Genomic DNA, 56,641 nt, shown 5'->3' on the forward strand with positions numbered 1-56,641 from the left:
CGGAGACGGAGGACGAGGGCGCGACCCGCTCGCGTCCCCGCACCACCCCCGGCAAGGGCCGGGCGACACCGAAGCGCCGTGACGCCGAAGGCAGGCGGCGCGGCCCCCGCGCCGCCCCCGCCGCGCACCCAGCGGGAGCCGCGAAGCGGCCCGCGCCACCCGGCCCGTCGAAGGACGAGCGCCGGGCGAAGGCGCTGGAGCGCCGCAAGCGGATGGGGGACGCGGTGACGACCGCGTGCTGCCCCCCCGTGACCGCCGCAAGGTGCGGGCGTACGTGCGTGACATCGTCGACTCGCGCCCGCACGTCATCGGGCTGTTCCTGCCGCTGGCCGCGCTGTGCTGGTCGCGGCGCTGATCCAGAACCGATGATCCAGCAGTACGTCACGCTGTTCACGTTTCTGATGCTGATCGTGATGGTCGTCGAGGGCACGCTGCTGGGCATGCAGGTCCTGAAGAAGGCCCGCGCGAAGTTCCCCGACGAGGAGATCAAGGGCCTCGGCACCGGGTGGTACGCGTTCTCCCGCGCCACCCAGCCGCGACGGATGCGGGTGCCCAAGCCGCGCGTCAAGCGCGGCGACACGGTCTGACACGGTCCCGGCGGGCCCCTGCTCTCAGAGCACGAGCGGCCCGCCGGGCAGGTCCAGGACGGCCTGCAGCGACGGCGTCCCCCCGCGACGACCTCGGCCTCCCCGCCCGCGCCGAGCGCGTCGAGCAGCGCGGTCACCCGCTCCGGCTCCGGGTGGGTCAGGCGCAGCGTCCGCAGGCTCGCCGGGACCGGGAGGTCGGCGGCCGGGTGCCGGGTGGTGCCCCAGTCGATGAGGAACGGCAGCACCCCGCCCGCGTCGTCGGGCGGGAACGCGAGCCGCCACGCCAGGAGCGTGCCGTCCGGGCGTCTGCGGGACATGTCCCGGGCCGGTCCCGGGTCGTGCCCGGCGGCGCGGGCCGCGGCGAGCGCGGCGTCGAGGTCCTCGACGCGCACCGCCCAGGTCACCAGGGCGGGCGCGGTCAGGGTGTCGATCCGGAACGGGCGCGGTGCGCCCGGCTCGTCCTGGGCGGGGTCGGGGCCGACGACCTCCAGGTAGCGGCCCGGCCCGATCCCGGCCAGCCGATTGCGGGTGCCGACACCGACGTGCGGTCCGCCCTCGATCGTGTGGAGATGACGTCCGGCCAGGTCAGCGGCAGTGTCGTCGACGTCGGGGGTGGCCAGGACCAGATGATCGAGCACCTTCGCGACGCTACCGGGGACCGGTAGGACACGATGTGCGGCGTGACTCCTCCCGTCGAACTGCGGACACTCGTCCTCGGGGGCACGCGCTCCGGCAAGTCGCGGCACGCCGAGGAACTGCTCGAGGGGCTGCCCGGCGACGCGGCGGTCCGCTACCTGGCGACCGGTCGGCCGATCCCCGGCGACACCGACTGGGACGCGCGCATCGCCGCGCACGCCGCCCGGCGCCCCGCGCACTGGACCACCGAGGAGGTCGTCGGCACCGAGCTGGCCACCGCCCTCGCCCGGCCCGGCCCGGTGCTGGTCGACGACCTGGCGACCTGGCTGACCGGGGTCCTCGACGACGCCGGCGCCTGGGCCGCCCCGGTCGTGCCCGCCGGCGTCGACGCCGCCGTCGACGGGTTGGTCGCCGCGGTCGCCGCCGCGCCCGGGCCGCTGGTGCTGGTCTCCGCCGAGACCGGGCTGGGCGTGGTGCCGGACACCCGCGCCGGGCGGCTGTTCCGCGACCGCCTCGGCGAGCTGAACGCCGCCGTCGCGCGGGTGTGCGACGACGTCGTGCTGGTGGTGGCCGGGCGGGCGCTCGCGCTGCCCCCGGGTCGCACCGCCGGGACTCCGGCCGTCGCTCCGGCCCCGGTCACCGAGGTTCCGGCCGGGTCCTCGGACGCGGCGGCCCCGGCCTCCGCGGGTCCGGTGTCCGGTGTCCCGACCGGCGACATTCCGGCGGCAGGCACGCCGGCGGCAGAGACCCCGGCAGCAGAGACCCCGGAGCCCGAGGTCCCCGTTGCCGGGGCCGCCGGGGCGGAGGTCGCGGATCCCGCCGGCGACGTCGCCGGCACCCCGGCCGGGGTGCCGGGTGCGGTCGTCCCCGCGACCGGAGCCGCCGCGGGCGCCGTCGCCGGGGCCGCGCCGACGCCCGACTCGGTGTCGGAGTCCGACGTCGAGATCGTCCCGGTCACCGTCGGGCGGCCGGACTCCCGCAGCCGCCGCGAGGCCGTCGCGCTGGTGGACGGGCTCGCGATGCCCACCGGTGGGCTCGGCAGGCTGGGTGAGCTGGGTGTGTGGCTGGCCTCCTGCCAGGGCGTCTGCCCGCCGCAGGCCCCGGTGCACGCCCGGGTGGTGCTGCTCGCCGCCGACCACGGCATCGCAGCGAACGGTGTCTCGGCCTACCCGCCCGAGGTGTCCGCGGTGCGGGCGACCGCCGCCGCGGCCGGACGGCTGCCGGTGACCGTCGCCGCGCGGGCCGCCGGGGCGACCGTGCGGGTCGTCGACGTCGGGCTGGTGTCCGGGGCCGAGGGTGCCGAACCGGGCTGGCTCGTCGCCCACGGCACCGGCCGGATCGACCGCGAGGACGCCCTCGACGGTGAGCGCGCCACCACCGCGTGGCTGACCGGGCGCCGGCTGGCCGACGCCGAGATCGACGCCGGGGCGGACCTGCTGATCCCGGCGACGCTCGCCGTCGGCGTCACGACCCCGGCCGCGACGCTGGTCGCGGCCGTGACCGGGGCCGAGCCGGTCGCCGTCGTGGGGCGGGCGTCGGGGATCGACGACCGCGCCTGGATGCGCAAGGCCGTCGCGATCCGCGACGCGCTGCGCCGGGCGCGTCCGCACCTGCGCGATCCGCTGGCGCTGCTGCGCACCGTCGGCGGCACGGACCTGATCGTGCTCGCCGGTTTCCTCGCCCGGGCCGCGGAGCGGAAGGTGCCCGCGGTGCTCGACGGTCTGGCGGTCGGCGCGGCGGCGCTGCTGGCCGACGAGCTGGCCCCCGGGGCGAAGGACTGGTGGGTCGCGGCGCAGCCGTCGACCGAGCCGGCCGCGACACTCGTCCTGGAGCACCTGTCGCTGGTGCCGCTGCTGGACCTGGCGGTGCGCACCGAGGACGGCACCGCCGCGGTGACGGCGCTGCCGCTGCTGGTGACCGCGGCGCGGCTGCTCGCCGAGACCGGGACGGCGCGCGACACCGGCGTCGTGCCGGGCGACGTGACCGCGGCGGCCGGCGCCGGGCGGTGAGCGGACCCCGGCCGGGTCCCCTCGCCGGGCTCGCGCTGGCGGTCAGCTGGCTGACCGTCGTGCCGGCCCGGGTGCGCACCGCCGACGACGGCGCGCTGCCCGACGGCGTCGCCGCGGCCGCGCTGCGCTGGGCGCCGCTGGTCGGTGCCGGGCTCGGCGTCGCGGGCGGGGCGCTGCTCACCGGTCTGGTCGCGGCCGGGTGTCCCCGCTGGTCGCGGGCCTGCTCACGGTCGGGGCGGGTGCCCTGGCGACGCGCGGGATGCACATCGACGGCATCGCCGACACCGCTGACGGTCTGGGCAGCTACGGCCCGCCGGAGCGGGCGCTGCGGATCATGGCCGACGGCGGGGCGGGACCGTTCGCCGTCGTCACGCTGCTGGTGGTGCTGGGCGCCCGCGCCGCGGCACTCGCCCAGCTGGTGGCCGCGCCACCGGTCGTCGTGCTGGTGGTCTGTGCGCTGGCCGCGGCGACCGGGCGCGCCGGGTTCTGCTGGGTGGCGCGCCGCGGCACGCCCGCCGCGCGCCCGGGTGGTCTCGGTGCGACGGTCGCCGGGTCACAGCCGGTGTGGGTCGCGCCGCTGTGGTGGGCCGGGCTGGCCTCGGCCGCCACCGTGGCGCTGGCCGCGACGGGTCCGGCGGGCACCGTCGTGACGACGGCGGCCGTGGTGGGGGCGGTCCTGCTCGCGGCACTGCTGGTGGTGGGGCTGGCCCACCACACCCGGCGCCGGTTCGGCGGGATGAGCGGCGACGTGCTGGGCGCGGCCTGCGAGGTGGGCGGCACCGCCGTCCTCGTCGTGCTGGCGGCCGCGCTCCCGGGCTGACGGGCCGTCGGGCGGGTCACCGCGGTTCCCCGAACCAGCGGCCGAGGGCGACGTCGAGGGTCGAGGGGGCGCCGGCCCAGCAGACGTAGCCGTCGGGCCGGACCAGCAGGGCGTCGGTGTCGGCGCCCCGGCCGGCGCGCTGGATCCGGCCGCTCCAGCGGCGCTCCTGCTCGCCGTAGTGGCCCCGGGGATCGACGAGCACACCACGACCGGCGCGCAGGAGCTCGTGGAGCCGGGCCGGACCGAGGTCGACGTCGGGGGCGGGACGACCGACCAGCGGGTGCTCTCCCGCGCCGGGCATCGGATAGCGGACGGTCCGGCCGGAGAGCGTCTCGGTCAGCCTCCGACGCACCTCCGGCAGCGCGGCCAGCTCGACGACGAGGTCCCGGGCCGCCGTGACGCCGGGGGCTCCGGTGCCGGCCCAGTCCATCAGCAGGCTCTGGGCCGCGACGTTGCGCAGGACCGCGGCGCCGACCGGGTGGCGCTCGTCGTGGTAGGTGTCGAGCAGTCCGGGCCCGGCCCAGCCGTGCACGGCGGCGCCGAGCTTCCACCCGAGGTTCATCGCGTCCTGGATGCCGGTGTTCATGCCCTGGGCGCCGAGGGGCAGGTGGACGTGGGCGGCGTCGCCGGCCAGGAACACCCGTCCGTGACGGTAGCGGGCGGCCTGGCGGGCGGCGTCGGTGATCCGGTAGGCGTAGCTGGTCTCCAGCAGCTCCACGGCCGTCCCGTACACCGCCCGCAGGCCGTCGCGGATCTCCTCCTCGGTGACGGGGACGTCGCGGGGCCGCGAGCGTGGCCCGCCCAGGGCCAGGCGGTGCAGTGGGCGCCCCTGCCGGTCGGTGCCGAGGGGGAAGATCTCGGTCCAGGTCCCGTCGTCGCCACGGGTGTGGGTGACGAGCTGGTACTCACCGCTGAGCCGGACGTCGGCAGCGACGACGGTCACCGTCCCCGGAGTGCCGGGGAACGGCTCGTCGAGAAGGGAGCGCACGGTGCTGCGTCCGCCGTCGGCGGCGACGAGCCAGCGTGCGCGCAGTGTGGTGCCGTCGGCGCAGAGGGCGGTGACCGCGTCGTCGTCCTGGGTGAGCGCCGTCAGCTCGCACTCGCGCCGGGCGCGTACGCCGTGCGTGGCGAGGTGCCCCTCCAGCAGCTTCTCGATCTCCACCTGCGGCGCGGTCCGCCACGCCAGCCGCTCATCGGGGTCGTCGAGCCGGATGCCGGCGAAGTGGGCCGGGACCGGCCGGGCGAAGTCCTGGGCGAGCAGGGGCTCCAGCAGGCCTCGCTGGTCGAGCGCCTCCTGGGTGCGGGGCTGGATCCCCCCGGCCTTGGACAGCGTGCTGCGCTCGGCCAACCGGTCGACCAGGACGAACGGCACCTGCGCGAGACACAGCTCCTCGGCCAGTACGAGACCGGTGGGCCCGGCCCCCACCACGACTACCTCGGTGTCCACGGGGTCTGTCATCGGAAGCTCCTCGGGTCGGTGTGTCCGCGTCGAGCCGACTGTTCACCGTGTTCGGTGATCACCGCCGCTCAACCGCACTGATCCGGCGGATTCCGGCGCCGTAGGCTCCGAGATGATGGACGACGACTTCGACGAGATCGACCGTCGGCTGGCGCACGCGCTGGCGCTCGACGGCCGGGCCCCGTTCAGCCTCATCGCGGAGGTGGCGGAGGTCTCCGAGCGGACGGTCGCCCGGCGCTACACCCGGCTGCGCTCGACCGGAACGATCCGGGTCGTGGGCCGCCCGGCCGCCGTCGCGACCGGCGCCGTGGAGTGGTTCCTGCGCGTGCGCTGTGCGCCGTCCGCCGCCGTCGCCGTCGCGGAGGCACTCGCGCGGCGACCGGACACCTCGTGGGTAATGCTCACCTCGGGCGGTACCGAGATCGTGTGCGCAGTGCGCGCCGAACACGACACGGACAGCGAGACGTTGCTGCTCGACCGGCTCCCCCGCACATCACGGGTGGAGGCCGTGAGCGCGCACTCGGTGCTGCACACCTTCTACGGCGGCGCGGAGAGTCCGGTGGCCAAGCTCGGGCCGCTCGACGCGGCTGCCGCCGCCCGCCTGCGACCCGCACCGCCGGACGGACCGGGCGGGCCCGTCCGCCTCGACGACGGCGACCGCGAGCTCGTCGCCGCACTGGCCGACGACGGACGCAGCACCTACGAGCAGCTGGCCGCACGCACCGGCTGGTCCGCCTCGACCGTGCGTCGCAGGCTGCACGAGCTACGTCGCCGCGGAGCGGTTCATCTCGATCTCGATGTCGACCCGCGCCTGTTCGGCCGCGGTGTGCGCACCCTGTGCTGGTTCTCGGTACCGCCGGCAGACCTCGCTCCCGTCGGCGAGGCCCTCGCCGGGCACGCCGAGGTCGCCTTCGCCGCCGCCACCACGGGCCCGACGAACCTGTGCGCCACGGTGCTCTGCGCCGACCAGCAGGGGGTCTACCGATATCTGACCGAGCAGGTCGCGACGCTGCCGTCCGTCGCCCACGTCGAGACGGCGCCGGTGATCCGGATCGTCAAGGAGGTCGGCGGCGGAACCGTGCCCCGGGCACGGCCCCACCACTAGACCGCGCCGCCCGACTGCGCGTCTCAGACCGACGCGGAGGCCGGCACCAGCGTGTGCATCCAGCCGTGCGGGTCCGGGGCCGCACCGCGCTGGATCGCGGTCAGCGCGTCACGCAGCTGCAGGGTGACCGGGCCGGGCTCACCGTTGCCGATGGTCACCTCGCCGCCGCTGTGCTTGACCGTCCCGATCGGGGTGATCACCGCGGCGGTGCCACAGCCGAACGCCTCGGTCAGCACGCCGCTCGCGGCGCCACCGAGCCACTCCTGGCCGGAGATGCGGCGCTCGACCACGGACATCCCGAGGTCCTCTGCCACGGTGATCAGCGAGTCCCGGGTGATGCCGGCGAGCACCGAGCCGCGCAGGTCCGGCGTCGCGATCTCGACCGAGCCGTCGTCGCCGCGGAAGACGAAGAACAGGTTGTTCGAGCCCATCTCGTCGATCCACTGGCGCTCCTCGGCGTCGAGGTAGGCGACCTGGGCGCAGCCGTGCTGGGCGCCGACCGACTGCGGCAGCAGCGACGCCGCGTAGTTCCCGCCGCACTTGGCGGTGCCGGTGCCGCCGAGCGCGGCGCGGGTGTACTCGGTCTCCAGCCACACGTCCATCGGCTGGACCCCACCGGCGAAGTACGGCCCGGCGGGCGAGGCGATGACCGCGTAGAGGTACTCCGACGACGGCCGCACCCCCAGCCCGACCTCGGTCGCGATCATGAAGGGCCGCAGGTAGAGCGAGTCCTCGCCGCCCGCCTCGGGCACCCACTCGGAGTCCACGGCGAGCAGCTCGGACAGCGAGGCGAGGAACAGCTCCTCGGGGAGCTCTGCCATCGCGAGCCGGCGCGCGGAGCCGGCGAACCGGGCGGCGTTGGCGTCGGGGCGGAACGAGGCGATCGAGCCGTCGGGCTGGCGGTAGGCCTTGAGCCCCTCGAAGATCTCCTGCCCGTAGTGCAGGACCATCGACGACGGGTCCAGTGTCAGCGGGCCGTAGGGCACGACCGCCGGGTCGTGCCAGCCGGTCCCGGCGGTCCACCGGATCGTCACCATGTGGTCGGTCATGTACCGGCCGAAACCAGGGGCGGCCAGTACGTCGGCGCGCCGCTGGGGGGACGCCGGGGCGGGGTTGCGGGTCACGGAGAACTTCGGCGCGCTCATGACACGAACGGTATCCCCGGCGTCCATCCGGCAGACAGTCGGATTCCCGACCATCGGAACGGGGTCACCGCACGTGCGAGGGCACCAGGGGCGGCTTCACGACCTCCACCGGCAGCGCACGGCCCCGGACGTCGATCACCAGCGTGTCCCCGACGGCCACCTGCGGTGTGGTGTCGACCAGGGCCAGCGCGATGCCGGTGCGCAACGTCGGCGAGAACGTCCCGGAGGTGACGACGCCGACCGGGTTGCCGCCCTCCCCGTCCAGGACGGTCATGCCCGCCCGCGGGACACCGCGCCCGGTCGCCCGCAGCGCACGTAGCCGCCGCGCCGGGCCCGCCGCGCGCTCGGCCAGCAGCGCGTCGCGGCCCCAGAACGCGGGCTTGTCCCAGCCGACCGCCCAGCCGCTCCCGGCCTGGACCGGGCTGATCTCGGTGGACAGCTCGTGGCCGTGCAGCGGGTAGCCCATCTCGGTGCGCAGGGTGTCCCGCGCGGCGAGCCCGCAGGGCCCGCCGCCGACCGCGCGGACGGCGTCGAGCAGGGCGTCCCACATCGCGGGGGCGGCCCCGGCGGCGAGGACGACCTCGTAGCCGAGCTCGCCGGTGTAGCCGGTGCGGCAGATCCGCACGCCGCCGTCGCCCAGGCCGCCCTCGATGTCGGTGAAGGCCATGTAGTCCAGCCCGGCGACGGCGTCGCCCGCGGCACCGAGCGCCGCGACCAGCGCCTCGCGGGACCGGGGGCCCTGCACCGCGAGCACCGCGAGCTCGCGGTGCAGGTCGGTGATCACGACCCCGGGCGGGGCGTCGGCGGCGAGCGCGGAGACGATCCGGGTGGAGTTCGCGGCGTTCGGGACGAGCAGCAGGTCGTCGTCGGCCGCCAGGTACACGATCATGTCGTCCTCGACGCCGCCGCGGGCGTCGCAGGCCAGGGTGTACTGGGCCCGGCCCGGGCCGATGCGGCCGAGGTCGTTGGTGAGGCAGGCGTTCAGGTGCGCGGCCGCCCCCGGCCCGGTGACCGGGACGGTCCCGAGGTGGCTGACGTCGAACAGTCCCGCCGTCTCCCGGACCGAGGTGTGCTCGGCGACGGTGCCGCCCGGGTAGGAGATCGGCATCGACCATCCCCCGAACTCGCCGAGGGTGGCGTCGAGGGCGACGTGCCGGTCGTGCAGTGGGCTGGGCAGGAGCTCGTCGGTCACGCGCCCGACCCTATCGGCCTCAGAGCGTGTTTGGAAATTCTAGTGGGTTGAGGGTGTCGTGTGTTTCTGCTGGCGGGTGGCGGGGTATCCACGGGCGATGCGGCGGGTGATGGTGTTGATCGCGGCCCAGCGGATCATGGCTTCGGATGTGGTGGGGTGGCGTTCGTAGTCTCGGGCCAGGCGTCGGTGTGCGGTGAGCCAGGCCAGGGTCCGTTCGACCACCCACCTTCGTGGGAGGACGGTGAATCCGCGCTGCTCGGGTGGCTTGCGGATGATCTCGATCGTTGTCTGCAGGATCGTGGCGGCCCAGTCGAGCAGTCGCCCGGCGAAGCCGGCGTCGGCGTAGACGAACCGCACCCTGGTGCGCAGGTAGAGGTTGAGCAGGATCGGCTTGGCGCCGTCGCGGTCCTGTACCGAGGCCGAGCACACCATCGTGGTCAGCAGCAGACCGAGGGTGTCGGTCACGATGAACCGTTTCCGTCCGCCTGTCTTCTTCCCGGCGTCGTAGCCGCGGGAGTCCTGGCCGACGGTGTCGGCGCCCTTGACCGACTGGGAATCGATGATCCCCGCACTCGGCTCCGGATCACGGCCCTCGGCGATACGTAACTGCCCCCGCACGACCGGGAGGATCTTCTCGGTGACCTTCTGCTGTTCCCACTGGTTGAAGTACCAGTAGACGGTCTGCCAGGGCGGGAAGTCCACCGGCAACGCCCGCCAGGCACACCCGGTCCGCACGACATACAAGATCGCGTCCAGCACGTCCCGACGAGCATGAGCAACAGGCCGCCCCCGCCGCGCGAGCGGCGGTAACAACGGCTCGATCACCACCCACTGGGCATCACTGGTGTCCGAGGGGTACCGGCGCGGTCGTTCCTGCATGCCGACCACGATGGAGCACCCCAGCCGTGTCGACCATCCCGACACACCCACCATTTCCAAACACGCTCTCAGGCCGCCTGCTCCTCGGGATCGGTGCGGCGCACGGGTTCCTCGTCCGCGGCACGGGCACGGGAGCGCGCGGTGACCGCGCAGAGCAGCCAGCCCGCGGCGAGCGCCCCGACCGTCGCGAGCAGCGGCCACAGCGGCATCGCCGCGGCGACGACCAGGCACCCCACCCCACCGGCGACGGCGACGACCGCCGCCCGCACCGGGCGCCCCGGCAGCCGGAGCACCGCGGCGTGCACCACCGCGTGGTGGACCAGGGCCGCGACCACGGTGACCACGATCGCCGTCGTCGCGGACAGCAGCAGGGTCAGCGCCCCCAGCGTCAGGTCGGCCACCCACGGCGTGCCACGCGACCCGCCCCGCCCCAGGAACGCGGGCAGCTCCCCCTCGCGGGACAGCCGGGCGGCCCCGGCCGCGGCCCGCGAGAGCGCACCGAGCAGCGCGGCGATCGTGGCGGCGGCGGCCCCGATCCGCACCAGCACCCCGACCTGGGCGCTGCTGCTGGTGTCCATCAGTGCGGCCAGCGGAGCCGACGCCGACGCCAGCCCGGACGCCCCGAGCCCGCGCAGCAGCGCCGCCGACAGCAGGAGCAGCAGCAGCGTCGTGATCATGACCGCGAGCGCGGGGGCCCGGCGGATCGCCCGCACCGGGTCCCGCAGGCTGCCACCGAGCTCGGCGACGCGCGACAGACCGGTGAAGGCGAGGAAGACGAACCCGGCGGCCGCGAGCACCCCGAGCGGGCCCGGTTCGATCGCGGCCTGCAGCGTGGCGACGGCCGGGTCGTCGGGCGTCCCGGCGCCGTCGCCGGCGATGCCGGCCCCGGTCGCCGCGGCGGGCATCGCCGAGGACAGCACCGCCTGCGGCCCCTCCGAGCTCAGGCCCACCGCGATCGCGACGGTCAGGGCGAGCAGCGTGCCCACCACCAGACCGCGCGCGGCGCCGTGCGAGATCCGCACCCCGAAGGCGTTCACCGCGACGACGGCGAGCACCGCCACCACCGCGATCGTCACCGGCTGGGTGGGCAGCACGTAGGCACCGAACACCAGTGCCGCCGCCGACCCGGCGGCGACCCGCGAGGTCACCCGCGCGACCGCCCCGAGCCGCAGCGCCGGGGCGGGCAGGTCACCGCGGGCCAGCTCCGGACCGGCCGGGCGGGCGAGCGACAGGTGCGCGGTCGAGGCGACGACGCCGAGCGCGAGCAGCGCGGCGAGCAGCACCCCGAGCGGGAACCAGGTGCCCGCCGACGCCGCAGCGGGCCCGAGTGCGGCGTACAGCCCGGTACCGAACGTCGCCGCGAGGGCGACGACGACCGCGGTCACGGTCGGCATCCGGTACGGGGGGGGCGAGGCACCCGTTCACCTTCCCATCCACCCCTGTGCCGCGCGGCGCCGCGGGGTGTCATTACCATCTCGGTCCGGTCTCGTCGTCCCGCCCGCCACCCGGCTCCCCACCCGCCCGGCGCACAGGACACGCGCACCGGCCACGCAGGGTGAGATCGGGCGAGGCGGAACCACTCGTCCGATACCCACCGTTCCCGTCCGACCCGAGGAGTGCCACCCGTGCCGATCGACGTCCCGACCCTCCCCCAGACCGCCGCGCACAGCGGTGCCGAGACGGAGGCGGTCGTCGACGCCGTCGTGGTCGGTCTGTACGCCCCCGCGGCCGACGCCGCCGACGGCACCGGCCCGGCCCTGGCCGCGGGCGCCGACGACGTCGACGCCGCGTACTCCGGGGAGCTGCTGGAGCTGCTCACCACCGTCGGCGCGACCGGCAAGGCCGAGCAGGTCGTCTCGCTGCCGACCCGCGGAGCGCTGTCCGCGCCACGGCTGGTCGCGGTCGGTCTGGGCCGCCCGGCCGAGGGACCGAAAGCGTCCGAGGCGGTCCGGCGCGGCGCCGGTGCCGCCGCCCGCGCGCTGGCCGGGACCGGCTCGGCGCTGAGCACGCTGTCCGCGGTCGACGCCGAGGCCGCGGTCGTCGGCGCCGTCCTGGGCGGCTACCGCTTCGACCGGCACCGGACCTCGACCGACGCCGCGGCCGCCCCGGTCGGCAGCTGGTCGTTCACCGGCACCGACGACCGGTCCGTGCAGCGGGCGACGCTGGTCGCCGAGGCCGTCGTCACCGCGCGGGACCTGGTCAACACCGCGCCGAACGTGCTGGTCCCGGAGACCTTCGCGGCGCACGCGGTCGCCCTCGGCGAGCGTGCCGGCCTGGTCACCGAGGTCCTCGACGACGCGCAGCTGCGGGAGAACGGCTACGGCGGCATCACCGGCGTCGGGAAGGGGTCGGCGAACCCGCCGCGGCTGGTCCGCCTGACCTGGAACGGCGGCGCCGCCCCGTCGAAGCGGGTCGCGCTCGTCGGCAAGGGCATCACCTTCGACACCGGCGGCATCTCGCTCAAGCCCAACGCCGGCATGGCCGACATGACCTCGGACATGGGCGGGGCGGCCGCGGTCGTCGCGACCGTCGTGCTGGCCGCGAAGCTGGAGCTGCCGGTCACCGTGACCGCGACCGTGCCGATGGCGGAGAACATGCCGTCGTCGACGGCGTACAAGCCCGGCGACGTGCTGACCATGTTCGGCGGCACCACCGTCGAGGTGCTCAACACCGACGCCGAGGGACGGCTGATCCTCGCCGACGCGATCGTCCGCGCCGCCCAGGACGGCCCCGACTACCTGGTGGAGACCTCGACGCTGACCGGCGCGCAGCTCGTCGCGCTCGGCATGCGCACCGCCGGGGTGATGGGGTCGGACGAGCTGCGCGACCGGGTCGCCGCGCACGGTGCCGCCACCGGCGAGGACGCCTGGGCGATGCCGCTGCCGGAGTACCTGCGCAGCGACCTGGACTCGCGGGTGGCCGACATCAGCAACGTCAGCGGACAGCGGTTCGCCGGGATGCTGCTGGCCGGGGTGTTCCTCAAGGAGTTCGTGCCCGCCGGGCTGCCGTGGGCGCACATCGACATCGCCGGGCCGTCGTTCAACACCGGCGGGCCGCGCGGCTACACCACCAAGGGCGGCACCGGTGTCCCGGTGCGCACCCTGCTGGCGTTCCTGGAGGACGTGGCCGCGAACGGCTGACCGGCCTCAGCGTTCCTGCAACGCGTCCAGCGCGACGGCGAACGCGGCGGCCAGGCGGAAGTCGACGCGCGGGTCCGGGACGGCGACGTCGTAGGAGTCGCGCAGCGACCACCGCCGGTCGCTGCTCATCAGCAGGGTGCCGTCGGCGTCGTCGGTGACGTCGAAGTGGTACGGCAGCGGCAGGTTCTCCGCGACCCGGCGCAGCAGCGCGACGCCCAGGCTGCGTTCGCGTCCGGTCGCGGCGATCCCGGGCGCGGTCAGCGTCCAGGTCGAGCGCAGCAGGCTCGCCCCGAACCGCTTGCCGAAGGTGCCGATCACCTGGCCGTGCTCGTCGAACACGTCGTGCTCGGCGCGGACGTCGAGGCGTTGGCGGGCGCGGAAGGAGAACACCGCGCGGGAGCGGCTGTCGTCGGACCAGAAGGTGACCTGCTCCTTGAAGGCGAACCGCTTCTGCTGGGCGAACGCCATGAGCGCCCCCGCGCTGCCGTCGGGGTTCGCGGCGTGCACGTCGTAGCGGTTCACGCCGAGGGTGATCCGCTGGCGGACGAGGAAGCGGGGCAGGTGCATCGCGGCGGTCACGGGTCCGGAGTCTGGCCCTGACGGGCACCGGCCGCGACACCGGGCCGGGGGTTACCCGCGGGTAGGGCATACTGCCGCGCATGAGCCGGCAGCGTCGTCGACACGAGGTCCCCGCGCACTCGCCCCGCTCCGCGGTGGTCACCGGCGCGGCCCGCGGCATCGGCGAGCAGATCGCCCGGGAGCTCGTCGGGCGCGGCTACCGGGTGCTGGTCACCGACCTCGACGAGGCAGCGGCACGGGCCACCGCGGCCCGGATCGGGGCGGCCGCCGGCACCGCCTGCGACGTCACCGACCCCGCGGCGTCCGCGGCGGCGGTGGCCCGGGCCCGCGAGCTCGCGCCGCTGGGCGCCTGGGTGAGCAACGCCGGCGTCGGGTTCGACGGCACCGTCACCGACATCGCCGAGGACCGGGCCCGCGCGCTGGTCGAGGTCAACCTGCTGGGCCCGATCTGGGGTGCCCGGGCCGCGGTGACCGCGTTCCGCGAGCAGGCCGACGCGGGGACCACCCGGGGCGGCGAGATCGGCGTGACCGTGTCGCTGTCCGGCCTCGGGCCGGTACCGGGACTGTCGGTGTACGCGGCGTCGAAGGCAGGCGCGCTGTCGCTGGTGTCCGCGCTGGCCTCGGAGGTGCGCCGGGAGGGCATCGGGGTGCACGCGGTGTGCCCCGACGGGGTGAACACCGAGCTGCTGCGGTCGATGACGCCCGGCGGCCAGGGCCAGGCGCTCGTGCGGTCCGGGGTGCTGGTCACCCCCGAGCAGGTCGCGACGGCGCTGGTCGGGATGTTCGGGACCGGCCGGGTCTACCGGACGCTGCCCGCCTGGCGGGGTGCGCTGCTGCGGCTCACCGCGCTGGCCCCCGGGCCCGCGCTGCGCCTGGAGCCCGCGATGCGCGCGCTCGGCGAGCGACGCGCCCGCTCACTGCGCCCCTGACCCGGGGCCCACCTACATCCGCACTGTCAGGCGTCGCGGTCCTTCGCCCGCAGCTCGCGCAGCATCCGCTCCTGGCGCTCGCGCTTGCGCAGGACGCGGTCGCGGGCGTCGTGCTCGCGCATCCGGTTCGGGTAGCCGACGAGCTGCACGTCGTAGATCGGCATCTGCAGCGACCGGGCCAGCTTCTTCGCCGCGTTCGGGCTCGCGACCCGCCTGCGGGTCCACTCGCCGTCGTGCGCGACGAACCACGGTCGTCTCCGTCACCGTGGTGCGGGGCTCGACGAAGGCCTCGACCCCGATCCGGGCGGCCGACCACGCACGCAGGTGCGCCTCCCCCTCCGCGTACGCGCCACGCCTCCCCCCGGAGCCGGATCCCCGGCCGGACCTGGCACCCGACGGTCCCCGTGACCGGAACAGGTCGAGCAGACCCATGCGCGTCATCCTCTCCTCGATCCGGTCCCACCCCTACGAACCGGACACGGTAGCTCCAGGTGCCCAACGAACGGGATCACCGTTTTGCTCCCGACACCCCAGTGGCGCAGCCGCGACCGGATGACAAGATGGTCGCCGCGTAGCGGGGTCCCGTCCGGCGGAGCCGGTCCACCGGCGGTGACCCCCGGAGGGAGCTGATCGGTGTCCGACCCGGGCGCTCGTTCCGCCGACCTGGTGATCCTGGGTGGCGGCTCCGGTGGCTACGCCTGCGCGCTGCGGGCCGCGGAGCTGGGCCTGTCGGTGGTCCTGGTCGAGAAGGACAAGCTCGGCGGCACCTGTCTGCACCGCGGCTGCATCCCGACCAAGGCACTGCTGCACGCGGCCGAGGTGGCCGACCACGCCCGGGACGGCGCGCAGGTCGGCGTCCGGTCCACCTTCGACGGCGTCGACATGGCCGGGGTGAACGCCTACAAGGACGGCGTGGTCTCCCGGCTGTACACGGGACTGCAGGGCCTGGTCGCCTCCCGCGGGATCACCGTGGTGCCCGGCGCGGGCACCCTGGAGGGCCCCGGCACCGTCCGGGGGGGCGACGAGCGGATCACCGGCCGCCACGTCGTGCTCGCCACCGGCTCCTACGCCCGGTCGCTGCCCGGCCTGGAGCTCGACGACCGCATCGTCACCTCCGACGCCGCGATCACCCTCGACGAGGCCCCGCGCCGGGTCGTGGTGCTCGGCGGCGGCGTGATCGGCGTCGAGTTCGCCAGCGTCTGGCGCTCGTTCGGGGCCGAGGTCACGGTCGTCGAGGCGCTGCCGCGGCTCGTGCCCAACGAGGACGAGTTCTGCTCGACCCAGCTCGCGCGGGCGTTCCGGCGTCGCCGGATCACCACCCGCACCGGGGTGCGGCTCGCGACGGCGACCCGCAGCGGCGACACCGTCACCGTGTCGCTGGAGTCCGGTGAGGAGATCGAGGCCGACCTGCTGCTGGTCGCGGTCGGCCGCGGCCCCAACACCACCGGTCACGGCTTCGCCGAGGCCGGCGTCGCGATGGACGGCGGATTCGTGACCGTCGACGAGCGGCTGCGCACCAACCTCGACGGCGTGTACGCCGTCGGGGACGTCACCCCCGGCCTGCAGCTCGCCCACCGCGGCTTCGCCCACGGGATCTTCGTCGCCGAGGACGTCGCGGGGCTGGCGCCCCGCCCGGTCACCGACGACGGCATCCCGCGCGTCACCTACTGCGACCCCGAGGTCGCCTCGGTCGGGCTGGCCGAGCAGGCCGCGCGGGACCGCCACGGCGAGGTGCACACCCTGACCTACGACCTGGCGGGCAACGGGAAGTCGCAGATCCTGAAGACCTCCGGGGCGGTCAAGCTCGTCGCCCAGGGACCCGCCGGACAGGGCGGACGCATCCTCGGCGTACACATGGTGGGCTCCCGGATCGGGGAGCTCGTCGGGGAAGCGCAACTGGTCTACAACTGGGAGGCTCTGCCCACCGACGTCGCCGCCCTGATCCACGCCCATCCCACGCAGAGCGAGGCCCTCGGAGAGGCCCACCTCGCACTGGCCGGGAGACCGCTGCACACCCACGGCTGATCCCGGCCCCCACGACCCGAACACCCACGCGGAACAAGAGGAGCTCCACCCGACATGGCCGTCACCGTTGAGATGCCCGCCCTGGGCGAGAGTGTCACCGAGGGCACCGTCACCCGCTGGCTCAAGGCCGAGGGCGACACCGTCGAGGTCGACGAGCCGTTGCTCGAGGTCTCGACCGACAAGGTCGACACGGAGATCCCGTCGCCCGCCGCGGGCGTGCTGAAGCGCATCATCGCGGGCGAGGACGACACCGTCGAGGTCGGCGGTGAGCTCGCCGTGATCGGCGACGCCGACGAGGCCGACGGCGCCGGTTCCGACTCGTCCTCCGAGCAGGCCTCCTCCGAGAAGGCCGAGGAGCCCGCGGAGACCGAGCCCGAGCAGGCCGAGGAGGAGGCCCCGAAGCCGTCCTCCGGTGGCTCGTCGTCCGGTGGGGGCTCCGGCACCCCGGTGACGATGCCCGAGCTCGGTGAGTCGGTCACCGAGGGCACCGTGACCCGCTGGCTCAAGCAGGTCGGCGACGCCGTCGAGGTCGACGAGCCGCTGCTCGAGGTCTCCACCGACAAGGTCGACACCGAGATCCCCTCGCCGGTCGCGGGCACCGTGCTCGAGCACACCGTCGCCGAGGACGAGACCGTCGAGGTCGGCGCGCAGCTCGCGCTGGTCGGCGACGGCTCCGCCGCCCCGGCGCAGGACGAGGCGCCGAAGCAGGAGAAGGCGCCCGAGAAGAAGGAGGAGCCGAAGAAGGAGGCTCCGAAGGCCGAGCCGAAGCCCGAGCCGAAGGCCGAGCACCCCAAGGCCGAGGAGAAGCAGGAGAAGGCCCCGGCCGGCTCCGAGGACTCCCCCACCGGGAGCATCGAACCCTCCTCGAACGGCTCTTCGGGCGAGAAGCCCTACGTGACCCCGCTGGTGCGCAAGCTGGCCCAGGAGCACGGCGTCGACCTCGACTCGGTCACCGGCTCCGGCGTCGGCGGCCGCATCCGCAAGCAGGACGTCCTCGCCGCCGCCGAGCAGGCGAAGGCCCCCGCGAAGGAGACGCCGGCCGCCGCGTCCGCCCCGGCTGGGCAGCCCGCCTCCGGTGGCGCGCCGAAGACGCCGCAGGCCGTCCCGACCCGCGCGGACGACGCGCCGGAGCCGGGCACCACGGTCAAGCTCCCGCGCCTGCGCCAGGTCATCGCGCAGCGGCTGAACGAGTCGCTCGCCACCTCGGCGCAGCTGACCACCGTCCAGGAGGTCGACCTCACCCGCATCGTCAAGCTGCGGAACCGGGTCAAGGAAGACTTCAAGCGCCGCGAGGGCGCCAACCTCACCTTCCTGGCCTTCATCGCCAAGGCGACCATCGAGGCACTCAAGGCGTACCCGTCGCTGAACGCCTCCATCTCCGAGGACAACAAGCAGGTCACCTACCACGGCTCGGTCCACATGGGCATCGCCGTGGACACCCCGCGCGGCCTGCTCGTCCCGGTGATCAAGGACGCCGACGACCTGTCGCTGGCCGGGATCGCCAAGAAGATCGCCGACGTCGCGGCCCGCACCCGGGCCTCGAAGATCGGCCCGGACGAGCTGTCCGGCGGCACCTTCACGATCACGAACATCGGGTCCGCCGGCGCGCTGTTCGACACGCCGATCATCAACCAGCCCCAGGTCGCCATCCTGGGCACCGGCGCGATCTCGAAGGAGCCGAAGGTCGTCACCGGCCCCGAGGGCGACGACGTCATCGCCGTCCGCTCGGTGTGCTTCCTGCCGATGACCTACGACCACCGCCTGGTCGACGGCGCCGACGCCGGCCGCTTCCTGTCCGCGGTGAAGGCCCGTCTGGAGGAGGGCGCCTTCGAGGCCGAGCTCGGCCTGTAGGCACCCCGCACGACACACGGCGGCCCGTCCCGGTTCCCCGGGGCGGGCCGCCGTCGTCACCGGTCCGGGTGACCGGTGACGACGGTCGCGGTATGTCCGGCTCGCGCGTCCGCCCGGGACCGGGAAGGATCTCCGCCGTGCGAGTCGTCGTGGCCGGTTCGTCCGGACTCATCGGAACAGCCCTGGTCGCCCACCTGAGGGGCGCGGGGCACGAGGTGCTGCGCCTGGTGCGGCGCACCCCCGCCGCCCCCGACGAGCGCGGCTGGGACCCACCGGCCGGCACCCTGCAGGACGGCACCCTCGACGGTGTCGACGCGGTCGTGAACCTCAACGGCGCCGGCATTGCCGACCGGCCGTGGACCGGCGCCCGCAAGCAGCTGATCCGCGACTCGCGCAACGTCCCCACCGAGGTCCTCGCCGAGGCCGTGGCCCGGCACGGGTCCCGGTGCTGGTCAGCGGCTCGGCCGTCGGCTACTACGGCGACACCGGCCAGGTCGTCGTCGACGAGTCCGCGCCGTCGGGCTCGGGGTTCCTCGCCGACGTCTGCCGCGACTGGGAGGCCGCCACCGCCCCCGCCGGGGACGCCGGCGCCCGGGTGGTGCTCGTCCGCACCGGTCTGGTCCTGTCCCCGTCCGGTGGGCTGCTCGCGATGCTGCGCCCGCTGTTCAAGGGCTTCCTCGGCGGGCGGATCGGCAAGGGCACCCAGTACATGCCCTGGGTCTCGCTCGACGACCAGGTCGCCGCGATCCGGTTCGCCGTCGAGACCGAGTCGCTGTCCGGCCCGGCGAACGTGACCGGCCCGGTACCGGTCACCAACGCCGAGTTCACCAAGGAGATGGCCGCCGCCGTCGGGCGTCCCGCGCCGTTCCCGGTCCCCGGCCCGGTCATCTCCACCGTGCTCGGCGAGATGGGCCGCGAGATGCTGCTCGGCGGTCAGCGGGCGGTGCCGGCGGCACTGCTCGACGCCGGGTTCCAGTTCCGCCACCACACCATCGGCGACGCGCTCTCGGCCGCGGTCGGGTCATGACCCCGTCCGGGGTCGACGTCCTGGTGGTCGGGGCGGGCCTCGCCGGCCTGCGCGCGGCCACCGTCCTGCACCGGCGCGGGCTGACCGTGCGCGTGCTGGAGGCCGCCGACCGGGTCGGCGGCCGGATGGCGACCGACGTCGTCGACGGGTTCCGCTGCGACCGCGGGTTCCAGGTGCTGAACAGCTCCTACCCCGCGCTGCACGCCGCACTCGCCCCGCACGGGCTCGACACCCTGGGCGCGCGGGCGTTCGAGCCCGGGACCGCCATCCGGGCCGGCGACGGCGAGCTGCACCGCTTCGTCAACCCGCTGCGCCGGCCCGCGTCCGCCCCGGCCACCGCGCTGGACGACCTGTTCGGCCCGATCGACAAGGCCAAGCTCGTCGCGTGGACGGCGAAGGTGCTGGCCTCGCCGCCGTCGCGGACCGCGACGCTCGTCGGCTCCTCCGCCGCCCAGGACCTCGACGCCGCGGGCCTCGGCGGCGCGATCACCGACCGGTTCCTGCGCCCTTCCTGTCCGGGGTGCTCGCCGAGACGGCGCTGGAGACCTCGACCGCGTTCGTGCGGCTGGTGTGGCGCAGCTTCGCCCTGGGCACGATCGTCGTCCCCGACGACGGCATGGAGGCACTCCCCCGGCGCCTCGCCACGGCCCTGCCCGAGGGCACGGTGACGCTCGGGACCCGGGTGCACGCCGTCCGCGGCGGACCCGCGCCCGAGCTGGACACCGGCGGCGGCACCCTGTCGGCGCGCGCGGTCGTCGTCGCGGCGGACCCGCGGACTGCCGCCGCGCTGCTGCCCGGGGTCGCCGAGCCGCGGATGAACGCGCTGACCACGTTCTTCCACGTCCCGCCGCAGGCCCCGACGGCCGCTGCGCTGCTGCACCTGGACGGCACCGGCGGGCCGGTCGTCAACACGATGGTGCTGACCGCGGCCGCGCCGGGCTACTCCGCCGACGGGCGCCCGCTGGTGGCGTCGTCGATCGTCGGGACCCCGGGATCCACCGGGCTCGACGAGCCCGCGGTGCGTCGCGAGCTGGCCCGGATCTGGGGGGTCGGCACCGACGACTGGCTGCACCTGCACACCGCCCAGGTCGACGAGGCGCTGCCGCTGTTCGAGGCGGGGCGCCCGGTCCGCCGCGACGTCGACCTCGGGGAGAACCTGTTCGTCGCGGGCGACCACCGCGACACACCGTCCACCCAGGGGGCGCTGGTGAGCGGTCGCCGGGCCGCGCAGGCCGTCCTCGCCCGGCTGGGTGCGGCGTAGGCTCGCCGCCATGGCCGCTCCGCACCTGTCCTGCCGCGCCCGCACCGACGACGTCCGGGTCGACCGGCTCGGACGGGTTGAGTACCAGGCGGCGTGGGACACCCAGAAGGCGCACGCGCAGGCCCGCAAGAACGGCGGGCCGGACGTGCTGATGCTGCTGGAGCACCCGCCCGTCTACACCGCGGGCCGGCGCACCCGGCCGGAGGACCGGCCCACCGACGGCACCCCGGTCGTCGACGTCGACCGGGCGGACGCATCACCTGGCACGGGCCGGGGCAGCTCGTCGGCTACCCGATCGTCGCCCTCGGCGAGCCGATGGACGTCGTGGACTACGTCCGCCGCCTGGAGGAGGCCCTCATCCGGGTCTGCCACGACCTCGGCGTCACCGACGCGGGCCGCGTCGAGGGACGGTCCGGTGTGTGGCTGCCCGCGCAGGGCTTCACCCCCGAGCGCAAGGTCGCCGCGATCGGCGTCCGGATCGCCGGCGGGGTCCCCAGCACGGCTTCGCGATCAACTGCGACGCCGACCTGGGCGACTTCGGCAGGATCGTGCCGTGCGGGATCGCCGACGCCGGTGTGACCACGCTGAGCGCGGAGCTGGACCGTGCGGTGACCGTCGACGAGGTCGCCGGCCCGGCGGCCGCCGCCGTGCTGGACGCGCTCGACGGGCGGCTGCCGGTGACCGAGCACCCGGTCGTCCGCCAGGTCGACCTGATGTCCGGCCTGGGCTGACCCCGGCCCCGGTGCCTCAGGTCAGCTGCGGCATCACCGTCGCGGCGAAGTCCTCGATGTGGGCGAGGTCGGACAGGTCGAGGATCTGCAGGTAGAACCGGGTCGTCCCGGTGACCTCCGACCACCGGCCGAGCTGGTCCACGACCTGGCCGGGGGTGCCGGCCAGGCAGTTCTCCCGGACCTCGGCGGAGTCGCGGCCGACCGAGGCGGCACGGCGCTCGACCTCGGCGTCGTCCTTGCCCAGGCACAGCATCTGCGCGGTCGACCAGGTCAGCGTGCCCGGGTCGCGCCCGGCCGCGGTGCAGGCCTCGCGGACCCGCCCGAACTGGTCGGCGACGGCCTCGGGCTGCTGGAACGGCACGTTGAACTCGGTGGCGAACCGGGCGGCCAGCGCCGGGGTCTTCTTCTTCCCCATCCCGCCGACGATCACCGGCGGCGCGTCCTGCACCGGGCGCGGCAGCGCCGGGGAGTCGGTGATCGTGTAGTGCTGCCCCTGGTGGGTGAAGCGCTCGCCGAGCGGGGTCGCCCACAGCCCGGTGAGGATCTCCAGCTGCTCGGTGAGGATCTCGAAGCGCTCGGCCAGCGGCGGGAACGGGATGCCCAGTGCCCGGTGCTCGGCCTCGAACCAGCCCGAGCCGAGCCCGACCTCGACGCGACCGCCGGACATCTCGTCGGCCTGGGCGACGGCGACGGCGAGTGGGCCGGGCAGCCGGAACGTCGCGCTTGTCACCAGGGTGCCGAGCCGGATGCGCTCGGTCTCGCGGCCGAGCGCGGCGAGGGTCACCCAGGCGTCGGTCGGGCCGGGCAGGCCGCTGCCGTCACCCATCGCAAGGAAGTGGTCGGAGCGGAAGAACGCGTCGTACCCGGCGTCCTGCGTGGTGCGCGCGACCCGCAGGAGGTCGGTGTAGCGGGCGCCCTGCTGGGGCTCGGTGAAGATCCGGAAGTCCACGGACGCCGACGCTAGCGGCCCCGCCCGGCGCCCGCCCGGCCGCCGTCATATCGCTGTCGGGGTCTGCCGCTACGGTGCCGCCGTGCAGTCCTTCCCCGACCTGAGCGGCCGTACCGTCGTCGTCACCGGCACGACCTCCGGCCTCGGCCGCGCGCTGGCGGCGCGCTTCGTCCGCGCCGGGGCGCGGGTGCTGATGACCGCCCGCGACGACGCGCGGGGCCGGGCCGCGGCCCGCGAGGTGGGCGGCGAGCTGGTGCTGCTCGACCTGGCCGACCTCGCCTCGGTGCGGGCCGCGGCGGCCCGGATCCGCGAGCGCACCGGGGACCGGTTGGACGTGCTCGTGAACAATGCGGGCGTCGCGGTGGGGCCGCGCAGTGAGACCGCGGACGGGTTCGAGCTCCAGATCGGCACCAACCATCTGGGCCCGGCCGCGCTGACCTGGCTGCTGATGCCCGCGCTGTGCGGCGCCGGGGACCCGGAGCGCCCGTCGCGGGTGGTGTCGACCTCCAGCATCGGGCACCGCAGCGCCCGTCTCGACCTCGACGACCTGCACTGGCGGCGGCGCCGGTACTCCCCGGTGTTCGCCTACGGCGCCTCGAAGCTGGCGAACCTGCTGTTCGCGGCCGAGCTGGACCGGCGGCTGCGGCTGTCCGGGCAGCCGGTGCTGTCGGTGGCGGCCCACCCGGGGATGACGGCGTCGCAGCTGCTGGCGAACTCCTACCGGCGTGCGGGCGGCGGCGGCCTGCGGGCCCAGGTGCTGCTCGCCGCCGAACGGCTGGTCGTGCAGCCGGTGGAGGACGGCATCGCCGCGCAGTGGGCCGCCGCGACCGGGCCGGTGCACGGTGGGGACTACCTGGGCCCGTCCGGTCCCCTGGAGGCGCACTGACCGGCCGGTCCGGCCCGCCGGTCCGCTGCCGCGCAGGACCCGGTGCTCGCCGCCCGGTTGTGGCAGGTCACGGCCGCCGCGACCGGCGTCACACCCGACCCCGGGCGTAGGCTGGGCGCGTGACCATCGCACCCGAAGGCCGCAAGCTCCTCCGCCTCGAGGGCCGCAACAGCGAGACCCCGATCGAGCGCAAGCCGTCCTGGATCCGCACCCGCGCCAAGACCGGTCCGCAGTACACCGAGCTGAAGGGTCTCGTCCGCTCGGGCGGCCTGCACACGGTGTGCGAGGAGGCCGGTTGCCCCAACATCTACGAATGCTGGGAGGACCGGGAGGCGACGTTCCTCATCGGCGGGGAGCAGTGCACCCGTCGCTGCGACTTCTGCCAGATCGACACCGGCAAGCCGGCCGACCTGGACACCGACGAGCCACGCCGGGTGGCGGAGTCGGTGCAGCAGATGGGGCTGCGCTACTCCACCGTCACCGGTGTCGCCCGCGACGACCTGGACGACGGCGGCTCCTGGCTCTACGCCGAGACCGTCCGCAAGATCCACGAGCTGAACCCGGGTACCGGCGTCGAGCTGCTGGCCCCCGACTTCAACTCGATCGACGACCAGCTCGTCCCGGTCTTCGAGTCCCGCCCCGAGGTGTTCGCGCACAACCTCGAGACCGTCCCGCGGATCTTCAAGCGGATCCGTCCGGCGTTCCGGTACGACCGGTCGCTGGAGGTCATCGGCAAGGCGCGCGCGTTCGGTCTGGTCACCAAGTCGAACCTGATCCTGGGCATGGGCGAGACCCCCGAGGAGGTCACCTCGGCGCTGCAGGACCTGCACGACGCGGGCTGCGAGATCATCACGATCACCCAGTACCTGCGCCCGACCAAGCGCCACCACCCGGTGGAGCGCTGGGTCAAGCCCGAGGAGTTCGTGGAGCACTCGAAGGCCGCCGAGGAGATCGGCTTTGCCGGTGTCATGGCCGGTCCGCTGGTCCGCTCGTCCTACCGGGCCGGCAGGCTCTACGCGCAGACCGTGGCCCACCGCGGCGAGGAGCTCTCCCCCGCTCTGGCGCACCTGGCCGACTCCGGCCCGGCCGCGCAGGAGGCCAGCTCCCTGCTGGCACGCAGCTGACACCTGCTCGCACCGTCGATCACCGGTCGGACGTAGGCTGGTCACATGCCCGGCAAGCCCCGTAAGCCCTCGCCCGACGAGAAGAAGGCGCTCAAGGCCCAGAAGAAGGCCGCGTCGAAGCAACGCCGCCAGCAGATCTGGCAGGCGTTCCAGATGCAGCGCAAGGAGGACTCCAAGCTCCTCCCGATCATGATCGGCGTGTTCGTCGGGTCGATCGTGGTCGTCACGCTCATCGGCTGGCTGCTGGGCCTGGTCTGGTTCTTCGTGCCCTTCGGCATCCTGATCGGCGCGCTGGCGGCGTTCAGCATCTTCGGCCGCCGCGTCCAGCGCTCGATCTACGTGAAGGCCGACGGGCAACCGGGTGCCGCGGGCTGGGCGCTGGACAACATGCGCGGGCAGTGGCGGATCACCCAGGGCGTCGCGGGCACCACCCACCTCGACGCGGTGCACCGGGTCATCGGGCGGCCCGGGATCATCTTCGTCGCCGAAGGGGCCCCGCACCGGGTGAAGACCCTGCTCGCGCAGGAGAAGAAGCGCACCGCGCGGGTCGCCGGCACCACCCCGATCTACGACGTGATCGTGGGCAACGAGGAGGGTCAGGTCCCGCTCAAGGGGCTGCAGCGCCACCTCATGAAGCTGCCCCGCAACATCTCCGCCGCCGAGATGGACTCCCTGGAGGGCAAGCTCAACGCCCTCGGCAGCCGCGCCGCGGCGATGCCCAAGGGGCCGATGCCCCAGGGCGCGAAGATGCGCAGCATCCAGCGCACCGTCCGCCGCCGCTGACCCTCCCGCTGCTGACCCGGCCGCCGGTCCCACCGCCGGCCGGGCCGCTCCGCGCCCGGCCGCGCGGCCCGCAGCGGCGACGGCCGTCGGCTCAGTCGGCCGTCTCGCCGGACGCCGGCTCGCCGCGCAGGTCCGCGAGGACGCAGTCGGCGCAGGTGCTGCCGCCGGGCACCCGGTAGTACAGACAGCAGGACCGGCGCCGGAACGTCCAGGCGTGGTCCGGGGCCACCGGAGCCCGCCGCTCCCCGGTACCGGTCAGCCGCGGGTGCTCCAGCAGGTCCGTGGCGACGGCCGCGACGGCGTCCGCAGCGTCGGGGCGCTGGATGTCGAGCACCCGCTTGGCTCCCGCGACCGACGACGCGACGTTGCCCCACAGCACCGTCGCGGACACCCCGAAGCGCTCGCCGGCGATCTCCACCAGCGGGGTGAGCACCTCGTCGACGAGCGGGGCCAGCGCGTCGACCCCGGGGACCCGGCGGCGGACCATCCGCGGCGGGTCCAGCGCGACGACGTCGCCCAGCGGCGTGGCGGACCACCACAGCGTCTGCGGCCGCAGGTCGACCAGCACGCCGTACAGGGCCAGCGCCGCGACCGGCCCGGACAGCAGCTTCGCCGCGAGCCCCTGCACCGCGATCGACGCGGCGATCCGCCGGCCCAGCGGCGGCTCGGCCCCGAGTGCGATCCGGGTTCGTTCGACCCGGTCGAGCAGCGCGTCCGGGGCCAGGACGGCGGCGAACGGGCGGACCGACCGCCCTGCCGCCCGCTCCTCGGTGACGTCGAGGAGCTCGAAGAACGGTCCGACCGCCGCCAACCCGGCCAGCACCTCGCTCACCTGCGGGGCGGTGGCCGGGCCCGCGAGGTCGGTGTGGTCGGTGCTGTGGGTCGGGCCGGTCACCGTGGCAGCCTCGCATCCCGGATCGTCCCGGGCGAGCCGTTCGCGAGGGTCCCGGCGAGCGGCCCGACCCACAGCACCGCCCCCGCCGCGGCGACGACCGCGACCGCCTGCGCCGCCGTCGACGACGTGACCAGCGCGGCGAGCACCGTCAGCCAGAGGAGGCCCCGGGCGGTCACCCGTCCCGTCAGCGTCGCCGACGGCGGCAGGTGCGTCACGGCCGGACACCGGCCGGTCCGGGCAGCGGCAGCCCGGTCACGATCCGGGCCGCCGCCGCGCCCGCGTGGCGCCCGTGCGGCCGGTCCCCCGAGCCCGACCCGCCCGGACCGCCCGACCCGGCCGGGCCGGGTGCGGGTTCGGTGAAGGCGGGCCGGTCGGTGGGCAGCTTCGTGTGGTGCACGACCACCGAGCCGTCGGCGTCGATCCCCACGCCGACGTCGAGCCGGGACCGCTGCGCCGCCCGGTGGGCCAGTGCGACGAGCCCGTCGGGACCGCCGGCCGCGGCGGGGTCCGGCCAGGTCGTGACCGGGACGCCCTCCTCCTCGGCGCCGGCGAGGACCTCGCGCAGCACCGGGGCCGGGGTGTCCGGGTGGTGACCGACGACGACCGACGGCGGCTCCGGGGCCGAGGCCGGGCCCGGCCGGCTCATGCCGCGGGCTCCCCGCTGCCGACCAGTGCGCTCGCGTGCGCGTCGACCAGCCCGGACGCGACGGCGTTGCGCGGCCCCTCGGTGCCGTGCACGTTGCCGGTCCCGCACACCACGCCCTGTCCGGCGAGGGCGTCGGCGACCATCTGCGGGATCTCGAAGTCCAGCGCGGACCCGCCGAGCAGCACGACGAAGTCGAGCATGCGCAGCGAACCGCCCGGCGCGACCTGGCGCAGCGCCCGCAGGGCGTTCACCACGAAGACCCGGCGCTTGGCCTCGCGGCGCACCCGCACGACGTGGTCGATGGAGTGCCGGGTCCTGATCGGGACCGGCCCGTCCGGGGTCATGACGACCACCCGGGCGAACACGTGCGAGGGCAGCGGCTCGGTGAAGAACTCGACCGAGCCGTCCTCGTGGCGGAGGTGGAAGAAGCTCTCGACCTTCGCCAGCGGGTACCACTTGACCTGCTCGGCGGTCTCCCGGTCCTCGAGCGCCAGCTCCGAGTCGATCAGCTTGGTGACCAGCTCGCCCGCGCCGGCCACGTGCACCGCGGTGCACGTGCCGTCCCGCAGGAGCAGCGCCGCGTCGGTGGAACCGCCGCCCATGTCGAGGATGGCGATCGGGGTGTCGGTGCCCGGGGTGGTGAGCGCCCCGCGGACCGCCATCTCGCCCTCGATGCCGCCGATCCGGGCCGTGCAGCCGAGGCTCTCGGCGACCCGGTCGGCGACGACCTGCATCCGGCTGCGGCTGGTGCGCACCATCGCGGCGAGCGCGACCGCGTTCTCCAGCGACACCTCGCCGGCCAGACCGCCCCGCACCTCCCGCGGGACGAACGTGTCGATCGCCAGCACGTCGCGGATCCGGATCTCCGCGGCCGGCTGCCCGGTCACGTCGGTCATCGTGTCCCGGACCTGCGCGAGCATCCCGCCGACGTGCGTGCCGGGCTGCCCGGTCGCGTCGTCGAGGGGCTGCACCCTGGCCAGCGTGTCCATGATCGCCTCGGCACCGGCGTCGACGTCGATCCGCAGGGTCTTCCCGGCCCCGGTCAGGACCAGCTCGCCGACCGGGACGCGCCGGTCGGTGACGTCACCCGCCGGGGTCCGGACGACGACCGCCGACCGGTTGCCGGTCAGCGCCCGCGCGACCGGGGAGACCTGACGGGTCTGGTCGGGGTCGAGCCCGAAGACCGTGGCCAGGCCGTAGGAGTCCGACAGGGTCCGGATGGTGCGGCCCGGCAGGGCGACCTCCACCGCCGCGACCATGCCCAGCGGCACCCGCTCGACCGCGCCGACCTCGTCGACGATTGGGATCGCGACCGGGACCCGGTTCGCGACGAGCACCGCGTCGTCCTGGGCCAGGACCGCCGCGACCAGCTCGCACCCGCGCTCGTGCGCCGCGGTGAGAACCTGCGCGACCCGGTCGAAGTCCCACCCCCGCCCGACGACGACGATCACCGGCCCGTCCGGGAGGGGGCCGTCGCCGGTGAGGTCGTCGATCGACACCGTGGTCCCGACCCCGAGGCCGCTACCCCCGGGCGTCGACGGGTTGTGCCCGATCATCGTGGACTCGGTGATGATCGTCTCGGTGATGGTCTCCATCGCGAGACCGCTGATCACCGGGGTCGCCTCGTTGAGCAGCACCTCGTCGAGGTCGGCCACGGCCCGCCGGGCCCCCTCCAGCGCCCGGCGGACCGCGGTCACCGCACCGGCGGTGTTGTCCGGGGTCCTCTTGACCCCGGTGGTGCGGGTCAGGGCGGTCCCGAGGTGGTCGACCCGGCCGTGCGCGTCGATCGAGGCCACGCAGGCCTCGGTCGTCGAGTTGCCGATGTCCACGCCCACGACCAGCCGCGAGCCGTCCGTCCCGTGCACCGTGTCTCCTTCAGCCCGCGTCGACCGATGCACCGAGGGTGACCTCGACCGGACGCACCCCGTGGCGGATCTGCTCGAACTCCTTGAGGTGCAGCAGCGCCGCCTTGGCCTGCCAGCGGGGGCGGGCCATCTGGTCGTTGCGGGTCGGCACCGGCTGCGGCGACTCCCCCTTGGCGTACTGGGCGGCGTTGGAGCCGATGCCGCGGAACACCTCGGCGTCGAGCAGCGGCGACTGCGGGAACAGCTCCAGGTTCGACAGCCGGGCGAGGTCCTTCTGGTGGATCATCGTGGTGCCCCGCGACAGCAGGCCCACGCAGATCCCGGAGCCGGACAGCTTCGCGCCGGTGTGGGCGATGGCCGCCAGGTCGGCGGTGTCCCACACCCGGATCAGCCGGGAGGTGACGCCCTGCTCCTCGATGCCCGCCATGAGCTGGCGCAGCACCTCGGCGTGCGGGACGTTCACGATGGTGCGGGTGAAGAACCCGGCGAACGCCGGGGACACCGCGATGACGACCTCGTCGGGGCGGGTGCCGCGCTCGGCGAGCCCGACCTCGGTCAACGACAGCGGGGTCGGGGCGGGGTTGTCGGTCGCGATGCTCACGAGACCTCCTCCTCGGGGTTCTCGGCACTGGTGACGTGACGCAGCTTCTTGAGGGCGTTCCACCGCTCACCGGTCAGGCGGTAGCCGGTGCCCGGGCCGGCGTAGTCGTTGGCGTCGTTGATCGCGGCCTGCGGGACGAAGTTCTCGTCGAGGATCGCCGAGGTCTGGAGCAGGTCGCCCGACACCCGCTGGCGCAGGACCTGCAGCAGGTTCTCCGCGACGTCGTGGAAGCCGGTGCGCTCCAGGATCCTGACCAGGTCGAGTCCGGTGATGCCGCGGTCCATGACCGACTGGGCGCCCTTGAGGTCCTCCAGGACCTCGCGCAGCGGGTAGTCGGCGCTGGAGTTGGCGTAGGTGGCCGCCTCGACCTCCTCGTCGGTGATCCGCGGCAGGTCCAGCTCGGCGAACACGGCCTGCATCGCGCGGGCGGCCTTCTCCCGCACGGCGAGGATCTCCGGCTCCCGAACGTGGCGCAGGCCGCCGTCGATCTGCAGGTCGCGCTGGATGGTGTTCCAGTCGTCGTAGTCCTCGACGTCGAGGTTCGACCCGGCGAACATGTTGTCCGAGTTCGGGACGCCGGAGAAGCCGGAGCACACCAGGTCCTGGCCGGACAGCAGCTGCGGCATGAGCCGGCTGGTGCGGCGCATCGCCGAGTGCGAGAACGACTGGTCGTTGCCGGCCGCGCACTCCAGGTCGACCATGTTGCAGACCAGGTTCTCCGCGGCGACGGCGCGGATGCCGCCCGGGACCGCGCCCGGTACGCCGATGCAGCTGATCGAGCCGTTCTGCAGGCCCTGCACGCCGGCGCCCTTGGCCATCAGGATGCAGCGGATCTCGAGGAACAGCATGGAGCGGCCCTCGGCGTTGCCCATCTGGACCTCCGACCCGGTGCCCGAGGTGAAGCGCATCTTGATGCCGCGGGAGGCGTAGGCGCTGGCGAGGAACGACTTCGACCACGGGGTGTCGTCGCCGTCGACGAACACGGACTCGGTGCCGTAGACCGAGATCGTCTCGGCGTAGCCGGTGATGCCGCGCATGCCCAGGTCGAGCTCGGTGGCCTCCTCCAGCGCGCACTGGGTGATGACGCCGCCGCGCCCGGACTGGGCGCCGATCTGCAGGCCGATGGCGACGAGCGGGGCGTAGCGCAGGACCCCGAGGGTGGTCTCCATCTCGGCGAAGCCGCGCAGCGCGGCCTCGGCGGCGTCGGCCGCGACCTGGATGGGGTTGTCCCGGGCGCTGGTGGAGTGCGCCTGGTTGGCGGGGCTGCGGCGGGCCCGCATCTTCTGCATCGACATCATGATCTCGACGATGTTGAGCAGCTTGACGACGTCGAGGAGCTTGGCCGGGGTGAGGCCGCGGGTGATGTCGAGGAGCTCGGCCCGGGTCACACCCGGGTCGACGAGCATCCGGGCGATGTCGGTCGAGGGGATCGCGGTGGCGCGCTCGGCGACCTCGACGTCGATCGCGTGGTCGGCGATGAAGGTGTCCATGAAGTCGAACGCGGCGCGCTCGCGACCGTCCATCTCGACGATGACGCCGTTCTCGACCCGCACGCTCGGCGCGGGGTCGAAGTCGCTCTCCATCGCGACGAGACCCTTCTCGGGCCACTCCTCGACGAACCCGTCGAGGTTGACCGGCCGGGACTCGAGCATGTCGGTGCGCTTCGAGGTCCTGGCCCCGGTCGCCGGGGTGGCCGCCTCGGGCAGGGTGCTGGTCATCGGTCAGTCTCCTTCGCGGGCGAGCAGGTCGCGGGCCGCGTAGACCTGCGCGGCCTCGCGGACGAGCGCGGCGCAGGTGGTGGCGGCGTAGTCGTTCTCCAGCCGGTCGGCGATCTCCGCGAGCCGGGCGGCCGACGACGCGCGGGGCCGCAGCGCGTTGTAGATCGCGAGGACCTCCTCGTCGGGGACGGTGGTCAGCTCCGCGGCGCGCCGCATGTTCTCGGCGAGCTGGCGGCGGCCGACGGCGTCGGAGATCTCGCCCTGCAGCGTCAGCGTCTCCGCCGAGATGCGGAGGTCCTCGTTGCGGATCTCCCCGGACACGACGGCGGCCATGGTGACCTCCGAGAGCGGCCGACCGGTCGGGGTGCGCAGCAGGTCGGGCCGCTGCACGGACAGCGGGTAGTCGGCGGGGCCGAGGGTGGTGCTCATCGGGTCTCCTCCAGGCGGGACGCCACGGCCGGCTCGGCCGGGACCTCCGGGTGCGGGATGCGGCCGACCGGCACGTCGCCGGGCGGCGGCCTCCAGCTCGGCGGGGGCGAGGAAGCGCTCGACCAGCAGGACGAACGCGCCGCCCCCGATCAGGCCGCCGAGCAGCGGGGCGACGATCGGCAGCCACCAGTACGGGACGCCGGTGCTCGTGACGAACGCGGTGTCGTAGCCGGTGACGAACGAGGCCAGACGCGGACCCAGGTCACGGGCCGGGTTGATGGCGTAGCCGGCGTTGGCACCGAAGGCGATGCCGATGCCGACGACCAGGAAGCCGATCATGAACGGGGCCATGTTGGCGCCGGGCGGGTTGTTGAGCGCGTTGGTCAGCGCGAAGATCACGAACACCAGCAGGGCGGTGCCGACGATCTGGTCACCGAACGCGGCGAGGATCGAGACGTGCTCACCGGGCAGGGTCGAGAAGATGGTCTGGGTGGCGACGGTGTGGCCGGGGTCGACCGCCGCGATGGGGCCGGCGTAGACGGCACGCACGACCAGCGCGGCGAGGAACGCGCCCGCGGTCTGGGCCAGCCAGTAGGGCGCGACCTTGCGCCAGGCGAAGCCCTTGAACACCGCCAGTGCCAGGGTGACGGCCGGGTTGAGGTGGGCGCCGCTCACCCGGCCGGCGACGTAGACGCCCATGGTGACCGCGACGCCCCAGCCCCACACCAGCGTCGACCAGTCGCCCGCGGCGCCGTCGGAGGTGACGACCTGGGCGACGGTGCCGCAGCCGATGAGGATCAGGACGAACGTCCCGGCGAACTCGGCTGCGAGCTCGCCGGCGTCCCCCCGGCTCACGCCAGTGCCGCGACGGCGGCCTCGGCCACCGTCACGTCCTGCTCCACCGAGCCCGCGCTGACCCCGACCGCGCCGACCAGCTCGCCGTCGCGGTGGACCGGGATGCCGCCGCCGAAGGCGACCATCCCGCCCGCGGTGTGCTCCAGGCCGTAGAGCTCGGCGCCCGGCTGCACCAGCGGCGTCAGCGCGGCGGTCGGCAGGTCCATCAGGATCGAGGTGCGCGCCTTGCGCTGGGCGATGTCGATGCTCGCGCGGATCGCGCCGTCCTGGCGGGCGAAGGCCAGCAGATGACCGCCGTCGTCGACGACCGCGACGTTCATCGGCTGGCCGATCTCGGTCGCCTTCGCCAGTCCGGCGGCCAGCGCCTTCTCGGCGTCCTGGAGGGTCAGTCGTGCCATCCGGGCCTCACTCCTCGTCGAGTCGGGCGACCCGGTCCGTACCGGGTACGTCGACGACGCTAGGAGCGCGGGGACCCGCGAGGTATGAGGACTCTCCCTACCTCACCCCCACCCCCACACCCTCCGGGGAGGGCCGTCCGGCCCAGCCGTCCGGCACGGACGCCTCGATCGTGCGGGGTGACCGTGTGGGGTACCGGAACGCCCTCGCCCAGGGGATCCGCGGCGGGTGGCCGGGCGTGCTCGGGGAGCCGGGGATGCTCAGGTGGCCGCGCCGAAGCGGGCGAGCATGGTCCGGTTGCGGGCGCCGGTCTTGCGCAGCACCGCGCCGACGTGCTTCTCCACCGTCTTGACCGAGATGGCCAGCCGGGTGGCGATCTGCTTGTCCGCCAGGCCCTGCTCGACGAGCGCGCGGACCTCCCGTTCGCGCAGGGTCAGCAGGTGCTGGCCGCGGGCCGGCTGCAGGCCCGTGGGGGGCGCCGCGAGCGGGCCGGCCGCGTACGGGGTGGGTGGGTCGGGCCAGCAGGCCCGCACCCGCGTCCCCCAGCCCGGGACGCTGTCGATCTCCAGCCGGCCACCCGCGGCGCGCACGGTGGACTCGACCCGGTCCAGCCCGGACCGGGGCGCGGTGACGGGGTCGAAGCCGCGGCCGTCGTCGTCGACGAGCAGGCGGACCTCGCCCGCCTCGAACGCCAGCCCCACCCGCACCGTGCCCGCGCCGGAGTGGAGCACCGCGTTGTCGAGCAGCAGCCGCGCGACCTCGCGCACCCCGGTCGCGACGACCGGGTCCGGCACCCGCTCGGTGCCCAGGGTGACGACGCCGCCCCGGGCCCCGAGCGCGCGCAGGGCACGGTCCAGCTCGGCCCGCAGCTCGGGGAGCAGCCGGTGCCCGGCGTCCGCGGTCGCAGCGACCGGGGCCTCGGTGAGCAGCCGTGCCGCCATCACCGCGACGGCGGCCTGTGCGGCGAATCCCTCGACCGCGGCGACGTCGCTGGCGGAGAAGGATCCACCCCCACCGAAAGCACAGGCCCCGAGCAGTTCGTCGTCCCACCAGAGGGGGGTGCCGAGCACGTCCGACCTGCCGGGGCCGTCCCCCTCCATCAGGAGGGTGCGCGGTTCCCGGACCAGCCGGGCCAACACGTCGTCGACCGGGGGCAGGGGCTCGCGGTGGACCACCGGCGCCCGGTCACCGAGCAGCGTCACGGCCCCGCCACCTCCGCCGAGGCGCTGGGTGGTGCGCCGGACGAGGTCGTCGAGGAGCGGCGTCACACCCCGGTCCTGCACCGCACCGTGAGCGAGGATCACCCGGTCCTCCCGGTATCCATCTTGCATCTATGCCGTGTCCTTGGGGATGAACGGTAGGGACGTCGACCGGGGCGGGCAAGCCTCTCGGATCCGGGGCGGGCGCGGTCAGGCATGATTCGGACGTGGACGACGGGTCACGGGCGGGCGGGACCGCCGCCGAACGGGCGTACCGGTTCACCAAGGCCGGCATCCTCGACGGGACCCTGCCCGCGGGCGAGCTGATCAGCGAGGGCCAGGTCGCGCGGCCGCTGCAGCTGAGCCGGACCCCGGTCCGCGAGGCGTTCCTGCAGCTGCAGGCCGAGGGGCTGCTGAAGCTCTTCCCGAAGCGCGGCGCGCTGGTCGTGCCGGTCTCCCCCGGCGAGGTGGACGCCGTGGTCGAGGCCCGGGACGTGATCGAGTCGCACGCGATCGCCACCGTCGTCGGAGTCGACGACGAGACCCTCGCCCACATCGCCGCCGCGATGGACGCCGCGTTCGAGGACCAGCTCGCCGCCGTCGCCTCCCGCGACGAGCTCGCCTTCGTCGAGGCCGACCGGGCGTTCCACACCGTGCTGGTGCGGGCCGGGTGCCGCAGCATCCTGCTGGAGGTCTACGGCTCGCTGCGCGACCGGCAGCTGCGGATGAACATGGGCGCCCTCGGTGGCGCTTCCCCGGCCGCGCCGAGCGCCTGGTCTCGGAGCACCGGCAGCTGCTCGCCGGGCTGCGCGCCCGCGACACCGAGGCGGCGGTGGCCGTGCTGCGGGTGCACCTGGCCGGCACCCGGGCGTCGGTGCTGGGCACTCCCCCGGTGAGCGTGTGACCCGGCGGGCTCAGCCCCACAGCACCCGCACGACGACCGTCCGGCTGGCGCGGTCGTGCCAGCCGCGGCCGTCGGCGTCGCGCAGGAACGGCGGCAGCACCACCGCGATCATCGCGGTGCGCAGCAGCGCCCGCGGCACGCCGACGTGGGTCGCCATGTCGGTGCGCGCGACGCGCATGCCGAGTGCGAGGTGCCCCGGCGCGGTGCCGAGCACCGACACGGTCAGCGCGGTAATCACGAACCAGGTCCCGAGGACCCACCAGCCGAACTCCGGGGAGCCGAGCGCGTCGACCCCGGCGACCAGCAGCACGAGCAGGTAGGCCAGGAACCAGTCGAGGACGACGCCGGCGATCCGGCGCCCGAACCCGGCGACCGAGTAGTGGCCGGTCGCGGGCAGCCCGAAGCGCTCGCCGGGGTGTCCGGCAGAGGCGGAACCTCCTGCGGATGAACCGGGGAGCCAGGACTCGATCCAACGGGCCATGCTCTCTAGCGTAGGCGGCGTAACCGCAGCACCGAGCGGGACCGGACCGGACACCGATGACGAACGTGATCGATCTCGCGGTCGGGTCAGTTAACGTCGGTGAAACAGATGAGTGATGGGTGAGCAACACGCCGCTCCTACCGTCACCCACGATCTCCACCAGCGAATGAAGGAGCCCGAGAGAGTGTTCAGCAACGCCGAAGAGGTACTCAAGTACATCTCGGACGAGAAGGTCGAGTACGTCGACATCAGGTTCTGCGACCTGCCCGGCGTCATGCAGCACCTCACCGTCCCCGCCAAGACGGCCGGCGACCTCCTGGAGAACGGCGCCGCCTTCGACGGCTCCTCCGTCCGCGGTTTCCAGGCGATCAACGAGTCCGACATGGCGCTGTTCCCGGACACCACCACCGCGCGCGTCGACCCGTTCCGCAAGCACAAGACGCTGAACATCAACTTCTTCGTCCACGACCCGATCACCGGTGAGCCGTACTCCCGGGACCCGCGGAACGTGGCCCGCAAGGCGCAGGAGTACCTGGCCGCGTCCGGCATCGCCGACACCGCCTACATGGCGCCCGAGGCGGAGTTCTACGTCTTCGACTCGATCCGGTTCGGCACCGACCCGCACCAGGCCTACCACCACATCGACTCCGCGGAGGGCTGGTGGAACACCGGCCGCGAGGAGGTCGGGGGCAACCTGGGCTACAAGGTCAACTACAAGGGCGGCTACTTCCCCGTCCCGCCGGTCGACCACTACGCCGACCTGCGCGCCGACATCGTCACCGCGATGCAGGCGTCGGGCTTCGAGGTGGAGCGCGAGCACCACGAGGTCGGCACCGCCGGCCAGGCCGAGATCAACTATAAGTTCGACACGCTGCTGCGTGCGGCCGACGACGTCATGCTCTTCAAGTACCTGGTGAAGAACGTGGCGTGGCAGAACGGCAAGACCGCCACCTTCATGCCGAAGCCGCTGTTCGGCGACAACGGCTCGGGCATGCACGTGCACTCGTCGCTGTGGAAGGACGGCCAGCCGCTGTTCCACGACGAGTCCGGCTACGGCGGCCTGTCCGACACCGCCCGCTACTACATCGGCGGCCTGCTGCACCACGCGCCGTCGCTGCTGGCGTTCACCAACCCGACGGTGAACTCCTACCACCGCCTGGTCCCGGGCTTCGAGGCGCCGGTCAACCTGGTCTACTCCGCGCGCAACCGCTCGGCCTGCATCCGGATCCCGCTGACCGGTGACAGCCCGAAGGCCAAGCGCGTCGAGTTCCGCTGCCCCGACTCGTCGGGCAACCCGTACCTGGCGTTCTCGGCGATCCTGATGGCCGGTCTCGACGGCATCAAGAACAAGATCGAGCCGCCGGCGCCGATCGACAAGGACCTCTATGAGCTCCCGCCCGAGGAGGCCAAGGACATCGCGCAGGTCCCGTCCTCGCTGGGTGCGGTCATCGACAAGCTCGAGGCCGACCACGACTACCTGCTCGAGGGCGGCGTGTTCACCCCGGACCTGATCGAGACCTGGATCTCCTACAAGCGGGAGAACGAGATCGACCCGCTGCGGCTGCGCCCGCACCCGTACGAGTTCGCCCTGTACTACGACGTGTGACCGACCATGGCGCCCGACCTGGTGACACAGGGTCGGGCGCCATGATCAGGCCCTCACCAGGCCCGTCCAACGTCCACACGACCGGCCCGTTCTCCCCTGGCTGCTCCGGGGTGGACGGGCCGTCGTCGTGCCCGGCCGCCAGGACGGTGGCCACCGACGACGTGTTCGTCGGCGGGGACACCTAGACGGTCGACCCGATCGCCTCGATGACGGATTCGACGGCGGGCGTGGCGGCACCAGGTAGCCGAGCCACGAGCACCCGACGAACCTCGGGCGCAGCACCCTGGACATCCACGGTGATCACACCCGCAGGTATGACGGACGACAGTCCCTCCGGGATCGTGGTGACCCCGAAACCACCCGCGACCAGTTGCAACTTGGTCGACCAGTCGTGGGCGCGGTGGACGATGCGTGCCCGCCCGGGCAGCCCCGGCCAGACACCGAGCAGCGGCTCGGCACTCGAGGACGGGGTGACGATCCACGACGCGTCGAGCAGCTCGTCGACATGCACCGAGGTTCGCCCCGCGAACGCGCCGGTGGCCGGAACCGCCAGGCGGAGCTCGATGTCCTGGACCGCGGTGACGTGCAGGCGAGGCGACTCACCGTCCGGCGGACGGTAGGGCGGGCGCGCCGTGAGCACGGCGACGTCCAGCGACCCGGCACGCAGTGCCCGCGCCAGACCGGGTGTGGTGCCGTCGCGTGTGTGGACCCGGATCCCGGGCGCCGTCTCGGCCAGACGCCTCAACAGGGCGGGCAGCATCATCAGCCCGGCGCTCGGAACCAACCCGAGCCTGACCAGCTCGGTCGGCGGAGCCTCGCCGGTCAGGTCGCGTTCTGCCTCGTCCACCGAATCCAGGATCGCCCGTGCGTGGCGCAGCAGCGTCATCCCGGCCCGGGTGAGCCGCACCCCGTCGGTGCGCCGCTCGAACAGCGTGGCGCCGACGCTGCGCTCGATCGCCGCCGCCTGACGTGAGACCGCGGACTGGGTGTAGCCCAGCTGAGCTGCGGCGGCGGTGAAGCTGCCCGACTCGGCGATCCGACACAGCACCCGCAGCCCCACGCTCGACAAGTCCATGCTGACTACGCATACCAGATGTGCTCGATCGTCGCTTCCTGCATGCCCTGCGTCGCCCTAACGTGTCCGACGAGAGAGAGGACATTCCATGCGCGCAGCGACACTGACCGCTTTCGGCTCCCCGTTCGTCGTCCACGACGTCCCTGATCCACAAGCCGGCGACGGCGAGGTCCTGGTGCAGGTGCTGGCGACCTGTGTGCTCCCGTACGCCTCCGAGGTCTTCGACGGAACGCGGCGCTACCCCCTCGAACCACCCGTCGTACCGGGACTCGGCGGAATCGGCCGCCTGGTCGAGGTGGGACCCGACGCGACCAGGCTGCGGGCGGGAGATCTCGTCTGGTGTGACCCGACGGTCCGCGCACGCGACGACGCCCTGACACCGGACATCATGCTGCAGGGGTGGAGCTCTCGTGGCGACGGCGGCGCGCGACTGGCCCGGCATCTGCACGACGGCCCGTTCGCCGAGCTCATGCGCGTCCCCACCGAGAACGTGCATCTCCTGCCCGGCACGGCCACGGACGACCCCGCCCGTTGGTCCGCACTGGGCATCCATCTCATCCCCTACGGCGGCCTCCTGGCCGGCGGACTGTCAGCCGGGGAGACGGTGCTGGTCAGCGGGGCCACCGGCAACCTCGGCAGCAGCGCGGTCGCCGTCGCACTGGCGATGGGCGCCGGTCACGTGGTCGCACCGGGCCGAAATCGGGCTGCGCTCGACCTGCTCGCCGAACGGTTCGGCGGGCGGGTCAGCCCGGTCGAGCTCAGCGGGGACGAGACCGCCGACCGCGCGACGATGGTCCTGGCGGCGGACCGACCGATCGACATGGTTCTCGACCTCCTGCCGCCCCAGGCACCCAGCTCGACCGCACGTGCGGCGGCCATGACCGTTCGTGAACACGGGCGAGTCGTGCTGATGGGGGGCGTCGGCATGCTCGGCGGAGCGGACTTCGCGCTCCCCTACCCCTGGATCATGCGAAACTCGGTCACCGTGCGGGGCCAATGGATGTATCCGCGCACCGCGAACGTCGGCCTGATCCGGCTCGTCGCGACCGGGGCCCTCGAACTCACCCACGAACGCGTCACACGCTTCGGGCTCGACCGGGTCGACGACGCCGACGCCCACGCGGCCGCACACGGTGGCCCCTTCGACCGCACCGTCCTCGTCCCGTCGATGTGAGGACTGCTGCTCCGGATATGCGAGCCCGGGCCGTTCGTGCGGGGAGGGGACTGGTCACCTACCGGTCGCGGTTCCCCGTGCTGCGCTGACGTGACGTGTGACGTCTCCCGACGACATGTGGAGTTGAGCCGCTGGGGCTCTTCCCGGATCAGGGCGCAGTGCTCGCGCTCACGGCGCTGCGGTGGGCCAGGACTTCGTCCATGTGGTCCTGGGCCCACAGTCGCAGACCACGAGTCAGGTCGAGCAGTGAGCCCCCGAGTTCGGTCAGTGCGTACTCGACGGTGACGGGAACGGTCGGGGTCACCGTGCGGGTGACCAGACCGTCGGCTTCGAGGCTGCGGAGGGTCTGGGTGAGCATCTTCTGACTGACCCCGGCCAGCAGGCGGGCGAGTTCCGAGTAGCGCATCGTGCGCGAGCGCGGGCCGTCGCCGCCATCCGCCTCATCCCCGAGGGCGCAGAGGACGAGCACGACCCACTTGTTGGAGAGCCTGTCGAGCAGCTGCCGGCTGGGACACGTAGCAAAGAAGGCGTTGTACTCCGCTTTCGCCTGCGCCCGCTGCGCTGCCTTCGTCGTCGCCATGGCGTCCAACCTTGCCTTGTCGGTGAGTTACGCACTCGTAAGTGCCTACTTCCTGTTGGGAAGTTGCGCACTGATACTGGACGACGGTGGCACGAGACGCCACCCCCAACCGAAGACGAGAGGCACTCCATGGCTCACCCTTCCCTTCCCGGCGGTACATGGGACCTGGGCGGGACGCCCATCACCCGCTTCGGATACGGCGCCATGCAACTGGCCGGCCCCTGGGTGATGGGGCCACCGGCCGATCACGATGGCGGGGTGGCGGTGCTCCGCACCGCTGTGGCGGCAGGTATCACCCACATCGACACCAGCGGCGCCTACGGACCGCGCTTCACGAACGAGCTGATCGCTGAGGCCCTGCATCCCTATCCTGAGTCGCTGCTCATCGCCACCAAGGTCGGTGCGAGACGTGACGAACAGGGCGGTTGGCCGACTGCGCGACGCCCCGACGACCTGCGCCGACAGGTCCAGGAGAACCTGGAGTCCCTCAAGGTCGACGTCCTCGACCTGGTCAACATGCGCATGGGCGATGCCAACGGCCCCCAGCCGGGATCGATCGCGGAGGCGTTCGGCACACTGCTCGAGCTCCAGGAGGAGGGCCTGATCCGACACCTCGGGGTCAGCAATGTCACCACCGAGCAGGTCGCGGAGGCGCGCAGCATCGGCGAGATCGTGTGCGTGCAGAACATGTACAACCTGGCCCACCGGCACGACGACCAACTGATCGACCAGCTCGCCGCGGACGACATCGCCTACGTGCCGTTCTTCCCACTCGGAGGCTTCACCCCACTGCAGTCCCAGGCACTGTCCACTGTCGCCTCCCGACTGGACTCGACCCCGATGTCGGTCGCTCTGGCGTGGCTGCTGCAGCGCTCGCCCAACGTGCTGCTCATCCCCGGGACCTCCTCGGTCGCGCACCTGCGGGAGAACATCGCCGGAGCCAACCTCTCGCTGTCGGAGCGGGACCTCGCCGAGCTGGACAGCATCGGCCGCTGAGCAGGGCATCGCTCGAGCCGGACGAGGAGTGTTCGGTTCAGCCCGGGGCCCGATCACTCCTACGACGTGTGCTCCGCACCTGAACCAGGTCACGCCGAGGCCCAGCCCCGTGAGGGAGCCGGGCCTCGGTGCGTGCGGCCCGGTGTGCGACCGGTCGGCGGGCCGCCTCGTCGGAGGCGTTCGAGACGTCAGAGACGTTCGACGCGGTCGGCCTGCGGACCCCGGTCGCTCTGGCGCACCGCGTACCGGACCCGGTCGCCCTTCTGCAGCGCCTCAGCGTCCCGGATCACGGACACGTGGACGAACAGGTCGTCCCCGCCGGCGTCCGGGGAGATGAACCCGAAGCCACGCTCCTCGTCGTAGCGCACGACGACGCCCTCGCCGCCCCGTGCCGGAACGTCCCGCGACGCCGGTCCGGCGGCGGGAGCGGGCCGGCGCGGCGTCGTGGGCTCGCCGCTGCGGACCAGGTGCACGTCACGGGCCTGGGGGCCCTTCTCCGCCTGGGCCACCTCGAAGGCGATGCGGTCGCCCTCCGCGAGCCAGGTCAGTCCCTCGGCCAGTGCCCTGGCGTGGACGAAGACGTCCTCGTCGCCGGAGTCGGGGGTGACGAAGCCGAAGCCCTTGCCCTCGTCGTACCAGGTCACCGTCCCGTCGGCGCCGTCGTCGCCGTCCGCCCCGCCGTTCGCGGCGGGCAGGCCCGCCCCCTCCCCCAGCGGAATCACGTGCCCGGCCTGTGGGCCGCGCTCACCCTCGACGATCAGGAAGGCCACCCGCTGGCCCTCGGCGACCACGCCGCCGGTCACGATGGCGGAGCTGTGCACGAAGATGTCGGCGCCGCCGCCGTCCGGCGTCGCGAAGCCGTAGCCCTTGGCCGGCTCGTACCAGCTGACGGTGCCGAGCAGGCCCACGGCGCTGCCGGCGGCCGCGTCGGCGGTGACCCGGACGCGCAGCGCCTGGGGGCCGCGGTCGTTCTCGCCGAGCTCGAACTCCACGGCCTGGCCCTCGCGGAGCACGGGTGCGCCGCCGACCCCGACGATCTCCGAGGCGTGCACGAACACGTCCGGCGAACCGTCCTCGGGGGCGAGGAAGCCGAAACCCCGTTCGGCGTCGAACCAGCGGACGGTCCCGTGCGGCATGAAGAGCTCCAGATCGGAAGGTCGGATACCGGCCCAGTCTCCCCGACGGCCCTCGCGGTGCGACGGGCCGGGCCCACGAAGAGGCGGGACGAGTCAGCCTCCGACACGCAGGTGCTGAGATGTCGCACTGGCCGGCGCCTGCCCATGGGAACCAGCGCGCTGCTCGGCCTCACGATGACACCAAGCGCCCCTCCGGCCGCCTGGTGCGCAGTGGCGGCGGACGAGTCGGCCACGCATCGGAGGACGCCTGTACAACAAGCTCCGGGCGGACACTGAACGCACCGCGGCAGATTCGACTACCGAGCATCACTCTGAGGTCACCAGGAACTGCAGAAGGAGCTGGGTTCACCCCAACGGTGGCCTGAAGCCGACCCGGCCGCTCGATCCCGAACAGGAACTCCGGGAACACGTGCAGGGACCCTCTCAGCACACAATAGGTCCACCGAAAGATGTGCTGGTCTCATCCGCGTCAGCGACACGAGGCATCTTGTAGGACGCCTGCTCGCCTGGATTCTGCATGAAGCACTGGCTGCCAGGTGCAAAACGCACATCGACACGGGCCCGGCGGCAATCACCAACGGCCTTGCCGTCATGGCTGGTCGACGACACCGCCAGTGCGGCCGGTAGCAGCTTCGGCTGTCGTGGCACCGATCGCACGCCCCGAGTGATCAAGCGGATACAGCTCAGCGCCGCCCGATCCGGAGATCGGGCGGCGCTGGAGGCGTGGTGCAGAGCTAGATCAGCGACCGACCTTCTTGCGACCCGTGATGGCGTTGTAGATGACCAGAACGATGATCGCACCGATCACCGAGCCGAAGATGCCCCCGATCGAGAAGCTCATGAACTGGCCAGCGCCACCGCTGGAGATGAGCGACCAGAGCAGCCCACCGACGAGCGAGCCGACGATACCGAGGACGATCGTGGGGAGGATGCCCATCTTGTCGTTGCCGGGGACGATGGCGCGAGCCAGGAAACCGGCGATCAGACCGACGACGATGGCGATGAGAATGGTCCAGAGCATGGTGTGTCTCCTCTGTGCGGCGTGTGGAACGAGCAGCGGTCTGGCGTACCGGACCAAGCTGACACCGAGTGACCCGTAGAGCTCGCGGCGAAACGTCCCCAATGGTCACCGTTCGGACGCGATCAGAGGACGAGAGGACCTCAGTCAGCTCCGACTGCTCCGAACGGCACCGTGGAGACGCCCGGTGCCGCCGGTGTACACCCGTCGCCACCACGCAGTTCCCGATGTCGTGTAGGACGTCGACGACGCTAACCACCGACGGTCACGGGAACATCGCGGAACACCCCTGCCCCACCATCAGGTGCCGGAGTTCCCACGGTCGGGGTCCTCCCCGATGTGCACGCGTCACGCGACCGGCACGACCGGGCCGGCGACACCCGCTCGTGGTCAGGGCCGCTCGGAGCATCCCAAACGCGGAATCGGTGCAGCGCTCCTCTCACCGACCGCGTCCGCGGACTCGTTGACAGGAGCGGAACTCGGATGCTTGACTCAGACCTACCGTGTTCCAGGTCACACGGAGTGCGGGCCACACCGGCCCACCCACTCGTTCGATGACATCGACCGGGTGTCCAAGGAACGGCACGGCCACGCGCACACCGCAGCCTCGCTCCGTGCCCTCCGGGGCGACCACGCACGTGCACGATCCTTCCTCGGCGGCAGGATCGTGTCCCCTCCGCGTCCCCGGGTTGACCTCGTCGCCCGGGGGCGCGGCACATTGAGGGACTCGTGGGAACAGCCCGCGGGGACTACTCGGCGCCGGTGACCGCGACCAGGCCGGCGGCCTCGATCCCCGCGACGGCGGCCGCCTCGTCGTTCAGCGAGGCGTCACCGGTCACGCCGACGGCACCCAGCAGCGTGCCATCGGCGTCCTTGACGAAGACCCCGCCGGGCACGGAGAGAATCTTGCCGCCGGCGAGGTTCGCCACCGAGGTGAAGAACTCCGGGGAGTCCGCGGCGCGCGCGGCGATCGCGCGGTTGGTCATGCCGAGGGCGAGCACCCCGCTGGCCTTGCCGACGGCGAGGTCGGGACGCAGGAAGCCCGAACCGTCCTGGCGGGCCAGCGCGACGATCGCGCCGCCCGGGTCGAGCACGGCGACCGTGAGCGGGTTGAAGCCCTGCTCGGTGCCGTGGGCCAGGGCAGCGGCGGTGATGGTCTGGGCCTGCTCGAGGGAGATGGTCATGCCGGGAACCCTGCCATCACCCCCGGGCGACGGTCAGCGCCGGGTGAGGCCGACCAGCGGGATCCTGCGGTCGGTCCGGCGCTCGTAGTCGGCGAAGGCCGCCGTTGTTCTCCTTGATCCACGTCCAGACGCGGTCGCGGTCGGCGTCGTCGAGCTCGGCCGCGTGCACCTGGACGGTCTCGACCACACCGTGACCGTCGGAGATCTCGGCGATCACGTCGGGGTGGCGAGCAGGGTTGTGGAACCAGGCGGGGTGCTTCGGGAGCGCCCGCCGCGGAGGCGACGACGACCCAGCGGTCGCCGTCGGCGAACCAGCGCAGCGGCGCGATGCGCTCGGTGCCGCTCTTCGCGCCGATGTGGTGGAGCAGGATCATCGGGAGCCCGGTGAACGGCTCCCCGACCCCGGCCGTCGTTCTCGCGGAACTCGCGGATCACCCTGGTGTTGAAGTCCTCTGCCATGACCCCATGCTGTCAGGCCGGCGCCCCGCCGGGGGCGAACACGACCCAGCACGCGGCGAGCGTGGCGGCGACCGCGAGGAGGACGAACAGTGCCGCCCACGCCCCGCCGCCGAGCGGGGTGAGCTCGGCGAGGCGGTCTGCGTCGGAGTGCCGCAGCCTGCCCCCGCGACGACCCCGGCGCAGCTCCAGGCAGGCCTTCACCCCACCGAACAGCAGGAACCCAGGTCAGCGCGGCGGCGAACCCGGTGCGCAGGTCGGCCGGGGCGCGCAGCGCGACGAGCACGAGCACCGCCCCGGTGGCGACGACGGCCAGCCCGCCGTAGAGGTTGCGGATCTGCAGCAGCGTCGCCGCGAGCAGCACCACGGCGATCCACAGCATCGCCTGCGCGGCGTCGGCGGCGACCAGGACCGCGCCGCCGAGGCCGAGCAGCGGAGGGAAGACGTACCCGGCGAAGAACATCGCGACCACGCCGGGCCCACGCCCGGCGCCGGTGGAGTGCGTGACCCCGGAGGAGTCGGCGTGCAGCCGGATCCCGGCCAGACCCCGCCCGACCAGCACCGGCGACGAGTGCGTGCCCGCCCTCGTGGGCGATCGTGACCGCGGTCCGCGTCAGCCGCCAGGTCGGCCGCCACGCGACGACCACCAGTGCCAGCAGCGCGGCCAGCAGCGACGCCGGCCGGGCCGCGACGAGCTCGTACCCGCGGGTGATCACGTCCAGGTCTGCCACGGCCCCAGTGAACCAGCGGGGTCCGGTCAGACCGCGCCGAGGATCTCCTCGACCGCCGCCAGCGCCGAGTCGGTGTCCTCGGCCAGGTACATGAGGTCGACGAAGGCGTGGTCGACGTCGGTGTCGGTGCCGACCCGGCGCACCAGCGCGGCCGCGTCGGCGGCGGTCTCCCCCGGCTTCGGGTTCACCCGCAGCACCGCGCCGACCGCGTCGGCGGGGCGGCCCGCCTCGGCCGCCGCGGCGCGCAGGTCCGCCCAGGGCGCCGAGACCGCGGCGTCGAGGTCGGTGACGTCGGAGGTGACGACCGGCAGGAACCCGTCGGCCCGTTCGGCGATCCGCCGCCGCGCCCGGGGGCTGAACCCGGCGAGGTAGACCGGCACGTGCTGCGGCCTGGCGTGCACGTGCGACGGTGCGACGCTCGCGAAGCGGCCGGTGAACTCCACCGGGTCGTCGTGCCACCAGGCGTCGAACAGGTCGAGGGTCTCGTCGAGCCGGGCGCCGCGCTCGCGCATCGGGACACCCACGGCGTCGTACTCCTCGGGCGACCAGCCTGTGCCGAGCCCCAGCAGCAGCCGGCCGCCGGACAGGTTGTCGATCGTCGCCGCCTGCCGGGCCAGCAGCGCCGCCGGGTACCAGGGTGCGTTGAGCGTGCTGGTACCGAGCTGCACCCGCTCGGTGACCGCGGCCGCAGCGGTCAGCAGCGCCAGCGGGTCGTGCGCGGCGGTGAACTGCTCGGGCACGCTGCCCGGGCCGCCGGGCCCGCCGCCGTAGCCGACCGTCGGGTCGACGGCCACCAGCAGCCGGTCGCCGGCCCACAGGCTCGCCGCGCCGCGCTCCTCGGCGCCCGCGGCGAACCGCATGGTCCCGTCCACGTGGGCAGCGGCCGCACCGAACTGCGGGATCCCGAATCCGATTCGCACTTGACCTCCAGTCGCTGGAACCCCCGAGGCTGTACCCCGTGACCGCACCACGTACCGATGACCACCTTGTCACGCTGACGATCGGGCAGCTCGCCCGGCGCAGCGAGGTTCCCGTGCGCACGCTCCGCTTCTGGTCCGACGAGGGGCTCGTCCCCGCCGACCGCAACGGCGCGGGCCACCGGGTCTACGGACCGGCCGCGGTCGCACGGCTCGATCTCGTGCGCACCCTGCGCGAGCTCGGGCTGGGCCTGGACGACGTGCGCGCCGTGCTGTCCCGCCGACGGGGGGTCGGCGAGATCGCGGCGGCACACGTCCGGGCCCTGGACGACCGGATCCGGGAGCTGCGGGCGCAACGCGCGGTGTGCACGTTGCTGGCCCGCACCGGAGACGGCGACACCCCACCCGACGAACGGAGCGTGACCCTGATGAACGACCTCGCCCGGCTGTCCGCGGCCCAGCGGCAGCACCTGATCGACGACTTCGTGAACGAGGCCTTCGCCGGCGTCGACGCCGACGCGCCCGGCGCGGGCATCGCCACCGCGATGCGGTCGATGCCGGCGGAGCTGCCCGACGACCCGACCCCCGAGCAGGTCGGGGCCTGGGTGGAGCTGGCCGAGCTCGTCGGCGACCCGGGCTTCCGGGCCCGCTGCCGGGAGATGGCCGTCGCCGGCGCCACCGTCTCCGAGCACCGCGAGCGGCAGGCCGACCCGGCCGCGGTGGCCGAACACGCCGGCGGCGCACTCGCCGCGGGGGTCGACCCGGCCTCCCCCGCGGCGGCCGTGGCGCTGGAGCGGATCCCCGGCGTCGCCGGGCTCTCGGTGGCCGATCGGGCCGCCCGGGCGGACACGGTCGACCTTTTCGCCGACCGCCGCGTCGAGCGCTACTGGACGCTGCTCGGTGTCCTCAACGGGTGGCCGGCCCGGGAGCCGACGATCCCGGCGTTCGAGTGGTTCGCCGCCGCCCTGCGCGCCGCACCGGTCGGTCAGTCCTCGGACCAGCCGTAGAACACCCGCTCGACGACGGCGCGGGCCCGCCGCGTGACGCGCTTGTAGTCGTCGAGGAACTCCCCCGGGTCGCCGCCCGCCGGGTACCCGAGCGCGACGGCGACGGCGGCCAGCTCACGCCCCGAACGCGGGAGCTGGTCGCCGGGCTTGCCCTTCACCAGCATGATCGCGTTGCGGGCCGCGGTGGCGGTGCGCCAGCCCTCCTCCAGCTCGGCGGCGTCCTCGGCGCCGATCAGACCGGCCTCCGCGGCCTCGTGCAGCCCCTCCAGCGTCGAGGGGGTGCGCAGCTCGGGGATGTCGCCCGCGTGCTGGAGCTGCAGCAGCTGCACCGTCCACTCGACGTCGGCGAGCCCGCCCAGGCCCAGCTTCGTGTGGGTGGAGCGGTCCGCGCCACGGGGCAACCGCTCGGCGTCGACCCGGGCCTTGATCCGCCGGATCTCCGACACCGACGCCGCCGACAGCCCGTCCGCCGGGTAACGGATCGGGTCGACCAGCGCGGTGAACTCGCGGCCCAGCGTCCGGTCCCCCGCGATCGGCCGGGCCCGCAGCAGCGCCTGGGCCTCCCACACCTCGCCCCAGCGGGCGTAGTACTCGCGGTAGGAGGCCAGGGTGCGCACCATCGGCCCGGAGCGACCCTCCGGGCGCAGGTCCGCGTCGACCGGCAGCGCGGGGTCCGGGCTCGGCGAGCCCAGCAGCCGTCGCACCCGTTCGACGACGCGGGTCGCCCACCGCACCGCGGTGTGGTCGTCGACCCCCTCGGCCGGCGCGCAGACGAACATGACGTCGGCATCGCTGCCGTAGCTCGACTCCCCACCGCCGAGACGGCCCATCCCGATCACCGCCAGGGCGGCCGGGCGCTCGGTCTCGGCGCGGAGCACCGCGTCCAGGTCGCGGCCAGCACCGCCTCGTTCACCGAGTTCAGCGCCGTGCAGACGGCGTCGACCGGCAGCAGGCCGAGCAGGTCGGCGCAGGCGACCCGCAGCATCTCGTGCCGGCGGTAGGACCGCGCCGACGCCACCGCGATCTCCGGTGTGGCCTGCCGGGCCACGGTGGTGCGCAGCGCCATCGACACCTCGGCCGGGTCCCGGGTCAGCTCCGGGCTCTGCACCCCCGAGGAGATGGCGAGCATCCGCAGCACCTCCGGAGCCCGGGCCAGCAGGTCCGGGACCAGCGCCGAGGTGCCGAGCAGGGTCATCAGGCGCTGCGCGACCGCGCCCTCGTCGCGCAGCAGCCGCAAGTACCAGGGGGTGTCGGCGAGCGCCTCGGACACCCGCCGGTAGGCGAGCAGGCCGCGGTCGGGGTCGGGGCTGGTCGAGAGCGAGTCCAGCAGCACCGGCAGCAGGGCGCGCTGGATCGACGCGGCCCGCGACACCCCGCCGGTGAGCGCCCGCAGGTGCCCCAGCGCCCCCTCCGGCGACGCCCAGCCCAGCGCCTTCATCCGTGCCTTCGCCGCCTCCGGGGTCAGCACGGCGTCGGCGCCGTCGGCGGCCAGCCGGGACACCGCCGACAGCAGCGGCCGGTAGAACAGCTTCTCGTGCAGCCGGGTCACCCGGCGGGCGTTGCGCTGCCACTCGTCGACCAGCACCCCGACGACGTCGCGGCGCCCGTCCGGGCGGATCCGCGCGGCCCTGGCGAGCCAGCGCAGGCCGTCGGTGTCGTCGACGGCCGGGAGCAGGTGGGTGCGACGCAGCTTCTGCAGCTGCAGCCGGTGCTCCAGCAGGCGCAGGAACCGGTAGGACGCGGCGAGGTTGGCTCCGTCGTCGCGGCCGACGTAGCCGCGCTCGGACAGGGCGGCCAGCGCGACCAGGGTGTTGCCCGAGTGCAGGGTGTCGTCGGTCCGGCCGTGCACCAGCTGCAGCAGCTGGACGGCGAACTCGACGTCGCGCAGCCCGCCGCGGCCGAGCTTCAGCTCGCGTTCGCGCTGATCGGAGGGGATGTTCTCGATGACCCGGGCACGCATGGCCTGTACCTCGGCGACGAAGTCGTCGCGGGTGCACGCCTGCCACACCATCGGGTCGAGGGCCTCGACGTAGGAGCGGCCCAGCTCGGGGTCCCCGGCGATCGGACGGGCCTTGAGCAGCGCCTGGAACTCCCAGGTCTTGGCCCACCGCCGGTAGTAGGACACGTGCCCGTCCAGGGTCCGCACCAGCGCACCCTGACGGCCCTCGGGGCGCAGGTTCGCGTCGACCTCGAAGCAGGCCTCCCCCGCGACGCGCATGACCCGCGACGCGAGCTTCGTCGCGGCCGGGGTGAGGTCCCGCCGGGCTCGGCGACGAACACGACGTCGACGTCGGAGACGTAGTTCAGCTCCCGGCCGCCGCACTTGCCCATGCCGATGATCGCGAGACGCAGCTCGTCCGGCGGGTCCTGCTCGGCCGCGGCCACCGCCAGCGACGCCGCCAGCGCGGCCTCGGCGAGGTCGGCGAGCTGGGCCGCGACGTCGTCGACCTCCATCACCGGCAGCTCCGGGTCCCCGACGGCGGCCAGGTCGGCCGAGGCGAGGCCGAGCAGCTCGTCGCGGTAGGCCGTACGCAGCGCGGCGACGGCCTCGGCCCCGGTCAGCGACGCCCGCGCTCCCCCGACCGTCCCCGGCGTCGGCGCATCCGGGTCGGCGCCGACCGCGCGCAGCAGGTTCGCGGTGCGCCGGGCCAGGTCCGGCGGTGGGTCCCCGCGCTCGGCGGTGTCGGCCAGCAGCGGCCAGCGGTCCGGGTGGCGGACGAGGTGGTCGCCCAGCGCCGTCGACGATCCCAGCGTCGCGAACAGCCGCCCGCGCAGCCCCCGGTCGGTGCGCAGCGCCCGGTCGATCGCGGGCCACGGGGCGGTCTGCGCCAGTCGCTCGACCGCGCGCAGCGCGAGGGACTGGTCGGGGCTGCGGGCCAGCGCCCACATGATCTCCTCGCAGCCGGGCACCGGTCCGTCGGTCGCCCACCAGCCCAGACCACGCAGGGTCGTGGCCGCGTCCTCACCGGTGAGGCCGAGCCGGGCCAGCGAGGTCCCCGTGCGACGGTCCATGACCGGTGATCCTGCCCCATCGCGGGCGGCCCTTCCCTCAGGGGCGCTCAGCGGTCAGGCTCGGGGAATGCACGTCCTGATCGTCGGTGGGGGTATCGGAGGACTGACCACGGCCCTCGCGCTGGAGCGGGCCGGGATCGGGTCCACGGTCCTCGAGCAGGGCTCCGGCGCGGGCGAGCTCGGTGTCGGGTTCAACCTGCTGCCGCACGCCGTGCGGGTCCTCGACGGGCTCGGCCTGTCCGCGGAGCTGGCCGAGGTCGGGGTCGCGACCACCGACCTCACCTACGCCCACCGGCTCGGCCGGCCGATCCTGCGCAGGCCCTGCGGGGTGGCGGCCGGGTTCGCGTTCCCGCAGGTCGCCGGGCACCGCGGCCGGGTGCACCGGATGCTCGCCGACGCCGTGCGCGCACGGCTGGGGCCCGACGCGATCCGTACCCGGCACCGGGTCGACGGCGTCGAGCGGTCCGCGGACGGCGTCCTGGTCCGGTTCACCGACGACGCGCTGCCCACCGTGACCGGCGACGTGCTGGTCGGCGCGGACGGCATCCACTCCGCGGTGCGCGCGGGCCTGTTCCCCGACGAGGGACCGCCGCACTGGAACGGGGTGTCGATGTGGCGCGGTGCGACCGACTGGCCGGCGTTCCGCGGGGGCCGCTCGATGGTCGTCGCGGGCGGGAACGCGGCCAAGCTGGTGGTCTACCCGGTCGGCGCCGGAAGCGCCCCGGGGACGGTCCTCACGAACTGGGCGGTGTGCATCGCGACCGGGGCCGACGGCGACCCCGCCCCCCAGCGTCAGGACTGGTCACGGCCCGCCGACCGCGACGAGACCCTCGCCCACGCCCGCCGCTTCCACCTCGACGACGTCGACCACCTCGCGCTGGTCGCGGCGACACCGGAGATCTTCGAGTTCCCGATGTGCGACCGCGACCCGCTGCCGCGCTGGTCGCACGGCCGGGTCACGCTGCTCGGCGACGCCGCGCACCCGATGGTCCCGATGGGCTCCAACGGCGCCGGGCAGGCGATCCTCGACGCCGAGTCCCTCGCCCGGCACCTGGCCGCGGGCGGCGACCCGGTGGCGGCGCTGGCCGCCTACGAGGCCGAGCGGCTGCCGATGACCGCCGACGTCGTGCTCCGCAACCGGGCGGGCGGGACGGAGCGGGTCATCGACGAGGTCGAGCGCCGCGCGCCCGACGGCTTCGACGACCTCGACGCGGTGATCACGCCCGGGGAGCTGGAGGAGATCTTCGCCGGCTACCACCGGGCGTCGGGCAACACCCGCTGACTAGTCGGCGCCCGGGACGCTGCCCGGGGGCAGGAAGTCGACGTCGTGCAGGGCCGACTGCCGGACGACCTCGGCCGGGTCGGTCAGGTCGTGCAGCCGGTCGAACAGGTGGGCCAGCCGGCCGGCCGGGCTCACCCAGAACAGGGCGCGCGCGTCGCCCTGCTCCTTGTTGTAGTAGGCGTGCGGCAGACCCCTGGGCATGAGGACGGTGTCGCCCGGCCCGGCCTTCTCCCACTGCCCGTCCAGGTAGAGCGTGAACACGCCGTCCAGGACGTGGATGTGCTCGTCCTGGGTGGTGTGCACGTGCGGCGGCACCCCGGTGCCCGGCGGGTCGAGGGTCTCGAAGGCGAAGCTGGTCTCGCTGACCGCCTTCGCCCAGTAGGTGTGGCCCAGCACGTTCCACACCCGCTTGTACTGGCCCTCGCCGGCCCGCGTGATGCCCTTCGGCAGCGGGCCGAGGATGATCTCTTCTTCGTCGAAGCCGCTCACAGGACCGGAAGGTACGTGGCGAGCTCGTGCGGTGTCACGTTCCGGCGGTAGGCGTCCCACTCGGACCGCTTGTTGCGCAGGAAGAAGTCGAACACGTGCTCGCCGAGGTACTCGGCGACGAGCTCGCTCTTCTCCATGACGTCGAGCGCCTCGGTGAGGTTCTGCGGGAGCAGCTCGTAGCCCAGCGCCCGGCGCTCGGTGTCGGTCAGGGCCCACACGTCGTCCTCGGTGGGCGGGGGCAGCTCGTAGCCCTTCTGGATGCCGGTGAGTCCGGCGCCCAGGATGACCGCGTAGGCGAGGTAGGGGTTGCACGCGGAGTCCAGGGTGCGGACCTCCACCCGGCGCGACGACGACTTGCCCGGCGAGTACATCGGGACCCGGACCAGCGCGGAGCGGTTCGCGTGGCCCCAGGACACCGCGGTCGGGGCCTCGCCGCCGGTGATGAGGCGCTTGTAGGAGTTGACCCACTGGTTGGTGACGGCGGTGATCTCCCGGGCGTGCTTGAGCACCCCGGCGACGAACGCCTTGCCGGTCGCGGACAGCTCGTAGGGGTCGTCCGGGTCGTGGAAGGCGTTGTGGTCGCCCTCGAAGAGCGAGAAGTGGGTGTGCATCGCCGAGCCGGGGTGCTCGGAGAACGGCTTGGGCATGAACGAGGCCCGCACGCCCTGGGTGAGCGCGACCTCCTTCACGACGTAGCGGAACGTCATGAGGTTGTCGGCCATGGTCAGCGCGTCGGCGTAGCGCAGGTCGATCTCCTGCTGGCCGGGGCCGCCCTCGTGGTGGGAGAACTCCACCGAGATGCCCATCGACTCCAGCGTCTCGATGGTGTTGCGCCGGAAGTGCGGGGCGACGTCGTGGCTGGCCTGGTCGAAGTAGCCGCCGGAGTCCGCCGGGACGGGCCGGCTGCCGTCGCCGGGCAGGTCGCGGAGCAGGTAGAACTCGATCTCCGGGTGCACGTAGCAGGTGAACCCGGCCTCGCCGGCCTTGTTCAGCGCGCGGGTCAGCACGTGGCGCGGGTCGGCCCAGGACGGCGACCCGTCGGGCATGGCGATGTCGCAGAACATCCGCGCCGAGTAGTGCTCGCCCGAGGCGGTCTCCCAGGGCAGGACCTGGAACGTCGACGGGTCGGGCTTGGCGACCATGTCGGACTCGTAGACGCGCGCGAAACCCTCGATGGCCGAGCCGTCGAAGCCGATGCCCTCGGCGAAGGCGCCCTCCAGCTCGGCCGGGGCCACCGCCACCGACTTGAGGTAGCCGAGCACGTCCGTGAACCAGAGACGGACGAAACGGATGTCGCGTTCCTCGAGCGTGCGGAGCACGAACTCCTGCTGGCGGTCCATGCGGCGGAGCCTAGGAAGCCCGTGTTACACGGATGTTTCGGGAGTGTGCGGCCGACCCGGTCGTGGTCGCCCGCACACCCCCGGCGACGGCCCTCAGCTGGGCGCGAGCGTGCACTCCGCGCCCTGCGGCGGGAGCGTGAGGTTCACCAGATAGTCGATCGCGAGCTTGTCGGTGCACGCGTCACCCTGCAGCGATGCGGTGTGCTGGTTGCCGTTGACCTTGATCAGGCTGCCGTTCAGCTGCTGCGCCAGGTCGACCCCGGCCTGGTACGGCGTGGCCGGGTCACCGGTGACCGACACCACGACGACCGGCGGGAGCCCGTCGACCTTCGGCGTGTGCGGCTCGCTGGTGGGCGGGACCGGCCAGAACGCACACGCGTCGCGGGCGCCGACCGGGCCGCGGCCGGTGGAGCGGAACGGTGCGGCCTCGTCGGCCCGCTTCGCCAGCTCCAGTGCCTCCGACGGCTCCGTGATCGCCGGCTGGTTGACACAGCTGATCGCCTGGAAGGCCTGCAGCATGTTGGAGTAGCGGCCCTGCTCGTCGCGCTCGTAGTAGAGGTCGGCCAGGCGCATCAGCAGGTCGCCGTTGCCGTTCGCGACCTGCGAGATCCCCTGCTGCAGCGCCGGCCACAGCTGGGACACGTACAGCGCCTGGCTGACCCCGGTCTGGGCGTCGGAGAAGCTCAGGATGCGCCCGTCGCCCACCCGCGCGGGCCGGTCGATCAACGGGCGCATGATCGCCTGGAACGCCTGGGTCGCCTTCGCGGGGTCGGTGCCCAGCGGGCAGCCGGGGCGGCTGGTGCAGTCCTTGGCGAAGTTGTCGAACGCGAGCTGGAACCCGGCGTTCTGCTTCACCGTGGAGTCGATGGTCGACTGCGTGGGGTCGATCGCGCCGTCGAGCAGCAGCGCGCGGACGTTCTGCGGGAACGCCTCGGCGTAGGCGGTGCCGAGCTCGGTGCCGTAGGAGAAGCCGGCGTAGGTCATCTTCTGGTCGCCGACGGCGGCCCGCATGACGTCCATGTCCTTCGCGACGTCGCGGGTGCCCACGTTGGCCAGCACGTCGGCGCCGGTGCGCTGGGTGCAGCGCTCGGCGAACTGACGGCTGTCGGCCTCGGCGGCGGCGATCCCGGCGGGCGAGGGGTCGGCGAAGACCTTCGTGCGCTCCTCGTCGTTCTCGGCGTCGGTGAGGCACTGGATCCGCGGCTGGCTGGCTCCGGTGCCGCGCGGGTCGAACCCGACCAGGTCGAACCGGTCGCCCAGGCCGTTGGTGGCCCAGGTGGCGGCCTGGCGCGCGACGAACGAGGTGCCCGAGGCGCCGGGGCCGCCCGGGTCGGCGAACAGCGAGCCGATCTTCGCGCCGGTCGCCTTCTTGCGCAGCAGCGCGATCTGCATGGTCTTCCCGTCGCCGGGCTGCGCGTAGTCCTGCGGGACGGTCACCCGGGTGCAGTCGAACTGCGGGTCGGCGTAGGTCTGCGCGTCGGCCGCGGTGGGGGCGTAGTCGTTGCAGGGCCCCCACTGCAGCTGCTGGTCGTAGAACTGCGCGAGCTCCGGCGGGTTCTGCGCGGCCTGCGACCGGTCACCGGTGCCCGCGTCGGCGCACGCACCGACCAGGACGAGGGTCGCGGCGCCGAGCACGGCGAGCGCGGCCGGGCGCATCCGCCGGCCGGCCGGGGCCGGTGCCTCTGGTCGGTGGGCACGTGGTCGCAACAGCCGAGGGAGCATGACCGTGAGCATGCCACCGACCTCCGACGGTGACCGGTCGCGGGTCACGGCGCGGGTGAGGGTGCCCACACCACGGGGCGGTCCGGGCCCTGCGCTGCCACCCTGGCGTCCGCCATCGACGGCGAACCCGGGGACCCACGACCAGCGTGGGCCTCGAGGCACGGAAGGAGCTCACCGGTGAGCACACAGGAGAGCGGAGAGGTGGCGGCCCCGTACCGGGCGCCCGCGACCCCGCCGAAGCGGACCCGCGTCCACCACCTGCTGCAGTGGAAGCAGGAGGGTCGGCGCTGGCCGATGCTGACCGCCTACGACGTCTACTCCGCCGAGATCTTCGACGACGCCGGCATCCCGGTGCTGCTCGTCGGCGACTCCGCGGGCAACAACGTGTTCGGCCACGACAACACCATCCCGGTCACGGTCGACGACCTGATCCCGCTGACCCGGGCCGTGGTGCGCGGCGCCCGCAGCGCGCTCGTCGTCGCCGACCTGCCGTTCGGGAGCTACCAGATCTCCCCCGCGCAGGCGCAGGAGACGGCGTTCCGGTTCATGAAGGAGGGCGGGGCGCACGCGGTCAAGCTCGAGGGCGGTGCGCGGTTCGCGCCGCAGGTCGAGGCGCTCACCGCGTCCGGTGTGCCGGTGATGGGCCACCTCGGGTTCACCCCGCAGAGCGAGCACGCGCTGGGCGGGTTCCGCATCCAGGGCCGCGGCGACGCCGCCGACCGGCTCGTCGAGGACGCGCTGGCCGTGCAGGAGGCGGGCGCGTTCGCCGTCGTGCTGGAGATGGTGCCCGCCGACGTCGCCAAGCGGGTGACCGGGGAGCTGCGCATCCCGACCGTCGGGATCGGCGCGGGACCCGACTGCGACGCCCAGGTGCTCGTCTGGTCGGACATGGCCGGGATGAACCGCGGGAAGGTGCCGCGCTTCGTCAAGAAGTACGCGGAGCTGGGCTCGGCGCTGCACGACGCCGCGGCCGCGTTCGCCGCCGACGTGGCGCACGGCGAGTACCCCGCCGAGGAGCACAGCTACCGCTGAGCCGGACCGGGGCCCCGGCGCGCGTCGCCGGGGCCCCACCGGCCCGCGCCGGTCCGAGCCGGTCCGAGCCGGTCCGCGCCGGTCCGCGCCGGTCCGCATCGACCCGCTCCGGCGTGCGGCTCCGCCGTGTCCGCGTCGGCCCGCGGGTCAGCCGGTCCGCGGGTCAGCCGGTCCGCGCCGGCCCGCGGGTCATATGGTCCGCCTCCGCCCACGGGTCGGCCGGACCGCGGGTCAGCCGGTCCCGCGTGGCACCGGGTGCCCGAGCCCCGGGATGCCGCCGCCCGCGCGGTGGCGGGCCAGCATCCGGTCCGCGGGGGTCTCCCGGCGCGCCAGCCGCCGGTCCAGCGACGCCAGCCGCGCGAGGTGGGCGTCGTCGCCGGCCAGTGCCGCGGTCGCGGCGTCGAGGACGGCCTGGGACCCCACCCGGACCGCCGCGTCCGACCAGCCCCGCAGCGCCGAGCGGCGGTGCGCCGCCGCGTCCGGGGTGCGACGACGGCCGGGCAGCGTGTCGTCGCGCAGCAGGCCGGTCAGAAGGCTCAGCAGCGCCGCGGGCAGCTCGGTGCCCACACCCTCGGCGGGCTCCTCCCCCACGACCACCGGGACGGCGTCGAACGCCTTGAACTCGATCCGCCCCACCTCGCCGGGGATGCCCGCGTGCCGCACCAGGCTGGGGTCGGTCGCCAGCAGCGGGGCGCCGGGCGGCAGGTACGCCAGCGCGGCGGGGCGCGGGCCGGTCCGGCGTGCGGTGCGCGCCGACAGCCCGCCCCACGGACGGCCG

The 56,641-nt window shown here is 73.9% G+C and carries 47 protein-coding genes and 13 pseudogenes (1 of these 60 cut by a window edge); 25 read left to right on the forward strand and 35 right to left on the reverse strand.

Going from position 1 to position 56,641, the window contains the following annotated elements:
- Positions 1-142: 142 nt before the first annotated feature.
- Both KPL57_RS66500 and KPL57_RS66505 read left to right on the forward strand, forming a co-directional pair.
- Positions 143-355 (forward strand): annotated as a pseudogene (locus tag KPL57_RS66500) (DUF3043 domain-containing protein); the annotation flags it as partial.
- Between the two features lie 10 nt (positions 356-365).
- Positions 366-587, forward strand: coding sequence for a DUF3043 domain-containing protein (locus KPL57_RS66505; RefSeq protein WP_264198131.1), 222 nt, complete (start codon positions 366-368; stop codon positions 585-587).
- Positions 588-760: 173 nt separating this feature from the next.
- Here KPL57_RS66505 and KPL57_RS14750 read toward each other — a convergent pair.
- Positions 761-1,333: pseudogene (locus KPL57_RS14750) on the reverse strand (VOC family protein); the annotation flags it as partial.
- Here KPL57_RS14750 and KPL57_RS14760 point away from each other — a divergent pair.
- Both KPL57_RS14760 and KPL57_RS14765 read left to right on the forward strand, forming a co-directional pair.
- A complete protein-coding gene (locus tag KPL57_RS14760) occupies positions 1,268-3,232 on the forward strand; it encodes a bifunctional adenosylcobinamide kinase/adenosylcobinamide-phosphate guanylyltransferase (RefSeq protein WP_308187933.1) in 1,965 nt (654 codons plus the stop codon). The pseudogene KPL57_RS14750 and the gene KPL57_RS14760 overlap by 66 nt on opposite strands.
- 199 nt (positions 3,233-3,431) lie before the next feature.
- Positions 3,432-4,052, forward strand: a complete 621-nt coding sequence (locus tag KPL57_RS14765) for an adenosylcobinamide-GDP ribazoletransferase (protein WP_226352060.1) — start codon at positions 3,432-3,434, stop codon at positions 4,050-4,052.
- 16 nt (positions 4,053-4,068) lie between these two features.
- On the opposite strand, the gene KPL57_RS14770 is transcribed toward KPL57_RS14765, so the two are convergent.
- The gene (locus tag KPL57_RS14770) at positions 4,069-5,511 is read right to left on the reverse strand and encodes an FAD-dependent monooxygenase (RefSeq protein ID WP_226352061.1); all 1,443 of its coding nucleotides are present in this window, start codon (positions 5,509-5,511) and stop codon (positions 4,069-4,071) included.
- A gap of 115 nt (positions 5,512-5,626) precedes the next feature.
- Here KPL57_RS14770 and KPL57_RS14775 point away from each other — a divergent pair, with 115 nt between their 5' ends.
- The gene (locus KPL57_RS14775; protein WP_226352062.1) at positions 5,627-6,616 is read left to right on the forward strand and encodes an Lrp/AsnC family transcriptional regulator; all 990 of its coding nucleotides are present in this window, start codon (positions 5,627-5,629) and stop codon (positions 6,614-6,616) included.
- A 23-nt stretch (positions 6,617-6,639) separates the two neighbouring features.
- Here KPL57_RS14775 and KPL57_RS14780 read toward each other — a convergent pair whose 3' ends face one another.
- The 4 genes and pseudogenes from KPL57_RS14780 to KPL57_RS14795 all read right to left on the reverse strand — a co-directional run bounded on the left by KPL57_RS14780 (position 6,640) and on the right by KPL57_RS14795 (position 11,226).
- Positions 6,640-7,761: a branched-chain amino acid aminotransferase gene (locus tag KPL57_RS14780; protein ID WP_226352063.1), complete on the reverse strand. Its 1,122-nt coding sequence runs from the start codon at positions 7,759-7,761 to the stop codon at positions 6,640-6,642.
- A 64-nt stretch (positions 7,762-7,825) separates the two neighbouring features.
- Positions 7,826-8,953, reverse strand: a complete 1,128-nt coding sequence (gcvT, locus tag KPL57_RS14785) for a glycine cleavage system aminomethyltransferase GcvT (RefSeq protein WP_226352064.1) — start codon at positions 8,951-8,953, stop codon at positions 7,826-7,828.
- A pseudogene (locus tag KPL57_RS14790) lies at positions 8,950-9,886 on the reverse strand (IS5 family transposase). Before KPL57_RS14790 ends, gcvT begins: the two are co-directional and overlap by 4 nt.
- A 14-nt stretch (positions 9,887-9,900) precedes the next feature.
- Positions 9,901-11,226, reverse strand: a complete 1,326-nt coding sequence (locus KPL57_RS14795) for a hypothetical protein (protein ID WP_226352065.1) — start codon at positions 11,224-11,226, stop codon at positions 9,901-9,903.
- 237 nt (positions 11,227-11,463) lie between these two features.
- Here KPL57_RS14795 and KPL57_RS14800 point away from each other — a divergent pair, with 237 nt between their 5' ends.
- A complete protein-coding gene (locus KPL57_RS14800) occupies positions 11,464-12,972 on the forward strand; it encodes a leucyl aminopeptidase (protein ID WP_374203720.1) in 1,509 nt (502 codons plus the stop codon).
- A 6-nt stretch (positions 12,973-12,978) separates the two neighbouring features.
- Here the strand turns inward: KPL57_RS14800 and KPL57_RS14805 are convergent, their stop codons facing one another.
- A complete protein-coding gene (locus KPL57_RS14805) occupies positions 12,979-13,551 on the reverse strand; it encodes a hypothetical protein (RefSeq protein ID WP_226352067.1) in 573 nt (190 codons plus the stop codon).
- Between the two features lie 80 nt (positions 13,552-13,631).
- On the opposite strand from KPL57_RS14805, the gene KPL57_RS14810 reads away from it, so the two are divergent.
- A complete protein-coding gene (locus KPL57_RS14810; protein WP_226352068.1) occupies positions 13,632-14,480 on the forward strand; it encodes an SDR family oxidoreductase in 849 nt (282 codons plus the stop codon).
- Between the two features lie 26 nt (positions 14,481-14,506).
- Here the strand turns inward: KPL57_RS14810 and KPL57_RS14815 are convergent.
- Positions 14,507-14,912, reverse strand: a pseudogene (locus KPL57_RS14815) (oxidoreductase).
- A gap of 201 nt (positions 14,913-15,113) precedes the next feature.
- Here KPL57_RS14815 and lpdA point away from each other — a divergent pair.
- The 6 genes and pseudogenes from lpdA (at position 15,114) to lipB (ending at position 21,375) form a co-directional block, all read left to right on the forward strand.
- On the forward strand, positions 15,114-16,505 hold the full coding sequence (gene lpdA / locus KPL57_RS14820; protein WP_226352069.1) for a dihydrolipoyl dehydrogenase: 1,392 nt from the start codon (positions 15,114-15,116) through the stop codon (positions 16,503-16,505).
- Between the two features lie 54 nt (positions 16,506-16,559).
- Positions 16,560-18,356 (forward strand): 2-oxoglutarate dehydrogenase, E2 component, dihydrolipoamide succinyltransferase, encoded by a 1,797-nt coding sequence (gene sucB / locus KPL57_RS14825; protein WP_226352070.1) that lies wholly within the window; start codon positions 16,560-16,562, stop codon positions 18,354-18,356.
- Between the two features lie 137 nt (positions 18,357-18,493).
- Positions 18,494-19,383: pseudogene (locus tag KPL57_RS14830) on the forward strand (TIGR01777 family oxidoreductase).
- Positions 19,380-19,661: pseudogene (locus tag KPL57_RS72155) on the forward strand (FAD-dependent oxidoreductase); the annotation flags it as partial. The pseudogenes KPL57_RS14830 and KPL57_RS72155, both read left to right, overlap by 4 nt.
- Before the next feature lie 242 nt (positions 19,662-19,903).
- Complete coding sequence (locus KPL57_RS14840) at positions 19,904-20,644, forward strand: FAD-dependent oxidoreductase (protein ID WP_374203717.1); 741 nt, start codon at positions 19,904-19,906, stop codon at positions 20,642-20,644.
- 10 nt (positions 20,645-20,654) lie between these two features.
- Positions 20,655-21,375 (forward strand): annotated as a pseudogene (lipB, locus tag KPL57_RS14845) (lipoyl(octanoyl) transferase LipB).
- Between the two features lie 16 nt (positions 21,376-21,391).
- Here lipB and KPL57_RS14850 read toward each other — a convergent pair.
- Entirely contained in the window at positions 21,392-22,324 is a 933-nt protein-coding gene (locus KPL57_RS14850; protein WP_226352072.1) for an LLM class F420-dependent oxidoreductase, read from the reverse strand.
- Positions 22,325-22,406: 82 nt separating this feature from the next.
- Here KPL57_RS14850 and KPL57_RS14855 point away from each other — a divergent pair.
- The 3 genes and pseudogenes from KPL57_RS14855 (at position 22,407) to KPL57_RS14865 (ending at position 25,117) form a co-directional block, all read left to right on the forward strand.
- Positions 22,407-23,333 (forward strand): annotated as a pseudogene (locus KPL57_RS14855) (SDR family NAD(P)-dependent oxidoreductase).
- On the forward strand, positions 23,330-24,334 hold the full coding sequence (gene lipA / locus KPL57_RS14860) for a lipoyl synthase (protein ID WP_226352073.1): 1,005 nt from the start codon (positions 23,330-23,332) through the stop codon (positions 24,332-24,334). Before KPL57_RS14855 ends, lipA begins: the two are co-directional and overlap by 4 nt.
- Before the next feature lie 45 nt (positions 24,335-24,379).
- Complete coding sequence (locus tag KPL57_RS14865; protein WP_020623524.1) at positions 24,380-25,117, forward strand: DUF4191 domain-containing protein; 738 nt, start codon at positions 24,380-24,382, stop codon at positions 25,115-25,117.
- Positions 25,118-25,208: 91 nt separating this feature from the next.
- On the opposite strand, the gene KPL57_RS14870 is transcribed toward KPL57_RS14865, so the two are convergent.
- The 9 genes from KPL57_RS14870 to KPL57_RS14915 form a co-directional block, all read right to left on the reverse strand.
- Entirely contained in the window at positions 25,209-26,012 is an 804-nt protein-coding gene (locus tag KPL57_RS14870) for a (2Fe-2S)-binding protein (protein WP_226352074.1), read from the reverse strand.
- Positions 26,009-26,227 carry a hypothetical protein gene (locus KPL57_RS14875; protein ID WP_226352075.1) on the reverse strand — a complete coding sequence of 73 codons (219 nt, stop codon included), beginning with the start codon at positions 26,225-26,227 and terminating at the stop codon, positions 26,009-26,011. Before KPL57_RS14875 ends, KPL57_RS14870 begins: the two co-directional genes overlap by 4 nt.
- Positions 26,224-26,658, reverse strand: a complete 435-nt coding sequence (locus KPL57_RS14880) for a glycerol dehydratase reactivase beta/small subunit family protein (protein ID WP_226352076.1) — start codon at positions 26,656-26,658, stop codon at positions 26,224-26,226. Before KPL57_RS14880 ends, KPL57_RS14875 begins: the two co-directional genes overlap by 4 nt.
- Entirely contained in the window at positions 26,655-28,523 is a 1,869-nt protein-coding gene (locus KPL57_RS14885; protein WP_226352077.1) for a diol dehydratase reactivase subunit alpha, read from the reverse strand. The genes KPL57_RS14880 and KPL57_RS14885 overlap by 4 nt, the downstream gene beginning before the upstream one ends.
- Positions 28,524-28,533: 10 nt before the next feature.
- On the reverse strand, positions 28,534-29,124 hold the full coding sequence (locus KPL57_RS14890) for a propanediol/glycerol family dehydratase medium subunit (RefSeq protein WP_226352078.1): 591 nt from the start codon (positions 29,122-29,124) through the stop codon (positions 28,534-28,536).
- A complete protein-coding gene (locus KPL57_RS14895) occupies positions 29,121-30,842 on the reverse strand; it encodes a propanediol/glycerol family dehydratase large subunit (protein ID WP_226352079.1) in 1,722 nt (573 codons plus the stop codon). Before KPL57_RS14895 ends, KPL57_RS14890 begins: the two co-directional genes overlap by 4 nt.
- Before the next feature lie 3 nt (positions 30,843-30,845).
- Positions 30,846-32,126: an MIP family channel protein gene (locus KPL57_RS72160; RefSeq protein WP_374203718.1), complete on the reverse strand. Its 1,281-nt coding sequence runs from the start codon at positions 32,124-32,126 to the stop codon at positions 30,846-30,848.
- Positions 32,123-32,524: a heme-binding protein gene (locus KPL57_RS14910; protein ID WP_149666046.1), complete on the reverse strand. Its 402-nt coding sequence runs from the start codon at positions 32,522-32,524 to the stop codon at positions 32,123-32,125. Before KPL57_RS14910 ends, KPL57_RS72160 begins: the two co-directional genes overlap by 4 nt.
- Before the next feature lie 258 nt (positions 32,525-32,782).
- The gene (locus KPL57_RS14915) at positions 32,783-33,826 is read right to left on the reverse strand and encodes a LuxR C-terminal-related transcriptional regulator (RefSeq protein ID WP_226352080.1); all 1,044 of its coding nucleotides are present in this window, start codon (positions 33,824-33,826) and stop codon (positions 32,783-32,785) included.
- Between the two features lie 122 nt (positions 33,827-33,948).
- Between KPL57_RS14915 and KPL57_RS14920 the strand changes: the two are divergent.
- Both KPL57_RS14920 and KPL57_RS72165 read left to right on the forward strand, forming a co-directional pair.
- A pseudogene (locus tag KPL57_RS14920) lies at positions 33,949-34,395 on the forward strand (GntR family transcriptional regulator); the annotation flags it as partial.
- Complete coding sequence (locus KPL57_RS72165) at positions 34,392-34,625, forward strand: FCD domain-containing protein (protein ID WP_374203721.1); 234 nt, start codon at positions 34,392-34,394, stop codon at positions 34,623-34,625. The pseudogene KPL57_RS14920 and the gene KPL57_RS72165, both read left to right, overlap by 4 nt.
- 10 nt (positions 34,626-34,635) lie before the next feature.
- On the opposite strand, the gene KPL57_RS14925 is transcribed toward KPL57_RS72165, so the two are convergent.
- On the reverse strand, positions 34,636-35,106 hold the full coding sequence (locus KPL57_RS14925) for an RDD family protein (protein ID WP_226352082.1): 471 nt from the start codon (positions 35,104-35,106) through the stop codon (positions 34,636-34,638).
- 184 nt (positions 35,107-35,290) lie between these two features.
- Between KPL57_RS14925 and glnA the strand changes: the two genes are divergently transcribed.
- A complete protein-coding gene (glnA, locus tag KPL57_RS14930; protein ID WP_020626170.1) occupies positions 35,291-36,712 on the forward strand; it encodes a type I glutamate--ammonia ligase in 1,422 nt (473 codons plus the stop codon).
- Between the two features lie 41 nt (positions 36,713-36,753).
- The gene (locus KPL57_RS14935; protein ID WP_226352083.1) at positions 36,754-36,897 is read left to right on the forward strand and encodes a hypothetical protein; all 144 of its coding nucleotides are present in this window, start codon (positions 36,754-36,756) and stop codon (positions 36,895-36,897) included.
- On the opposite strand, the gene KPL57_RS14940 is transcribed toward KPL57_RS14935, so the two are convergent.
- Complete coding sequence (locus KPL57_RS14940; RefSeq protein WP_226352084.1) at positions 36,894-37,787, reverse strand: LysR family transcriptional regulator; 894 nt, start codon at positions 37,785-37,787, stop codon at positions 36,894-36,896. The two genes, KPL57_RS14935 and KPL57_RS14940, sit on opposite strands and share 4 nt — an antisense overlap.
- Before the next feature lie 88 nt (positions 37,788-37,875).
- On the opposite strand from KPL57_RS14940, the gene KPL57_RS14945 reads away from it, so the two are divergent.
- Positions 37,876-38,961 (forward strand): zinc-binding alcohol dehydrogenase family protein, encoded by a 1,086-nt coding sequence (locus KPL57_RS14945; RefSeq protein ID WP_226352085.1) that lies wholly within the window; start codon positions 37,876-37,878, stop codon positions 38,959-38,961.
- A 148-nt stretch (positions 38,962-39,109) separates the two neighbouring features.
- Here the strand turns inward: KPL57_RS14945 and KPL57_RS14950 are convergent, their stop codons facing one another.
- Positions 39,110-39,541, reverse strand: a complete 432-nt coding sequence (locus KPL57_RS14950; protein ID WP_226352086.1) for a helix-turn-helix domain-containing protein — start codon at positions 39,539-39,541, stop codon at positions 39,110-39,112.
- Positions 39,542-39,670: 129 nt separating this feature from the next.
- Here KPL57_RS14950 and KPL57_RS14955 point away from each other — a divergent pair, with 129 nt between their 5' ends.
- Positions 39,671-40,537, forward strand: coding sequence for an aldo/keto reductase family oxidoreductase (locus KPL57_RS14955; protein WP_226352087.1), 867 nt, complete (start codon positions 39,671-39,673; stop codon positions 40,535-40,537).
- 188 nt (positions 40,538-40,725) lie between these two features.
- Here KPL57_RS14955 and KPL57_RS14960 read toward each other — a convergent pair whose 3' ends face one another.
- The 9 genes and pseudogenes from KPL57_RS14960 to KPL57_RS15000 all read right to left on the reverse strand — a co-directional run bounded on the left by KPL57_RS14960 (position 40,726) and on the right by KPL57_RS15000 (position 46,033).
- Entirely contained in the window at positions 40,726-41,673 is a 948-nt protein-coding gene (locus KPL57_RS14960) for a cold-shock protein (protein ID WP_374203719.1), read from the reverse strand.
- A gap of 739 nt (positions 41,674-42,412) precedes the next feature.
- Positions 42,413-42,694 (reverse strand): GlsB/YeaQ/YmgE family stress response membrane protein, encoded by a 282-nt coding sequence (locus tag KPL57_RS14975; RefSeq protein WP_020626169.1) that lies wholly within the window; start codon positions 42,692-42,694, stop codon positions 42,413-42,415.
- A 746-nt stretch (positions 42,695-43,440) separates the two neighbouring features.
- Entirely contained in the window at positions 43,441-43,875 is a 435-nt protein-coding gene (locus KPL57_RS14980) for a heme-binding protein (protein ID WP_020626168.1), read from the reverse strand.
- Between the two features lie 16 nt (positions 43,876-43,891).
- Positions 43,892-44,092 carry a hypothetical protein gene (locus KPL57_RS69730; protein ID WP_226352105.1) on the reverse strand — a complete coding sequence of 67 codons (201 nt, stop codon included), beginning with the start codon at positions 44,090-44,092 and terminating at the stop codon, positions 43,892-43,894.
- A 91-nt stretch (positions 44,093-44,183) separates the two neighbouring features.
- Positions 44,184-44,249, reverse strand: a pseudogene (locus KPL57_RS69735) (nitroreductase family deazaflavin-dependent oxidoreductase); the annotation flags it as partial.
- Positions 44,250-44,346: 97 nt separating this feature from the next.
- The gene (locus KPL57_RS66520) at positions 44,347-44,535 is read right to left on the reverse strand and encodes a hypothetical protein (protein ID WP_308252881.1); all 189 of its coding nucleotides are present in this window, start codon (positions 44,533-44,535) and stop codon (positions 44,347-44,349) included.
- A gap of 76 nt (positions 44,536-44,611) precedes the next feature.
- Positions 44,612-44,893, reverse strand: a pseudogene (locus KPL57_RS66525) (M50 family metallopeptidase); the annotation flags it as partial.
- Between the two features lie 49 nt (positions 44,894-44,942).
- Positions 44,943-45,062: pseudogene (locus tag KPL57_RS72170) on the reverse strand (M50 family peptidase); the annotation flags it as partial.
- 26 nt (positions 45,063-45,088) lie between these two features.
- On the reverse strand, positions 45,089-46,033 hold the full coding sequence (locus KPL57_RS15000) for a TIGR03619 family F420-dependent LLM class oxidoreductase (protein ID WP_308252878.1): 945 nt from the start codon (positions 46,031-46,033) through the stop codon (positions 45,089-45,091).
- Between KPL57_RS15000 and KPL57_RS15005 the strand changes: the two genes are divergently transcribed.
- On the forward strand, positions 46,021-46,986 hold the full coding sequence (locus KPL57_RS15005; protein ID WP_226352089.1) for a MerR family transcriptional regulator: 966 nt from the start codon (positions 46,021-46,023) through the stop codon (positions 46,984-46,986). The genes KPL57_RS15000 and KPL57_RS15005 overlap by 13 nt on opposite strands.
- Here the strand turns inward: KPL57_RS15005 and KPL57_RS15010 are convergent.
- Positions 46,965-49,998: pseudogene (locus KPL57_RS15010) on the reverse strand (bifunctional [glutamine synthetase] adenylyltransferase/[glutamine synthetase]-adenylyl-L-tyrosine phosphorylase). The gene KPL57_RS15005 and the pseudogene KPL57_RS15010 sit on opposite strands and share 22 nt — an antisense overlap.
- Before the next feature lie 67 nt (positions 49,999-50,065).
- Between KPL57_RS15010 and KPL57_RS15015 the strand changes: the two are divergent.
- Positions 50,066-51,280 carry an FAD-dependent monooxygenase gene (locus KPL57_RS15015; protein ID WP_226352090.1) on the forward strand — a complete coding sequence of 405 codons (1,215 nt, stop codon included), beginning with the start codon at positions 50,066-50,068 and terminating at the stop codon, positions 51,278-51,280.
- Here the strand turns inward: KPL57_RS15015 and KPL57_RS15020 are convergent, their stop codons facing one another.
- From KPL57_RS15020 to KPL57_RS15030, 3 genes are all read right to left on the reverse strand, one after another.
- Positions 51,281-51,769 carry a cupin domain-containing protein gene (locus KPL57_RS15020; RefSeq protein WP_020626665.1) on the reverse strand — a complete coding sequence of 163 codons (489 nt, stop codon included), beginning with the start codon at positions 51,767-51,769 and terminating at the stop codon, positions 51,281-51,283.
- Positions 51,766-53,109, reverse strand: a complete 1,344-nt coding sequence (locus tag KPL57_RS15025) for a glutamine synthetase family protein (protein ID WP_075307103.1) — start codon at positions 53,107-53,109, stop codon at positions 51,766-51,768. The genes KPL57_RS15020 and KPL57_RS15025 overlap by 4 nt, the downstream gene beginning before the upstream one ends.
- A 93-nt stretch (positions 53,110-53,202) precedes the next feature.
- Positions 53,203-54,831 carry an alpha/beta hydrolase gene (locus KPL57_RS15030; RefSeq protein ID WP_226352091.1) on the reverse strand — a complete coding sequence of 543 codons (1,629 nt, stop codon included), beginning with the start codon at positions 54,829-54,831 and terminating at the stop codon, positions 53,203-53,205.
- Positions 54,832-55,008: 177 nt separating this feature from the next.
- On the opposite strand from KPL57_RS15030, the gene panB reads away from it, so the two are divergent.
- Positions 55,009-55,863 (forward strand): 3-methyl-2-oxobutanoate hydroxymethyltransferase, encoded by an 855-nt coding sequence (panB, locus tag KPL57_RS15035; protein ID WP_075307105.1) that lies wholly within the window; start codon positions 55,009-55,011, stop codon positions 55,861-55,863.
- A gap of 231 nt (positions 55,864-56,094) precedes the next feature.
- On the opposite strand, the gene KPL57_RS15040 is transcribed toward panB, so the two are convergent.
- Positions 56,095-56,641, reverse strand: partial view of a glutamate-cysteine ligase family protein gene (locus tag KPL57_RS15040; RefSeq protein ID WP_226352092.1) — the 3' end only. It continues 611 nt past the right edge of the window; only the last 547 of its 1,158 coding nucleotides appear in the window; its start codon lies off the right edge, out of view; it ends in the stop codon at positions 56,095-56,097.

This window comes from Pseudonocardia sp. ICBG601, from assembly GCF_020496245.1.

Coding starts and splice junctions, on each gene's coding strand:
- KPL57_RS66505 (WP_264198131.1), top strand. CDS start 366: ATGATCCAGCAGTACGTCACGCTGTTCACGTTTCTGATGCTGATCGTG.
- KPL57_RS14770 (WP_226352061.1), bottom strand. CDS start 5,511: ATGACAGACCCCGTGGACACCGAGGTAGTCGTGGTGGGGGCCGGGCCC.
- KPL57_RS14775 (WP_226352062.1), top strand. CDS start 5,627: ATGGACGACGACTTCGACGAGATCGACCGTCGGCTGGCGCACGCGCTG.
- KPL57_RS14780 (WP_226352063.1), bottom strand. CDS start 7,761: ATGAGCGCGCCGAAGTTCTCCGTGACCCGCAACCCCGCCCCGGCGTCC.
- KPL57_RS14795 (WP_226352065.1), bottom strand. CDS start 11,226: ATGCCGACCGTGACCGCGGTCGTCGTCGCCCTCGCGGCGACGTTCGGT.
- KPL57_RS14810 (WP_226352068.1), top strand. CDS start 13,632: ATGAGCCGGCAGCGTCGTCGACACGAGGTCCCCGCGCACTCGCCCCGC.
- sucB (WP_226352070.1), top strand. CDS start 16,560: ATGGCCGTCACCGTTGAGATGCCCGCCCTGGGCGAGAGTGTCACCGAG.
- KPL57_RS14865 (WP_020623524.1), top strand. CDS start 24,380: ATGCCCGGCAAGCCCCGTAAGCCCTCGCCCGACGAGAAGAAGGCGCTC.
- KPL57_RS14880 (WP_226352076.1), bottom strand. CDS start 26,658: ATGAGCCGGCCGGGCCCGGCCTCGGCCCCGGAGCCGCCGTCGGTCGTC.
- KPL57_RS14895 (WP_226352079.1), bottom strand. CDS start 30,842: ATGACCAGCACCCTGCCCGAGGCGGCCACCCCGGCGACCGGGGCCAGG.
- KPL57_RS14910 (WP_149666046.1), bottom strand. CDS start 32,524: ATGGCACGACTGACCCTCCAGGACGCCGAGAAGGCGCTGGCCGCCGGA.
- KPL57_RS14925 (WP_226352082.1), bottom strand. CDS start 35,106: ATGGCCCGTTGGATCGAGTCCTGGCTCCCCGGTTCATCCGCAGGAGGT.
- KPL57_RS14935 (WP_226352083.1), top strand. CDS start 36,754: ATGATCAGGCCCTCACCAGGCCCGTCCAACGTCCACACGACCGGCCCG.
- KPL57_RS14940 (WP_226352084.1), bottom strand. CDS start 37,787: ATGGACTTGTCGAGCGTGGGGCTGCGGGTGCTGTGTCGGATCGCCGAG.
- KPL57_RS14945 (WP_226352085.1), top strand. CDS start 37,876: ATGCGCGCAGCGACACTGACCGCTTTCGGCTCCCCGTTCGTCGTCCAC.
- KPL57_RS14950 (WP_226352086.1), bottom strand. CDS start 39,541: ATGGCGACGACGAAGGCAGCGCAGCGGGCGCAGGCGAAAGCGGAGTAC.
- KPL57_RS14955 (WP_226352087.1), top strand. CDS start 39,671: ATGGCTCACCCTTCCCTTCCCGGCGGTACATGGGACCTGGGCGGGACG.
- KPL57_RS14960 (WP_374203719.1), bottom strand. CDS start 41,673: ATGCCGCACGGGACCGTCCGCTGGTTCGACGCCGAACGGGGTTTCGGC.
- KPL57_RS14975 (WP_020626169.1), bottom strand. CDS start 42,694: ATGCTCTGGACCATTCTCATCGCCATCGTCGTCGGTCTGATCGCCGGT.
- KPL57_RS14980 (WP_020626168.1), bottom strand. CDS start 43,875: ATGACCATCTCCCTCGAGCAGGCCCAGACCATCACCGCCGCTGCCCTG.
- KPL57_RS15015 (WP_226352090.1), top strand. CDS start 50,066: ATGCACGTCCTGATCGTCGGTGGGGGTATCGGAGGACTGACCACGGCC.
- KPL57_RS15025 (WP_075307103.1), bottom strand. CDS start 53,109: ATGGACCGCCAGCAGGAGTTCGTGCTCCGCACGCTCGAGGAACGCGAC.
- KPL57_RS15030 (WP_226352091.1), bottom strand. CDS start 54,831: ATGCTCCCTCGGCTGTTGCGACCACGTGCCCACCGACCAGAGGCACCG.